Raw genomic sequence first — 57,671 nt, 5'->3', positions numbered from 1 at the left:
GCACTGGAACAAATTGAAAAGGAGAAGGGGGTCAGGTTCGACCCCCAGATGGTGGAACTTTTGAAGACGGTCCTGAAGGAAAAGTAGCGCTTTAAAGCATTTCCGGGTTTTCAACGACTCCCAGGAAAAGGAAAAGCCCACTCTCTTCATCCCGAATTGCTAAAAGAAAGGGATGGTCCACCCGCATCAGGAAGCGTTCCTCAGGTGGTAGTGCAGTGACCCCTATAACGACTGAAGTCACTGCTGCTGCGGTGGTTCCCTCTTCGTTCACTTCCAGAATGCTTTTGTGCTTGACCTCGCTCAAAAAGGCGTTGGGCGGGATGGGGAGCATCCCTCCAAAATCAGCGTTCTGAGGGTCGAAAGCCCGTTCCATTCCCAGTTCCTGAAGCGTTGCATTCAAAGAGCGCTCAAAGCTCAGCTTAAAGCGAGGGAGGTAAATTTCGCCTTCTCGCTTTTCCATGCTCTGTATCCAACCTTCAAGCAAGCTGGCGTTGAGCCCTTCGAGCAAATTCGGCAATCCATCCTGGGCGCGGGGCAGGAAGATGTACATGCTGAAACGCTCATCGGCATAAGGGAGTCGTATTGCCTGCAGGGTTTGGTTTTCGAAGTAATCGAAAGAGCCTTCCTGCCACATGGTGGGGAGCTCTCGGCTTTCGCCCTGCACTGTATAAAAGGGGAGAAGCTGGGTGTTTTCAGCGTCAAAGGTGTACTTCCACTTTGCTTTGAAATAAATGGCATTCAGGAGCACCAGGACATCCAGGTCGGACAAGCGGTCAATGATTTGGTTTATCTTACCATGGGTTTTTTCGCTGACCCACTGGTTGATGAGGTTGATGGTCTGGGGGTCTGCAAAGTCCACCGAGTGCGCTTCTGCCTGGTAGAATTGCTGGACAGCCTGCAGGTAGTTTTCGTAAAAGGGCACACCTTCTCTTGCCCACAGGGAGTTGGCAACACTGAGGGTCACTTTGCTGTTTGTGCGGTTGCATATTTTGACCAGGTTGGCGTTTTGCTGATTGACTTCTTCCGTGTCGAAAGAGAGAAGTTCCAGAGCCTGGAGCATCTCAGATTGCGTAGTCCCCCGGGCTCCATTTGCGGCCATGGCAAGAGCAAGCTCAATGCTTGCTGGAGAGATGAAGAGATTTTCCTCGTGCTCTTCCCAAAGGGCTTTAAGGAGGTTTACTCCAAAGGCGTTGACGTTCTGTGCAAAACCAGGGTCTAGGGAAACGTTGCCTGAGGGAAGGACGCCCTCTAACAAGCACCCTGAAGCAAAAAGCAGGAGTAAAAGAATTGCCAGAAAAACGAATTTGCGCATAATCCACCCCTCTTTGAAGAACGCTTCATGAAGCGTTCTTCTCGAATTGCGTTCTAACCACATATACGCATCTTTTTTGCTCTGGGTTTTGCTATTTCATCGAAAATGTGTATCAGCCACTTTTTGCAATGGCTGCGATTTCCACCTTGCCACCTCGGGGTAGATTGCTCACTTCCACGCAACAGCGCGCCGGATAGGGAGGCTTGAAGTACTGGGCATACACGTCGTTTACGGCCTGAAACTCCTGGATATCGGTGAGAAAGACGGTAACCTGCACCACGTTTTCCATGTCCAGACCGGCTTCCCTGAGGATGGCACGCAGGTTTTCCAGGACCTGCCGTGCCTGCTCGCTTGTTTTGTCTGAGACCATTTCTCCCTGCGGGGAGAGGCCCAGCTGTCCGGACACAAAGACCCATTCCCCAGCCCGGACTGCCTGAGAGTAAGGCCCGACTGCCTGAGGTGCTTTACTGGTGGCGATGGCTTCTTTCATCAGTTTTCAACCTCCTTTTGCAGGTTATTGTTGCCCTCACAGAGCTTGGGTGAATGAAAGTTTTTTTCCAGAATGCTTATGATGACCCGGTCGAGGTCCCGCATGCCTTCTTGACTTAATTCAGCCATGTTGTTTACCGTTTGTTCTATGGAGGGGCTGAGTAACCCCTGAGGGATTGCAGTTTTGCTTCCCAGAAGCGCAAAGAGGGCTGCCAGGTAGGCTTCAAAGGCTCCAGTGCCCACCTTGAGAGAACAGCTTTCCTTGGCCCCGTCGCAGATCATTCCTGCCGTGTTGGCGAGCACAATTTGCATCGCTTCCTGCATTTCTTCAAGCTTTCCGCCCAAAAGATAAGTTATTCCGGCAGCCGCTCCTGCTCCAGCGGCAATAGCACAGCCACAGACCTGAGAAAGCCTGCCCAAACGGCTTTTCACAAAACTTGTGGAGAGGTGGCTCACCGCCAGCGCCCGAGCAATTTCCTCCCGACTTTTACCAGTTTTTTCACCCACCAGCACTACTGGCAGTATGGCAGTGATACCGTGGTTGCCGCTTCCGGCACTGCTCATGACTGGTAGCTTCACGCCTGACATGCGGGCGTCTGCTGCTGCATAGCAGAGGCTTTTTATCAGGTATCCCAAGTCACCCTCCAGGTTTTTTTCGTGCATGAGCTGTTGCATCTTCCGTCCAAAAGCCGGTCCGCTGCCACACCCTTCCTGTAACCCGGCCCGGGCTATGGTCAAATTCATGGTGGCTCCTTTCATCAGGTAGTGAATGTCTTCGGCGTCCATTTCCTCGACCAGCTTCAACAACTCGGGGTAGGAGAGTTCCTTAATTTTTTGAAACAGTAGATCTGCTGCTTGAGAAGCGTTTTCACTGCGCAAAATCGTCTCTCCGTTTTTGACCACTTCGACGATATTGGAGTGGTCCCCAGCAATCACGCATCTTGCCCAGTCCGTGCCTTTTTTAACGGTTGCAGCAATATAAACATCATGTTGGTTTGGGTCGCACTGTACCCTTACTTTTCCAAGTTCGACCCATCTTTTGGCTGTGTCCACGTCCTGAGGGGTACAGTCTTTCAAGACTTCAAGTCCGTATCCCGGCTTTCCGCACAAGGCTCCAAGAGCTGCAGCTAAGGCGTTGCCACGTGCTCCCCCAGTTCCCGGAATGACCACCGCCAGACCATTTTTGTAGACACTATCGCTTACCACTACCTGAATCGACTTTAATTCCCCCAAAGGAAGTTCCTGATTTGCTCTGGCGACGGCCAGGGCGACTGCTCCGGGTTCGGTACAGCCCAGAGCAGGCTTGACTTCCCGTCTCAAGAATTCCTTGAGTGAGAGCATGCATTATCCCTCGCATTGAGGTTTTTCTTTGCTGATAATCAATCGGCACACCTTTCCACCAGAGGCAATGGTGTCTTGAAGTTCCATTTTAAAACCTGGGAAGGTGCTTATAATGCCCCGGTCACCTTCCATGGCGATGTCGCAGAGGGTAGCAATTTCTTGCTCGTCCTGGGTGAATTTCTGCCAGGCAGCAACTAAGGGACAGTAGTTGAATTCGACTACAAAGCGGTCTTCGGAGGCTTCCACAATCTGCATTTCGAAGATTTTGCGAACGGTTTCGTTGGCGAATTCCTTACCAAACCGGCGCAGGTCGTCGGTTTTGCTGAAACGGGTTTCACCGTGAAAACAGCCACATCTAAAGATGGCTTTCCTTGCAAAGTCTTCCCAGTTCAGGCCTCTTTTTTTGGCCTCATCGAGCAGAAGGTAGAACCAGGTTGCCCGATGTTCTATGGCCTGACGCAATTTTTCGGTTTCTGGATCGCTGATTTTGCTTACGTTTTTGATGGTCATGATTGTTCCTCCTTATCGTTTTGAAATTAGCCGATGCCAAGGTATACCTGTACCACCCTGGGGTCGTTTAGAAGTTCAGTGGCACTCCCGGAGAGTGTTACTCTTCCAGTTTCCAGCACATAGGCCCGATCGGCTATCTGGAGGGCCATGTTGGCGTTTTGTTCTATTAAAAGCACGGTGGTTCCCATTTTGCGAATGTCCAGAATGAGTTCAAAAATCTGTTCCACGATGATGGGAGCCAGACCCAGGGAGGGCTCATCGAGCATCATCAGACGAGGCTCCAGCATGAGCCCTCTGCCGATGGCCAGCATTTGCTGTTCCCCGCCGCTCAGGGTGCCGCCCTGCTGCTTACGCCTTTCTTTGAGCCGGGGAAAAAGCTGATATACCCGGTCCAGGTTTTCACGTCGGCGAGCGGGATTGGAGACTGGATTCCCAAAATCTCCCATGAGGAGGTTTTCCTCCACAGTGAGGTAGGGAAATATGTGTCTTCCTTCGGGTACGTGGCAAATGCCCCGGCGCACTATTGCGCTTGGCTCCTCGTGGGTGATATCCTCATCAAGGAAAAGAACTTTCCCTTTTTGTTTTTTAACCAGGTTGGATATGCTGAGAAGTAGCGTGCTTTTCCCGGCCCCATTGGCTCCAATCAGGGTCACGATTTCCTGGTCTTTGACTTCCAGATTCACACCCTTGAGCGCTTTGATGCTCCCATAGGCAACGTGGAGGTTTTCCACCTTAAGCATGTGTACCACTCCCTTCTCCAGCGATGCTGCTTCTTTTGCTGCCAATTTTGCCCCGGCCAAGGTAGGCTTCGATAACTTTCTGGTTACACTGCACATCCTGAGGTGATCCCTCACAGATTTTGACACCGTGGTCCAAGACCGCTATTCGGTGGCACACGTTCATAATCAGTTTCATGTCGTGCTCGATGACCACAATGGTTAAGCCTTCTGCATTGAGTTTTTTTATGAATTCAACCAGTTCTTCGGTTTCTCGAGGATTCATTCCCGCTGCTGGCTCATCGAGTAGTAAAATGTCTGGGTTCAGGGACAAGGCTCTGGCAATCTCCAGCTTGCGCTGCATGCCGTAGGGTAGGCTGGAAGCAGTGTAGGAGGCGTAGCTATCCAATTCCACTCTTTTGAGGATGTCCAGGCCTTTCTGAGCCACCATTTCTTCTTCTTTTTTGTAAGTTCGGGTATGGAAGATAGCATCCCACAGGGAAGTCCTGGTTTGGGTGTGGAAACCAATTTTAACGTTATCAAGCACGGTCATATACTTGAAGAGCTTGATGCCTTGAAAAGTCCTGGCCATACCCATCCTGGCGATTTTCTCAGGTGGAAGACCGCTTATTTTTTTCCCTTTGAAAAAGACTTCTCCGCTGCTTGCTCTGATGGTTCCTGTCAGTACGTTGAATAGAGTAGTTTTTCCAGCTCCGTTGGGCCCGATGATGCCATAGATTTCACCTGGAAATATCTGAATGCTCACTTCATCCAGGGCTTTCAGACCTCCAAAGTAGCGGCTGACCTTTTGGGTTTCAAGTATGGGTGGCATCAAGCTCCACCTCCTCGATTTCAACTTCTATTCCACTTTCTTCGGTTTCCCGATATCTGCGGAACAGCATGCTGCTTCCAGCAATGCCCTGAGGTCGCAGGTAAACGGTGAGCAGAATGGCAATGCCAAAGATAACCAGCCGGTATTGGGCGATACCCCGGAAAAATTCGGAAAGCAGGGTGAGAAATGTGGCGCCGATGACCGGACCAAGTAGTGTTCCCTGGCCACCCACGAGCACCATGGCCAAGATGGAGAAACCTTCGTCGAGAGTAAAACTATCGGCACTTATGTAGCTTGCAAAGAAGGCATAGAAACAGCCAGCTACTCCTGCCCAGAAGGCTCCAAGCATAAGATTAATCAGCTTGTACTTGAAAGCTTCCACTCCCATGGCTCTTGCTGCTGCCTGGTCCTCACGTATGGCAATCCAGGCCCGCCCAATTCTTGAGTTGAGCACTCGCTGGGTCACAAGAAGCATCAGAGCCACTATGCCCAGGATGACGTAGTAAAAGTGGGCATTACTGCGCAGTTCCATACCGAAAAGGTTGGGGAAAGGAATACCGGGTATTCCCATTGGGCCGCGGGTTAAAGAAGTCCAGTTGAGGACGGATAGACGAATAATTTCTGAAAAACCCAGAGTGGTCATAGCAAAGTAAATACCCCGCAGGCGCAAGGTTGGTATTCCCAAAAGACAACTGAAAAGCGCTGATACCAGCCCGCTCAGAGGCAAAAGTACCCAGAAGCTGAAGCCGTATCGGGTGGAAAGAATGGCTGCGGTGTAAGCACCGATACAGTAAAAGGCAGCGTGTCCGATGTTGAATTGCCCGGAGTAACCGTTAATCACGTTAAGACTGCTGGCAAGCAACACGTAAAGTAGTATCACCGTGGCGACTCGCATAAAGTAGTCGTTGCTGAGCAAAAGGGGGAGCAAGAGTAAGAAAACACCCAAAATCGCAAACAGGATTATCCGGGGGTTCGTGGCCATCAGAGCTCAACCCCCTTCCTGCCCAAAAGCCCTGAGGGTTTAATCAAAAGCACCACAATCAGGATTAAAAAGGCGATGATGTCGCGGTAGCCGGAAGAAAGAAAAGCCACACCCAGGTTTTCAAAGATGCCCAGAAGAAGTCCGCCGATGGCTGCGCCGGTAGTACTGGTCAACCCGCCGAAAACCGTAGACGTGAAGGCCTTCATAGCCATGGTTGCTCCCATGAGAGGATGCACCGCATTATAGTACATACCGAGCAACACCCCAGATATTCCACCCAGAGAGCAGGCCAGGGCGTTGCCGAAAAGTATGGTTCGGTTCACGTTGACACCCAGTAGTGCTGCTGCTTTTTTGTCCATGGCTACTGCCCGCAGTGCTATGCCGAACCGGGTGCGGAAAAAGAGCTGTCGCAAGGCAATGCAGAGCGCCACCACAACCAGCATTACAAAGACCTGGGTATAAGCGATGCGAATATCTCCGACAGCGAAGAAACGGTTGCCGAACATATCGGGCATGAACTTTTGTTGAGTCCCAAAAACAATCTGGGCAGAGCTACGCAGGGTGATGGAAAGACCAATAGTAGCAATGAGAGCCACCTCTCGTGCTGCGTTGCGAAAAGGCTTGTAACAGATTTTCTCGATGAACATTCCCAGCGCCCAGGTGGCTACAAAACCAGCGAGGAGGGCAACCAGTACGTTACTGTAGAGGAAAGTCAAAACGTAAAAGCCGGCAAAGGCTCCAATCATGATAACTTCGCCGTGGACGAAACTGACCAGCCCCACCACACCCAGGATTATAGAATAGCCGATAGCCATGAGGGCATAAATGGAGCCCTGGGCTATACCGTTCAGGAGTTGCTGAAGAAAAAACATTGCGTTTCACCCCTTGTTTTGGGTTGAAGCCAGGTGGGGATGCACATCCCCACCTGAGTTTGGTCTGCTTAGTCTCTGGTATAGTCTTTTTTAATCACCCACTGGCCGTTTTCGACCACCATGATTTTGTATTTTCTAACCACATCTCCCACCGGGGTGAAGGTTATGGAACCGGTTACTCCTTGGAATCCTTTGGTTTCTGCCAGGACATCTCTGATAGCCTTGCGGTCAAAGCCTGCTTTTTTAATGGCTTCTGCCAGAAGTAACATAGCATCGTAGGCACAGGCTGCGTGGAGGTTAGGGTCGCGACCAGCTCTTTTACGGAATTCCTGGATGAATTCCTGAACCATGGGGTCAGGGTCGTTGAGGGCAAAAAAGGTGTTAGTTACCAGACCTTCCACCGCTTCTCCTCCCAGCTTGAGCAGGCTGTCGGAAAATACCGAGCTTGGGGCAAGCAGCTTTACGTCCCAACCCATTTTGCGAATCTGCTGGCAGATAAGGGAGGCCTCGTTGTACATGGCGGCGATGAACAAACCCTCGGGGTTGGTCTGGCGAATTTTGGTTAAAATGGCGTTGTAATCACGCTCGCCTTCAAAGAAAGGTTGTTCGATGGTCACTTTGATGCCGTTTTCCTGGGCTGCTTTTGCAAAGCGGTCCTTGGTAACCACTCCCCAGTCATTGTTAATGTAGATGATGGCTACTGAGTTCAACCCTAAGTACTCTTTGGCTATATATTTGGCATTAAAGGGGCCTTCGGCGTCTTGGGTGCCTACAATGCCAAACATATATTTCCCGGAAGGTGCAAAGTCAGGATGGGAAGCGGTAGGGGAGAGCTGTACCACTCCGTAGCGCTCATAGATGGGCGCTGCGGCCAGAGAACAAGTGCTGGTGAAGTCACCGATTACCGCCAGGATGTTGGGGTCCTGTACGAAGCGCTGGGCGATGAGTGCTGACTCCCTGGGGTCACCTTTACTGTCCATGACCACAATTTCCACTTTTTTGCCGTTTATCCCTCCCTGAGCGTTTATCTTGTCTGCAGCCATCTGCACTGCATAGTTGAAGTTTTCTCCAAATTCGGCATAGTTGCCGGTAATCGGTGCGGAAAGTCCTATTTTAATGGTGTCCGACGCCGCTTGAGATGCCGGTGATATCCAGAGGAAAAGAATTACTACCAGGCTTAAAATTATTAATCTTTTAATCACGGGTTACTCTCCTTTCTGGTTAGGCTTTGGTATACGCTTTCCAGCAAAAGGTAAATTGAGGTAGCTCCAGGATCCTGATATCCCACCCCCCTTTCTCCAAGGTAGGAAGCTCTTCCCCGCTTGCCAGCCAGGTCTTTGGTACTTAGCATTCCCTCTCTGGCAGCTTCTCTTGCCTGGGCAAAGGCTTCCGCTAAGGATTGGCCACTTTGCAGAGCTTTTTCAAAGGCCTGTACTGCTGGTTCCAGTGCATCAACCAAGGTTTTATCCCCAACTTGGGCGCCTCCTTTTTCTTTGACGGCTTCAAGAGCTGCTCTAAGGGCTTCTTTGATACTGGAGGGGTTTTGAAGCCCCGATTGAAGGAGATACCTTCCTGCTGCTTTGATGGCCAGTCCTATAAAAAGTGGTCCCGAGCCACATCCGGAACCTGCGACCGCTTTTCCAAACTCGGTGAGCAGCTCTTCAGGTTGCTCTACGTTTAGCGTTTCGACTTTGCACAAAGCTTTTTCAAAGGCCTGTTTCAGGTTGGAGCCGTGTTCGGCATCACCGATGACACTATCCAGCTGGTTAAGGTGCTGTTCATTTTCGGCAATGGTTTGGACCATTCCCTGAAGGATCGACATCAGGTTTGCTTTCCCGCAGTTCATACCTCTCCCTCCTTGCGCTAACTCTGTACCCAGCAAGGGGTAAGGCAAGGATGATCCAGGAGTTCTTTGAGCTCTGCGTCCAGCTTAAGCAAGGTAATTGAGAACCCGGCCATGTCAAGAGAAGTCATGTACTCACCCACCAGAGCTTTGTAGATGGTAATCCCTTTTGAGTGCAGAAAGGTTTCTACTTCGTTGAAAACGATGTAGAGCTCCATTAAAGGGGTGCTTCCCATGCCATTTACAAGGACTGCTACTTCATCACCAGCCTGGTAAGGAAGGTCAACCAGTATTTTTTCAAGCAGCTTTTGAGTTAGCTCTCTGGCAGGTTGCAGTTTCTCTCTCCGCACACCTGCTTCTCCATGGATTCCGATACCGATTTCAATTTGGTCTTCATCCAGGGTGAAACTGGGCTGCGTGCTTCCTGGAAGCGTGCAAGGGCTTAAAGCTACTCCCATACTGCGCACCCAGGAAGCGGCTTTTTGCGCCACCTGATAAACTTCCTCTAAACTCCCTCCCAGGTCAGCCCGGGCCCCAGCAATTTTATGAATCAGCACAGTTCCTGCAACTCCCCGGCGCCCTGGAGTTCCTTCTCTCTCGGCTATGGCCACATCATCAGCTACCACCACGCTCCGTGTTGGTATTCCCATGTCTTCTGCCTCTTCAGAAAGCATATCGAAAAGCAAGCGGTCTCCGGTGTAGTTTTTAATTATAAAAAGCACTCCCTGTTCGGTTGCACAATGTTTGAGTGCGGCTAAAGCATCATCAAGTGGTGGGGCGGCAAACACTGCTCCGGCAAGGGCTGCGTCCAGCATGCCTCGCCCCACGTATCCAGCGTGAGCTGGTTCGTGACCGCTTCCTCCTCCACTTATGATGGCTACCTTGCCTTTGACTGGTGCATCTTTTCTGACCACAGCTTGGGTTCCCGATAAAAGGGTTATGAGCCCTGAGTGAGCCTTCACCATTCCAGCAAGCATCTCGGGCACCGCATTCTGGGGAACATTGAGTATTTTTTTCATAGTTGACCCCCTCTACTTCCAAGATGGTTTTGGATTTGCACACTCATTGACACCGCATCACCCCTTTCTTTATGTTTACAAGGAGTTGTTTTCTCGCAGGCCAATCCAGATGCCACGGGCTACTTCCTGGGTGGGGTTGAGTAGGCGGTGGGGGAGGTCGGCACGATAAAGCACAGAATCGCCCTTTTTGCAAATGATAGGATCGCGTCCTTTAAGATGTACTTCAATCGTCCCCTCCAGGACGTAGCCGAATTCAATACCTTTGTGAACGGTAAATTCCTGGTTTGTGGACTGGGGATACAGAGTTATCAGGACTGGTTCCAGAGCCTTTCTTTTGGGAAGGAGGAAGCGTAGTTCCCGTTCGCCTTTCATGGAGACCTCAATCTGTTTCTCTCGAGGGAAAAAGAGGACTTCCTGTTCGTTGTCTTCTTCTTCAAACAGGGTAGCCATGTGGATGGAGAAAAAGGTGCACAATTTGTCGAGCGCCTTGAGCGAAGGTACCACTTTCCCGTTTTCAAGCAAGCTCAGGAAAGAGGTAGAGAGGCCGGTAGCTTCGGCGACCTCACTGAGGCTGAGGCCGTAATTGAGGCGTTCTCTCTGAATGCGCTTGCCCACATGACGGTATTTTTCAAGCAAGGTTTTTTCGCCTCACTCGCTTTGGGGTTATTTTCAGCTTAAAGGAATTTTAATTTAATAATACTAAAAAATCAAGAAAATTTTTTAACTTTTCAAAAAGACATTGCAACACATTTTGAAAGAGCAGCTGGAGCACTAATAAGCGCTAATTCCTATACTTTGCTTTCCAAGTTGGGTTTGGTGTTGTTTATTTAATATTTGGTTGTGGTAGCCGGAGGGGAGAATCCTCTCTCTTCAACGGGAAAGAGTGCGGAAAAAAGCCACACTCCCTGCGGCAAGAGCCAGGTAATACGTGTACAGACGCCACAGAAAAACCAGAATGCCCAGATTTTTTCCAGCCAGGAGCGCTCTAAAAAGCGATGCGAAGGAAAGCTCAGCGATACCGCTTGCTCCCGGGATGGGTGTGAAGCGCAGCATAAAAAAAAGCGGAAGCTGCAGGCGCACGGTGGCGCTTAAAGAGAGATTGCTTTCTGAGATGGCCTGAATCAGGAAATACGTGGTTCCCAGAAGACAGAAAAAATGGAGACTGTACATGGAGATATTCAGGGCTAAATATTGGGGTTTGCGCAGAAAAAGGAGCAGTTTTTCACGTAACTCAAGGAAAAAGCGCTCCAAAAAAGGTGGAGCGACCTCGACCAGGCCCTTCAGGCGGGGTACAAAACGGGCGAGAAAAGCGAGCGCTTTGTGGGAGACCCGAAAAAGAAGATGAGGGTATTTCAGGAAAACGGAAAGTACACCCAAAAGAACTGCGTAAAGAAGAAACAGACGGGAAGTAATTTCGAAAATGCGGGAGGGAATGGAGAGCTGAAAGAGGAGCGAAGAGAGGAAGAAAAGGACCACTAAGGTGAAAGAGTAAAGCGCTCCCCCGACCACGGTCAAACCGGTGGCCTCGCTCAGGGAGAGGCCGGACCTGGTGAGCAGATAAATTTCGGCTACCTGCCCTCCAGTGTTGGCGGGAGTGATTCCGCTCAAAAAATACCCAGAGAGCACCGTGGTCAGGCAGTCCCGCAAGCGCAGCTTTTTCTGCCAGATGCGGGCACTCAGCATAACCCGCAGGGCATCGAAAAGCCAAGCCAGAACCAGAACACCTGCTGCCAGGAAGAGGTTTTCAGGGTGGGCAACTGAGAAGGAGATTTCACCTTCATGCAGGAAAAGGTAAATGACGATGCAGAGAAGGCTGATTAAACTTCCGCCGACGCCTATTAGGGCCTGTTTCAGTATCTTGCGCTGGTCAAAGCTCTTTTCTATCTTTTCCACGGGTTTATTATCACAAAACCTTTCCTTTTGAGCAAGGGAAAGAGAGCAGGATGCTCAGTGCTCTTTTGGGAGGGAGTCATCCTCGACGAGTCTTCGGTGTTCGGGGGAAACCCGAGCTTTTTCTTCGTAAAGGCGCTCATCGGCAATTTGGAGCAAGTGTTTCAAGGTTTTGGCTTCTTGAGGAAAAAGCGAAAAGCCGCAGGAAATCCCCACCTCGCCTTCCAGGGCCAACTGCAAATTTCTTTTGAGCCGCTGGGCAAGCTCCTCTGCAAGAGCAGGATCTCCTTCGGGGATAAGGACTAAAAATTCATCTCCGCCGTAGCGGAAAATGAGGTCCTGGGAGCGGAAGGAGTCCTGAAGCACCCGGGCAACTTCCCGAAGCAGCATATCCCCTGCCAGATGTCCTTTGCGGTCGTTGTAGCGCTTGAAGCCGTCAAGGTCAGCAAGAAGCAGCACGAAAGGCATTTTTCTGGTTATGAACTCGGAAGCCATCTGTTGCAGAGCGGCCCGGTTCAAGAGCCCGGTGAGCGAGTCCCGAAAAGCTTGTTTGCTCAGGATGCGAATCTGCCATTCCAGAAAGCCCAGGTTGTGGTCGAGGGCTTTCATCATGGCGTATCCAGAAATGAGGGTACCAATTAGATAGCTCAAGCTGAATAGGTTGCCCCTCAAGAAAGATAAAACAATCAGCAAAAGGTAAGAAGCACTGTTCACAAGAAATGCTCGTTTTGCGCACAGATAGTCTTTTTCCAGACCGTAACTCAAAATGGGCAAAAAGAAGAGAAATAGGAAAGGACTGTTTTCCCTGCCAGTTGCAATAATAGTCAAAATTACCAAGGCACAACCGCTCCATACAGAAAGAGGGTTGAAGAAGGACCTCTTCCTCCGGCCCAGGAGTTGCGCGATTGCGAAAGAGAGTGCTGCAGGAAGCGGCAGGGCGTCAACCCAGGATAGACCATCTCGCAGAACCCAGATGGTATAAGCAGGGAGAAAGCTCAAAACGAAAACCAGACGCATCACACGCGCTGGCCTGCTTATACGCTCGGTGAGCATGTGCTCCAGATTGCCAAAAAAATGATGCGCTTTCATGAGAAACATTCCTCTGGTTTTTTTAGGTGCTTGGGCCTTTTTGGAGAAGGTCAGGACTTGAAGGCCCATCCCCAGGTGAGCTTTTCGCCTTGAATCTTAAGCTTCACTTCTCTTTTTTGCTGGGCTTCAAGCTCCAGAGTGATGGAAAGAAGCCCTGCCTCTTCGACGGTTACTGGATGAGTCGCTGAGACCACGCGGGAGCTGGGATGCACTTCCTGGTATATCTGGATTTTGGCTTTTTCTTCTCCCCGATTTTCGACCCGGTAGACCTTCTCTTCAGTAGTATCGTAGAGCACTTCTTCGCCGGATTCTGAGTAAAAGCGGTTGCTTTTCTCGCGCAGAGTCAGAGTTTCTTCAACCACCACGCTTTCTACGCTTCCCAGGAGAAGTTCTGGCGAAGCTTCCTGGCTGCTGAGACGTCCTTCTCCCAGAAAAGTCAGATTGTCTCCGTTTTTCTCGAAGCACTCCACCTTGCCTTTGACCTGCAGGTTGCGGGGCAGTTGCAGCTTCCAGAAATGCAAAGCCTGGGCTTGCCCGCTCAGGTAGCGAATGCCCCGTTCACCTTCTATCGTTGCTTCTGCAAGGAGGAGTTGCGGGGATACTCCCTGCTCAATATGCAGGGGGTAGCTCTGGTCCAGGACCCGAAGGACAACTTCTCCTGTGGCTGGAGTCCGGCTTCCAGAGAGCAGGAGGTAAAGGTAAAGATGCGGGTTTTCGGCACCTTTTTCCCACACCACCTGGTACAGAAACTCTGCTTCGAGGTCCTGTACAGGGTAAAGGGTTTTTATGGTTGCTTTCTTTTCTTTTTCAGAGTTTATCAATAAAACAGCCAGTGTAGAATTTTCAGGATAGGTGATGCTGGTGAGTGCTGCACCGTCTGCAGTGATGTAAATTTCCTGGGGATTCACGCCTTCCGGTTTTTGCCAGGTAAACCGGTTGTCGCCGGGGCGCAGGTTCACCGCAAAACACTCTTCGCTCAACACCTGACCATCGGGAAAAACAAAGAGTGTTCTTTCACCACTCCGTTCAAGAAGCAACTGCTGGGCCGGAGCAGAAGTGCTTCCCAGAGCAACGACCAGCAGGATAAGCAAAATGAGCAGAAAGAGGGCATGCATCAGACTTCCTCCTCAAACTGGTAAGTGAGAGTGATTTCTTTTTTCTCTCCAGGGGAGAGGATGACTGTTTTCCAAGCAGCACCGTCTTTGAAAGTCCAGTCTTCGGGAAGGGTTGCGACTTCCAGGGGTAAGTGCTCTTCGATTTCAACTGTTGCAGTGGTACTGGTGGGATTTTCAAGCTCAAAAACTACTTCTTTTTGGGCAATAAACCCCACCACTTCCCGGTAATCGTTGAAGCGTACTTCTAACCTGCGATAGGCAACTTCCCGGCGCTTTGCCTGGATTTGCGCTCCCTCGAAAACAAGTTCCACTTCCTGGTTTTTGCGAGCACCGGGGAAAGCGATGCTTTGGCACCAATTGCCTTTTTTGTCCCAGGTGAGGAGATTACCAGGGGGAAGAGGGTCAGCGGTGTTTTTGAAGGTTATCACCCGGAAGAGTTCCTCGTCTGAGAACCGGTATTTTTCCTGGAAGGGGAAAGCCCGCACCTCTTTAAAGAAGGTGTTGGTGCTGCGTGCAGGAAGGTCTACCTTCCCGGAAAGCGCAAATAGCTGATACTCGGATACCTGCTGGACAGTGATTTCCATCGGTGTGTGAGCCGGTACTTCTTCGGCAGCGAAGGTCATTGCTTTTTCTCTGGCAAGTGCCCGGGGGAGGGGTACTTCAATAGCCGGTTTTCCCAGGAGCCACTGCAGGGTTACCTGTTCAAATTCGCGGTCGCTTTTTTGGTCAATGTGCACTGTAGGGATAAGGTATAGGGTTTTCTCTTCTTCGTTCAAAACCCCCAGGTAGGACTCTTCCCAGGAAAGACCTCGAACAAAAAAGCCGGCAAGCAGCTGATAATCGCCCTCGTTTTCTGCTTCAAGGAGCAGCTGGTGGTGATTTTCCCTTGCTTCCAACCGCTTCACTTGAAGCCCCTTTTGCAGGGGATAAATGACAACCCTTCCTTTTTCCATGGCTTCCTGGTTGAGCAGCAGCCGATTTTCACCAGCTTGAAGGTGTAGCGTGAAAAGCTCTTCCATCCAGGCCAAGTTTATTCCCTGGTAGACGGTGAGTTTTTTTGCGTTTGGGGGCAACTCCTGAGCCAGGGAAGCCCAGGCAAAACTCGGGATGCAAAAAAGCATTAGAAGGGATACAATGATTGCGAAGAAGAACTCTTTGATCATATATATTAACCCTCCTTTTGGGAGAATGATAGCACGAAAGTGGTGGAGAGTAAACATTTGTCAACAAGGTACCATGAGCTTTTGCAGGTTTTCTTTTTGGCAGGTTTTCTGGTGCTTTCCCTTTTTTCGCCATCCAGGCTTCTGGCGGGAGAGCTTTCTGAATATCTTGCAAAAAGCGGTATTCCCCGCTTGCAGTATGAAGTCCTGGCGCGTTTCCCCCCATGACCCCTCAGCCTTCACTCAGGGTCTTCTTTTTGCCGACGGCCTGCTTTATGAAAGCACCGGACTGTACGGTAAATCGAGCCTACGTCGGGTATCGCCGGAGACAGGCAGGGTACTGAAGCAGGTTTCACTAAGCAGAGAGCTTTTCGGGGAAGGGCTCGCTCTTCGGGGCAGTGAGCTTGTGCAGCTCACCTGGCGGGAGCATCTCGTCCTTTTCTGGGACCTGGATACTTTGCAGCCTGTAAAGACGCTTCCTTACCCTTTTGAAGGGTGGGGGCTTGCCTTTGACGGTGAGCGTTTCATTGCCAGTGATGGTTCCTCAACCTTGCGTTTTTTCAGGCCCGAGGACTTTTCTTTAGTGAGGGAAGTCACGGTGACTGCAGGAGGGCGGGAAGTGGACAGGATCAACGAGCTTGAGTATGCAGAGGGAAAAATTTATGCCAACCTGTGGTATGAGGACCTGGTCGTGGTGGTGGACCCCCAAAGTGGGGCAGTGGTGGGCTGGCTGGACTGTTCTCTTCTGCGCCAGGAACTGGGCAGTGAAGCCGAAGTTATGAACGGAATTGCTTTTGATCCGGAGAGCGGGAACTTTTACCTGACCGGGAAAAACTGGCCCTGGATGTTCCTGGTGAGGATTGAGGAATAAATATCCGTATTTTGGTGTTCTGCATGGAGAAGGTACTTCTTTGGTGAATGGTAAGACGATGCTGTTTTCTCACCCGCTGCGGTCCTGTTCCTCTAATTTTCTTAAAAGTATTTCTATTTCCTGCCGCAATACAGGCAAATTGCGCTCTATTGTTTGCCAGATCTCTTCTAAGTCTATGCCAAAATATTCGTGAACAAGGATGTTACGCATGGCTATGATTTCTGCCTAGGGCACCTGAGTATGAGCTTTGCAGAAATCCCTACCCAGTTGAGCTACAGCTTCTCCAATAATCTGAAGATGGTGGAGAATCCAAACCTGAATTAGCTCATCTCGTTCAAATGCTTCCCGCCCACGTGCCGCGTAACGCTCAATCTTAATGATAGCATCGAGGATATCAAGCAGGTGTTCTTTGGGGTTTCTCATAACGGCACTGCTTCACGAAGGATGCGCTCCCGAATTCTGGGCTTGATGCCACGCTCGCTAACCACGTCCACTTTGCAGCCGAGAAGCTCCTGAAGCTCGAGCCAGAGCGCAGCGTGGTCCAGGAGACTGCGACCTGGTTCGAATTCTACAATCAGATCGATGTCACTTTTCTCATCTGCTTCGTTCCGAGCTACTGAGCCAAAGACCCGCACTTTCCGGGCTCCATGTCTGGCACAGATGCGCAGGATTTCCTCACGCTTTTCCTGCAGAAGTTCTCTGGGGTTCATGCTGAAACTCCTTCAAATTCCCAATTCTTCCGGATTACTCCACTTGATTACTGAATTCCCTTTAGTTACTGAATTCGAGGGTTTCCGGTTGTGCCGCACTCCGGCAAACAGCTTACATCACGTTACACACACGCGCTCTAATTTTGTTTATTATATCAAATTCGGAGAAAGCTCCAGAGAGCTACTTGCTCCCTGAAAACTTCCACGGGGAGGTTCATTGCCAGAGCGTATTAAAGCTTCTTCAAGTTTTTCACCATTCTTTGAGAATTGTATGGATTACTCCTTGTTCCCCTTGCATCAGGCGGGTTCTGATACCAGCGTTGACACACAATCTGGTCAAACCGTATAATAAAAAAGCCAGCTGGTTTTCGTGTTGCCACAGAGGCAACGGTGTTTCTGAGGCCCAGGGGTACGAAAAAAGCAAAGAAGCTCTCAGAGAGTAAAGTCTCTGAGAGCTTTTGTTTTTTCTGGGTCGGATTTTTTGAAAAGTTCGAATCTTGCTTTGGTGGGGGTAAGGGACGATTGAGTATTACCTTGTTCGAGGCCTTGTCTTTGGATGAGTTCAAAAGTGCCAGAGTTGTGGCGGGGCAAGGGGGATTGAACCGCGTTATTCGCTGGGTGCATGTGGTGGATGTGCCGGCTCCTGCTGATTGGGTTCGTGGAGGGGAATTGCTCTTTGTTACTGGAATCGGCCTCAACAAGGATCCAAAGAGCCTTTGTGATTTGATCGAGGGTTTGGTGGCCAAGAACGTGGCTGGTTTAGTCATTAACGTGGGTCCCTATGTCCGTGTTTTGCCTTCTGAAGTGCTGCACCTTGCAGATCGTCTGAATTTTCCTATTCTCGAGCTACCGTGGGAAGTAAAGCTTGTTGACGTTACTGAAGCACTGTGTAAACGGATTGTTGCTGAGGCTATTCGAGATCGGGCGGTACTCGATTTGGTAGAGACCCTGATTAACGGACGGATGATCAGCGAGGAAATTGTAGTCAACCGGGCCAGGTCTTATGGATTTGATTTCACCCGTGGTTACCTGGTGATGGTTGTGGGCGTTGATAAAGGGAAGGAACATTTGCAGAAGCAGGATTTTGTGGGCAGGGAAGGGGACTATTTTTTAAAAACCACCCTTCAGCGCCTTGTAGTGGATATATGTCGGCGTGAAGGAGCGGCATCACTGGTAGCTGTGAAAGATGAGGAGGTTATTGTATTTCTTGGATATCAAGAACCTGCAAGAAAGGATATTCGAGGGATAGCGGATAAAATCAGGGAACGTGTGCAGGCTGAGGAGTATGGTTCTACAGTTAGTGTGGGTGTGAGCAAACTTTGCCAGGGTTTGCAGGATGCTGCACGCGGTTATACTGAAGCTCGAAGGGCGCTGTTTGTTTGTCAGTGCATTTTTGGGGGAAATACCACTTTGGATTATGTACAGATCGGATTGTATCGAGTTCTCTTCATGGTTTCTGATCGGGAAGAGTTGAAGAGTTGTTTTAAAGACACACTGGGCAGGCTTGCAGAAAGCGACCCACATCTACTGGAGACTTTGGATGCTTATCTGCAGTATAACGGCAATTTGCAAAGAGCAGCCCAGCAGCTTTTTATTCACAAAAACACACTGCGGTACCGACTGCACCGAATTGAAGAGCTTACCAGGATGGATTTAAACAACGCTCATGATCGCATGACGATGGCCACAGCACTTGCCATCGGCAAGTTTCTAAAGCTGTATTGAACGTATTTGGACCAATTGTACAAAATATACACTTCTTTTTTGTGCCGATGTAATATGGACTTTCTCCAAAAAGGGTGTTAGCCTTTAAAGCAGAGCGACCGGGCAGGGTCGCAGCGGACTTACAGGGTGTTTTAAGCCGGGCCAGCGTTTGGCTCGGGTTGTTGCTGGATAGAAGGCAACAAAAACAACAAAGTGGTTAGTTTAGCGGAGACGCCTTTTCCAGGCATTGGTGCCTGGGGAAGGCGTTTTTTGTTTTTGAGGAATTATCCGAAGTACCGCGGGAAAGTCGTCTCAAAGCAAAAAGAGGTTTTAAGCTTCCTGCGGTAGACAAAAAGGAGTGAGGCTGGATATGACTAAGAAGCAATATGAGCGGGGAGACTTTGTGCTCCTTTCTAATGAGGGCATGGCTGAGCTGCGAAAGAGCGATTATTCCAACGAAGATCTTCGACCAACACGTGCTGAAGAAAGAACCTGGAGTGCCTACAACATGGCTTCACTGTGGATTGGAATGTCGGTATGCATTCCCACTTATACTCTGGCCAGTGGGCTGATTGCTGCTGGTATGAACTGGTGGCAGGCTGTGTTGACCATTGTGTTGGGCAACGCTATTGTTCTTGTCCCGATGATACTGAATGCTCATGCCGGGACAAGATACGGTGTTCCCTATCCTGTCTTTGCCCGTTTGTGGTTTGGAACCAAAGGAGCCCACATTCCTTCCCTGATGCGTGCTATAGTTGCCGCTGGTTGGTTTGGTATCCAGACCTGGATTGGAGGTTCAGCCCTAGACGCTTTACTTTCGTCCCTCTGGTCGGGATGGGCGAACATTCCTTTACATCTTCCCATCGCTTTTTTGGCATTCTGGGCGCTTAACGTTTGGATTGGCTATAAGGGACCAGAAGCAATTAGGTCTCTGGAGTCCTGGGGTGCACCGCTTCTTCTGGCGCTTGGTTTATGCCTTTTGGTTTGGGCTTACAAGGCCGCAGGTGGTTTTGGACCAATGCTCTCAGCCCCGTCTAAGTTCAAGACAACGGGAGAATTTCTAGCTGTTTTCTTTCCAGCCCTAACTGGGATGATTGGTTTCTGGTCGACTCTGGCTTTGAACATCCCTGACTTCTCGCGCTACGCCAAGAGCCAGAAGGCTCAGATCCTGGGCCAGATAATGGGTCTTCCCACTACCATGGGGCTGTTTTCTTTCATTGGAGTGGCCGTTACTTCGGCTACGGTAGTCGTTTTTGGCGAGGCCATCTGGGACCCCGTGGTTTTGCTCAGCAAGTTCCCTCCTCTGGTGGTCACTATGGGTACGGTTGGCATCGTTCTGGCTACCATCACCACGAATATCGCTGCAAATGTTGTAGCTCCGGCCCGGGCCATTGAAAACCTGTTTCCTCGCAAATTTACTTTTGGCTTGGGAGCGATCGTAACCGGCATCATAGGCATTGCAATGCAACCATGGGCGCTTCTGGCCAACTATGCTGCTTACATTTTTGGCTGGCTGGGTACCTACGCTGCTTTTTTGGGGCCACTGGACGGTGTGGCCATTGCTGATTACTGGCTGGTGCGCCAGAAGAAAATCGATCTTGTTGATTTATATCAAGCAAGTGGTCGTTACCATTACAGTAAGGGAATAAACCTTAGAGCAATAATCGCGCTGGGACTGGGGATTCTTGTGGCCCTTTCCGGAAGATTTATCCCGGCTTTGGGCTTTCTCACTGACAATGCGTGGATAGTTGGTCTGTTTGTTTCGGCAGCATCCTACTGGTATCTGATGCGCGGTCACGGGAGTGTTCTCTCTGATGAAGAATTTAGAGCCATTACCGACCTTAAAAAGACCACAGAGACTGTTTCACAAACTGCGGAGGTAGCTTTAGAAGGATTGGAGGGAAGATGATGGAGCTAATCATAAAGAATGGAACCGTGGTAACAGCAAAAGAGACTTACCTGGCTGATGTTGGTGTAGCTGGTGGAAAAATCGTAGCCATTGCTGAGAAACTCGAAGACCCGGAAGCCCGGGTGATTGATGCCACTGGCAAATATGTGATGCCAGGTATCATCGATGGACATGTGCACCTGGCTTTGCCTTTCGGAGGCACGGTTTCTGCTGATGATTTTTCCAGCGGCACCAAAGCCGCGGCTTTCGGTGGGGTTACCACTATTGTCGATTTTGCCATCCAGATGAAGGGCGAGTCTTTGGCTGATGCCATTGCCCGCAGGCGGGCTGAAGCGGATGGTAAGGTTTGCATCGATTACGGCCTCCACGTGGGTATTACTGACGCCCGGGAGGAAGTGCTCAGAGAGATTCCGGAGGTAATTAGCAATGGTTGCCCCACCTTCAAGCTGTTTATGACTTACGATGCTTTTGTTGTCGATGATGGGACTCTACTTTCCATCATTGAAAAGACCACGGATAGTGGCGGCATGGTAGGGGTGCATGCTGAAAATCATAAGATTATCGGCTACCTGACTGCCAGGCTCCTCAGTGAAGGTAAAACTGCTCCTCAGTACCATGCTGTTTCACGTCCCGATTGGTGCGAAGCTGAAGCTACTAGTCGCGCGATACGCTTGGCAGAAGCGGTTGGTGGAAAGCTATATATTTTCCACCTCACCTGTAGTAGAGCTCTCGACGAAGTAGTGGCTGGTCGGGAGCGGGGTATGCCCGTTTACGCTGAAACCTGCCCTCAGTATCTTTTGCTCACAGCTGACTGTTATCTGGAGCCTGATTTTGGAGGTGCCAAATATGTGATGTCGCCTCCGTTGCGAACCGCTTTTGATAACGAGGCCCTCTGGAAAGGCCTGCGAGATGGTTACCTGCAGGTGGTGGGTTCGGATCATTGTCCCTTTACGATGGAGCAGAAAAAGCTGGGGTTGGGGGATTTTACAAAGATACCTAACGGAGCGCCCGGTGTTGAGACCACTTTACCCTTGCTTTATTCGGAGGGCGTACTCAAGGGTCGAATAAGTCTTAATCGCATGGTGGAGGTGCTCTCGACTAACCCGGCATGCTTGTTTGGACTGCCTAACAAGGGGTCGTTGGCTGTGGGTTATGACGCTGACATTGTGATTTTCGATCCGGACAAAGAAGTGGTTCTCAGCTACCAGGATCTGCATATGTGTACCGATTACAGCCCTTACGAAGGTCTTAGGGTAAAGGGTTATCCAGTTACTACCATCAGTCGGGGACGCGTCATTGTTGAAAACGGCATTTTTACAGGTGATTTTACACATGGTCGTTTTGTGGCCCGCAGGTTGCCTCAATTTTGATGTATTTATCAAACTTAGTTGAAGGAGGAATTGTTGATGTCCAGAGTAATTCGTTGCGGTCTTATTCAGGCACACCATCCCTTGCATGGTGATGAACCGGTTACCAAGCACAAAGAGGCAATGATTGCCAAACATTTGCCTCTCATAGAACAAGCTGCCACACAGGGATGTAGAATCGTATGCCTACAGGAGCTCTTCTTTGGTCCTTATTTCTGTGCTGAGCAAAACACCAAGTGGTACGAAGCTGCTGAGCCTGTTCCTGATGGTCCCACCATCAAACTTATGCAGGAACTGGCCCGGAAACATCAGATAGTGCTCATTGTGCCTGTATACGAAGAGAGCATACCCGGCGTGTATTACAACACAGCAGCAGTCATTGATGCTGATGGTAAATATTTGGGTAAATACCGTAAGAACCACATCCCGCACGTACAGGCTGGGGAAAATCCTAATACTGGTTTCTGGGAAAAATTTTATTTCAAGCCGGGTAACCTGGGTTATCCGGTTTTCGACACTGCCTACGCCAGGATTGGCGTTTATATATGCTATGACCGACATTTTCCTGAACCAGCCCGTATTCTGGGCTTGCATGGAGCCGAAATCGTTTTTAACCCTTCTGCAACTGTAGCTGGTTTGTCGGAGTATCTCTGGAAACTGGAACAGCCAGCCCATAGCGTCGCTAACGGTTTCTTCACCGGGGCTGTGAATCGTGTGGGTTGGGAGGAACCATGGAACATAGGCGAGTTTTACGGACAAAGTTATTTTGTGGACCCTCGTGGTAACTTTCTGGCCATTGGCAGCCGGGACCAGGATGAAGTGGTGGTGGCTGATTTGGATTTAAGCATGATTAAGGAAGTGCGCAACTTGTGGCAGTTTTACCGTGACCGACGACCTGAGACTTACGAAGACATCATCAGGCTTTTACCATAAAGACGATGGGGAGAAGAGCGCAGATGGAAAAAATTTTTATTACCGATCAATGCAGTGAGGCCTATCTGAATGACCGAAAGTATGTTTTACATTCCTGGTCGGTGCAGAGCAAGGTTAACCCTCCGGTAATCACCGGGGGGCAAGGGGTTTGGTTTTGGGACGAAAAGGGTAATCGCTATATGGACTTTGCTTCCCAGCTGGTTAACCTGAATGTTGGCTTTCAACATCCCAGGGTAGTGGAAGCGATCAAGGAACAGGCTGAGAAGCTTTGCTACATAGCCCCTTCGTTTGCCAATGATGTGCGAGGTAAGCTGGCCAGAAAAATTGTAGAAATAACTCCTCCCCGGATTGCCAAGTGCTTCTTTACCACCGGAGGAGCTGATGCGAACGAGAACGCGATAAAGATTGCCCGTGCTTATACAGGGCGACACAAAATCATTTCTCGTTATCGGTCTTACCATGGGGCCACTTATGGGGCCATATCCGTTTCTGGTGACCCGCGCCGCCCACCTGTGGAGCCGGGTATTCCCGGCATCGTGCGTGTTTTTGATCCCTACTGTTACCGCTGCTCTTTTGGGAAGAGCTATCCGGAATGCAACCTGGAGTGTGCAGAACACGTTCGTGAGGTGATTCTTTACGAAAATCCAAACACGGTGGCAGCGATAATCATGGAGCCGGTAACCGGGAGCAACGGGGTTTTTATCCCACCGGTAGAGTATGGTCGGCGGATAAGAGAGATTTGCGACGAGTTTGGCATACTGCTCATTGCTGATGAAGTGATGACCGGGTTTGGTCGCACGGGTTACTGGTTTGGGGTTAACTATTTTGATATTGAGCCCGATATCATCACCATGGCCAAAGGCTGTAATTCTGGATACGTTCCTCTTGGCATCGTGGCTGTTTCTGATCGGATTGCTGAGTTTTTTGATAACCGCATGCTTTATTGCGGTCTCACTTACAGTGGACATCCTCTAGCTTGTGCTTCTGCACTGGCCTGCATTAGTGTTTACGAAGAGGAGGGCTTGATTGACAACGCCCGAAAGATGGGCGCGGTTGTGAGTGCGGAGATGGCTAAGTTGAAAGAGAGGCATCCCTGTGTGGGTGACGTGCGGAATATTGGTCTTTTCGGATGCATTGAACTGGTCAAGGATCGGTTTACCAAAGAACCCCTGGTGCCCTGGAATGGACCTCCAGGTGTGATGGCTGAAATAAGCAAACAGCTCTGGGCTGACGGCCTTTCGATGTATATTCGCTGGAACTATATGTTTGTTGCCCCTCCGCTCCTGATTACTGCTGATGAGATTCGCTGGGGTTTTGAAAAAATTGATCAAGCGCTGGAGATTGCTGATTGCTTCGTCCAAAAGGACGCGAGCTTACAGAAAGGATGATTGCGAATGGCTTTTGTGTTCCAATGCCCGGAGAAAATAATTTTTGGTTGTGGAGTCGCTTCTGAAGTTGGTGAGGAGGCGAGGCGTTGGGGTGAAAGAGTTCTGCTCGTTGTTGGAAAGGGGTCAGCTCGCCGCACGGGAGCCCTGGATCAGGTTGTTGAAGCGCTGGTGCAAAGCGGTCTTACTGTTTCCATTTTTGAAGGTGTGGAATCTGACCCGAGTACCGATACAGTCCACCGGGGTGCCGACCTGGCCAGAGAGTTTCAGGCTCAGGTCGTCGTTGCCCTGGGTGGTGGTAGCGTCATAGACGCAGCTAAAGCGATTGCTCTCTTGGCCACAAATCCTGGTCGCTGCAGCGATTATGAAAGGAAAGCTCCGGTTAATTCTGTTTTGCCTTTGATTGCCATACCGACAACGGCTGGTACAGGTAGCGAGGTGACTCGTTTCTCAGTTATCAGCGATCTCGACCGCAAAGTTAAAATGGTGTTGGGAGGTTCTTATCTCATTCCCAAAATAGCGTTATTGGACCCCTTACTCACCGTTTCCATGCCTCATGAAGTCACCGCAGCTACCGGTATGGATGCCCTGACTCACGCCATCGAAGCCTATCTGTCCACCCGAGCTCAGCCAGACACCGATCTTCTGGCTCTTTCTGCTGTGGAGTTGATTGCAGCTAATTTAACTCAAGCTGTGTATAATCCCCAGGATGTTGAGGCAAGAAGCGCAATGCTTTTGGGGCAGTACCGTGCTGGTTTGGCTTTCAGCAATGCTTCAGTGGCTTTGGTTCACTCTATGTCGCGACCACTTGGTGTGTACTTTGGTGTTCTCCACGGTTTGGCCAACGCTCTGCTCTTGCCCCACGTCATGGCTTACAACCGCCCGGCCTGTCCGGAGCGCTTTGCTGTTCTCGCTCATGCTCTGGGCGAAGAAACCGTCGGGCTCAGCATCCGGGAAGCCAGTTTAAAAGCGGTGCAAGCCGTGCGTAATCTGGTGTTAGATATTGGCATTCCACGGAGCTTGCAACAGGTTGGAGTGAAAGAGGAAAGTTTTGAAATTATGGCCAAAGATGCTCTGGAAGCTCAGAGTACTCAGTTTAACCCACGTCGTCCGCAAATGGACGACGTAATTACTCTTTATTGGGAGGCCTACCAAGGCCTGAAAGGTAATTAAAAACTTACTGATGGAGGTGCGTTCAGTGCCAGTTAAAGAGGCAAAGGCTCAACTTGCTGTGGATTTTTGTGGATTGAGGTTTGTCAACCCGTTTTTGTTGGCCTCAGGACCACCTGCTTCAAATGGTGAACTAATTAAACGTGCTTTTGCTCTGGGCTGGGCTGGGGCGGTCACCAAAACCATTGGTCCGGAAGAAATGCTCGTTGAGGATGTTTCTCCCCGCTTTGCTTCATTGCGCGGTAGGGGTGGTGACATTGTAGCTTTCGAAAACATCGAACTGATCAGTCCACGCCCACTGAGGGTGTGGGTTCAAGAAATCGAAAGCATTAAGCAGTCTTTTCCAGACCGTGTTTTGGTTGCCAGCATAATGGCTGAGGTGGAAAAGAAAGCCTGGCAGGATATAGCCTGGGTTTTACAGAAAGCCGGTGCTGATGCGTTGGAGCTGAATTTCTCCTGTCCTCACGGTATGCCAGAAAGGGGCATGGGTTCAGCTATTGGCCAGGATGAAGACCTTACGCGTACCATCACCTCATGGGTTAAAGAAGCGGTAGATATTCCGGTTATTGTCAAGCTCACTCCTAATGTAACCGACATTGGTAGGGTGGCCAGGGCTGCCATGGAGGGTGGTGCTGATGGTCTGGCGGCCATCAACACTGTTTCCGCTCTCATTGGTGTTGACCTGGAAACCTTGCGGCCGTTACCTTCGGTAGGGGGTCAATCAACCTTCGGTGGGCTTTCCGGCCCAGCAGTCAAGCCTATTGGCCTGCGCTGCGTGGCTCAGATTGCCCAGAGCTGTGATTTGCCCATCTCTGGGATGGGTGGCATCCGAGGCTGGCAGGAGGCTGTGGAGTACATCCTGCTTGGTGCGACCACTGTGCAGATTTGTACCGAAGTGATGATAAGAGGACTCGGAATGATTGATACCTTGATTCGCGGTCTGCAAACCTACCTTGCTTCCAAAGGTGTCACCAGCATTGAAGAACTCAGAGGCCAGGCGCTTTCCAGGCTTACAACTCATGCACTGTTACCTCGCGAACAAAGAGTCTTTCCTGTTCTGGTTCGAGAACGATGCAGTGGTTGCCGTCTCTGTGTGGCTATCTGCCGAGATATTGGCTTTGCTGCCCTTTCCTGGAGTGATAAAGAGGGTCTTATCATTGATTATACCAGGTGTGATGGTTGTTCCCTTTGTGCTAATGTGTGCTCTGCTTTCAAAATAACCGGATATTGAAGAAAGTTTTCAAAAAAGGAGGGGAAGGCCCATTCTCTCCACATTTTCTTGATCCCTGCTCGATTATTTTTTTCTATACAAGGTGGATAGCATTTAAGTTTGTCCACCGTTTTTTGGGCTACTGTTGGTGCATTGTTGCCTTTCTCCCGTTGTCTCAAGCTGGGCTTTAGGGTTGTTTTGGCGTTCTCCGGCTTCCACAGCTGTATGCTATTATGAAGTGGGCTTATTCCGAGCATTTAGGTGAGCACCAGAAGTTCTGGGGAGGTGTTTTCAGAAACTGAGGAGTGAACAGACCATGCAGTATGCAGCTTGCGGAAGCTTTGATGTGGTTTCTCTGGGTGAGGTGGTAGTGGATGCTTTCCAGATAAGGGAAAGTCCACTTTCTTTTTCCTTTTTCCCGGGTGGTGCTTCAGTCAACGTAGCGGTGGCTTTGGCCCGCCTTGGCGTGGCGAGCGCTGTCATGGGAAAGGTTGGAGCCGACCCTTTTGGGGAGTTTCTCCGCGATGCTTTACGGGCCGAGGGCGTGGAAGAGAAGCTTTGTTTTTCAAGCAGGGAACGCACTTCCCTGACCTTTGTCTTTGGCAAGCAAGACCCTTATTACCTGCGCTATTCACGCTCTGATTTGGACCTTTCCCCTCAGGATGTGGACTGGACGCTTTTTCAGTATGCGCGAGTAGTGCATCTTGTATCTTTGGATTTCGTCGCTGCCCCAATTAGGGAAGTTTCCGAAGCTGTCCTGCGCCACTCTCGAGAACAGGACATATTCGTTTTTTTCGATTTTAACCACCGCCCGGCATTCTGGGAGGGGCCCGATGAGGCACGAAAGGTGGTCTGGGCACTGCTTCCTGAGGTGGACTTTTTGAAGCTCAACTATGAGGAATTTCTTCTTTTGAGCGGAAAGCAGGAACTGGAGCCGGGAGCGGAAGTTTTACTTGCTCAGGGAGTGCGGAATCTGGCGGTTACCCTGGGAGAGGGCGGAGTCTTCTTTGCCAGCGCTTTGACGCAAGGCAAGTTACCCTCTTTTTCGGTGCTAGTTGCAGATGTCGTGGGCTGCGGGGATGCCTTTTGTGCGGGTGTACTCCGGGTGCTTCTCAAAGAAAGCATGCGCAAGGGCTTGGCGATTCCACCTTCGCTTTTCAGGGAAGCGGTCCTTTTTGGTGCTGCCTGTGGGGCACTCACGGCAAGCAGGCGGGGAGCCTTCCCGGCTTTTCCGCGCCTTGGGGAAGTGGAAAAGTTCTTGAGAGAAAGCCCGCCACTTTTTTGAGGGTTTCCGGTGCAATTTTTACGGTTAACCCCTAAAGATATTTTGCTTTTTGCCGATACATATAAGTGGAAAAACCAAAAGAAAGGAGGTAGGGTCGATGAGCCTCAAGGTGAAAAACAACCAGGCCCTCTATGAGGAAGGAGGACGCTCGCTGGCGGTGCGCTATGAGAGCGAAAATGGTGAAGAGGAAAAGAAAGCACCCATAGCTTCAGGCGTGGTGTTTTAGAGCCATGGTAGTGTTTGCTCCATTTTCGGTGTGGGCAGTGTTTTTGAGTTTTTGTGGGAGCTCCCTTTCTTTTTACCTTTACCCTGGGCGCTGCAGCGTGCTTTGCTTCTTTAATCCGCTTTCATCATATTCTTCTTGCTTTCTTTTTGCTTTTTGGATACCCTATTGAAAAGTCCTTTCTGGAGGTTTAAGCGGTGAGCATTCTCTGGTGGGGCATTCTGGGAAGCACTCTGGCTGGTTTAGCCACGGGTCTTGGTGGTATACCGGTCCTTTTTCCGTCTCTGAGTGCGGTTTCCCATCGCTTTCGTGATGAGCTGCTGGGTTTTGCGGCTGGGGTGATGCTGGCAGCTACTGCTTTTAGCCTCTTAATTCCGGCTATTGAATACGGAGGGGTGTGGGTGGCTTTAGGTGGTGTGGTCCTGGGGGTTTTGCTCCTTGACCTTATGGACCGTTTCCTGCCCCACGAGCACTTTGAAAAGGGTCTGGAGGGTCCAAGGAGCAAGCTGCGCGAAATCTGGCTTTTTGTCATTGCCATCACGCTCCACAACTTTCCTGAGGGTCTGGCAGTAGGCGTGAGCTTTGGGACCGGCAACGTGAGCGATGGGGTTACCGTGGCCACGGCCATAGGCATCCAGAACATCCCCGAAGGCATGGCGGTGGCCATTTCGCTACTTGGGGTTGGCTATCCGCGCTCCAGGGCCTTCTTTTATGCTTTTTTGACCGGTTTGGTGGAGCCTTTGGGGGGAGTTCTGGGAGCAGGCCTGGTTTCCATCATGCACTTTTTCCTGCCCTGGGGAATGGCCATTGCTGCAGGAGCCATGCTCTTTGTAATCAGCGACGAAATCATTCCTGAAACCCATCACGGAAAGTCAGCCCGCTTTTCGACCTATGCGCTGATTGCGGGTTTTGGTATAATGATGCTGCTTGATAACCTCTTAGGGTAAAAGCCAGTTCTGGAAAGGTTGGATACTACTTTGCGTGTAAAATTCCCACTTTTGCGTTTTGTGCTTTTCTTTGTGCTGGGCTTTTCGCTAGCCTTTGCGCTTTTCAGCCTTTTTGAGCGCCGCATCGCTTCCGAGCGCCTGCATGCTTCCGCACAGACCTTTGCTAATTTTGTAAAGCACGAAGCAGAGCATTGGTCCGTAAGGTATTTTCAAAACGTTTTACTCTACACCGCTTTGGCCAAAGATATCGTCTGGCTTAATGAGCGAGAACTCACTGCCTTCAAGAAGTCAAACCCTGAAATTCTGGACGCTTTTGTGGTAGAAGCAAACGCTGGGGAGATCTTTCCCAATGCTTATCGGATTCAAGCCCGGGAAGGGCTTTTGCGGGTGCATTTTCTGGTTTTTGACGCAGAAGGTCAGGATTTTGTGAAAGACCGGGTGGTTGAAGCGGTCATCGACCCTCAGCTCGTACTGCATCGCCTGGGCATGGAGGAAACGGTCAAAATCGTTCCTCAGGGTGGGAAGCCTTTTGCCTTCGGCCTGCGGGCTGCATACAGCGGGCTGGAGCGTGGGCTGTACGGTATCTGGAGGTGGTTGATTTCGCTTTTTGCGGGTGCTGTTTTTGCCTTTTGGTCGCTTTTTTCAAGCTACCGAAAAGAGCTGGATATTGAGCGCAAGCTGCGTGAAGAATATGAGCGAGAAATCCGGGCGCTCCGAATGATGAACGAGTTTCTGCAAGCTGTCCTGCGCCCGGGGTATAACCTGAGCTATGCAGAAATCCTGGAGAAAGCGGTGGCGCTGATTCCCCATGCTCAGGGAGGGACGGTGCTTGGGCGCCGGGGAGATTTCCTGGTTTTTGAGGCTGCGCTGGGCCATCCCCTGGAAGCCCTGCAAGCCTTCCGCTTTGAGCTGAAAAAAGTTGAGGCACATCCAGAGTGTGCGGTCATCGTTCAGGGAGAGCCGGTGGTGCTTGCGGACCTGAAAAAGCTCTTTGCACTTTGCCTGAGCGATGAGGCAGAGCGTGCACTCCTTGATAAGTTGCGTTTTGAACGGGTGAGGTGTGTTCTCTCTGTGGCCATCAACGTTTCCGGGGAGCTTCGGGCGGTTTTGAGTGTGGATAACCTGGAAAGAGAAGAGGCTTTTTCTCCCTCTGAAGTTGAGCTGTTGCGGCTTTTTGCTGGACAGGTGAGTGCTCTCTGGGAGAGAAGGAATTTTGAGGAACGTCTTTCCCTTCAAGCCCAGGAACTGGATAGGAAAAGCAGGATTCTTGCGGAGATGTTGAACTTTATAAAGGCTTTGCTTAACCCAGACCACAGGTTCGATTATGCCCATATTTTAAGGAAAGCCGTGGAGCTGGTTCCCGGTGCCCAGAGAGGGTCGCTGCTTTTAAAAGAAGGAAAGGTTTTTGTTTTCCGGGCAGCGGTGGGCTACGACCTGGAAAAGCTGGCCCAGGTTGCTCTCACTGAAGAGGAACTTTCCCGGGAAATGACCCCAGAGGTGAAGGTGGTCAGGAACCTGGATGAGCTGAATCGGTCCAGGCTTTCTAAGGAGAAGCTGGAATTACTTACTGAGTCTGGAGGAGATGGCACCATCAGGGCAACCCTCTCGGTACCTTTGGTTTTAGAAGGGGAAATCGTGGGTTTTTTCAACCTGGACAACCTGGAAGACCCTGAAGCCTTTGGCCCTGGGGAAATCGAAATTGCTCAACTTTTCGCCGACCAAATCAGCGTGATTTTGGAGCGCCTGCGGCTTGAAGAAAAGCTTGAAGAACAAAAAAGGCTCCTTGAGCATCTCTCCTGCCACGACCCGCTTACGGATTTGCTTAACAAGCGAGCGTTTCAGGAGATGGCTGGGAAAGTTTTGGCTTTGGCTCGTCGGGAGAAAAAGCCGGCTTTTGTGCTTTATCTGGACCTTCAGGGCTTTAAGGAGGTCAACGACCGCTTTGGTCACGAAGCCGGGGATACCGCCTTGAAGGTGATTGCAGAGCGCCTGCAAAAGAACTTGAGGGAGAATGATGTGCTGGCCCGGATAGGAGGAGATGAGTTCGTTATAGTATTATACGGAATTGACCGGGGCTCAGTGAGCACCATTGTTGAAAGGATTGTTGCTTCCATAAGGGAACCACTTGAGTGGCAGGGGAATAACCTGACGGTTTCAGCCAATGTGGGAATTGCTGTTTACCCTGAAGACGGAGAAAGTCTGGAAAAATTGTTGAGAAGGGCGGATTTTGCCATGTACCGGGCCAAGAAGAAAGGACTTCCCTTTGCCTTCTTTGAAGATGGCGCACAGGGAGAAGATGAAGAGCTTTGAAAGCGTTGTCGATTTTTTTGGTAAGCCTTTGGTGAGGGATGAAGTGCGATGACCGTTAAAAGTAAGTTGATTTTGTCCGGTGTTTTCATTACTGCTTGCCTTGCGCTTTCACTTTTTATAATTTTGTTTTTTAGATTGAATGCTTTTTTAAAGGAGTCAACTATAAATAATGTGTAACTGGAACAAATTTTTCACCTTTCCTGAGCATGGCAAAGATAACTCTCAACAGCTTGTTACAGAGGGCAATCATGGCTTTTCTGTGGGGCATTCCCTCACCTCTCTTTTTCAAGTAATAAGCTCTAAAGTACTCATTGCAGCGCATAACTCCACTTGCCATGAGATAGAGACATCTCCGCAAAGACTTAGAGCCCTTCTTGCTGATTCCACCTCGAGCATACAGGGAACCAGACTGTCTGATAGAAGGGTCAATACCTGCATAAGCAGTCAGTTTCCTTCGGTTCTCAAACCTGTGTATATCCTTGACTGCAGCCAGAAAATGAGCCGAGGTGATATCACTGACTCCTTTGATGGATTTGAGGAGTTCCAAGTTGTCTTTCTGGTTCTTTTGGATTTCCTCGATGAACTGTTTGGTAATCTCCTGGAGCTTCTGGTTGAGGAACCGGAGCATCTCCACTTCATGTTTGATGATCAGGGCATAGTTGGTGGTGGAGATACCGATGGAATCTCTGGCAAGTTCCAAGAACTGTTCAGCACTGAGAGATGGTTTTCTTCCTCTTGCTTTGAGCTTTCTGAAGACAGCCTTCACTCTGCCTGGGGAGGCTTTGAGAACCGAATGGGGAGTGGGAAATTCTTCAAGTACCGAGAGCAGGAAATCGGTGAAGATGTTGCGGTGAGCCACCAGTTCCGGGAAGACCACCACCAGGTGTTGTTTGAGCTGGGTCTTGGTTCTGGCAATCTGTTGAGTGAGGCTTTCCCTCACCCTGGCCAGGGCAGCCAGGTCATCCAGCTTGTCAGGGATGAAGTGAGGAATCGCTTCCAGGTGTTTGAGCAGAAACCTGGCGATGGTGAGGGCATCAATGCGGTCAGTTTTGGTATTGCGCAGGGTGATGCTCTGAGAGAACTTTTTGATGAGGGCGGGGTTGATGAGTGCCACCGGGTACTGGTTGGTAATCAGGAAGGCCAGGAGGTTAAGGTGGTAACTCCCAGTAGACTCCACACCAATCAGGGAGTTGGGATAGGAGCTAATAAGCTGGCTGAGGGCAGTGAATCCTTCCAAGTTCATATTCAGTTGACCTTCACTGAGCACCTGCAAAGAAGCATCAATGATTACATAGTTGAACCTGTCCCTGGAAACATCAATGCCTATGAAATACTGCCAGGAGTTTTTGTTCATGGCCAGACCTCGCAAAAGTTATTTTTGGTTTTTCGTCCCAAGTCCTATCTCCCGCTTGACAGTGGCTTGGTAGCCAAATCAACCAATAGGGACTTTAGGGACGGGGAACAGACTCCTCTTGAAGCTCTAAGGCTTAGGATAGCGATGGTTCTCTGTCCCTGTTTAAGTTTATACCATAATTATTCGTAGGAGGAGGCTCTGCAGGAAGCAGCAAGGTTGCGCAACACTTTTAACCTCCTTCTTGAGAAAGAGAAAAATCGGCTGGAGAATCACATTCCGGATTACAGCATGTGGGCGGAACTGGGGGAAAAGGCGGTTGTGGAGCGCGATGAGGGATGGATTGAGGAGAACCTGGAGCCCTGGGTACGGGAGCAGTTTGGCTATTCGGTGCTTTTGGTCACCGAAAGCGGAGAAATAATCACTGCCTCACCCAACTGGCCGCTTCGGCCCGGCAAGTTTCCTCCATCTTCTCTTTCCGGGGCAGTGTTTTTGCTCTCTGGTGAGGACCTCTGGATGGTGGTTACCGCTCCGGTGACCAATGACGAAGGGGACAAAGAGTATGGAGCTTTTTTAAGTTTTGCAAAGCCCATCGATGTAGAGCTACTTGAAGAATGGTCGCAAATTCTGGGGTGTGACATTGTGGATGTTTCTTCTGGAGAACTGCCACCTGAATGGTTGGAGTTGCCCTCCCACTGGCAGCATAAGAGTGCTTTTACCGAGGGAGGGTACCTTTACGCTGTTTGTGAAGTCACTGGAGAATCCGGGGAACCTTTAAAGAAGTTTCTGCTGCGCAGGCGCTATGAAATACCGCTTCGGGTAAGCAGGTGGGCAGGGAGTGTGCTGCTTTTTCTGGGAGTGGGATTTGGGCTCCTGCTTTTTCTTTTGAATTATGTTTTTGAAAGAGTGGTTCTGCGCCCTCTACGGAATCTGTATCGAGCCTCTGAGCAGGTAGCCTCTGGTGAATATTCCCTGCAGCTTCCAGTAGGAAGGAACGATGAAATTGGTCTTCTCTCGGTACATTTTGCCCGCATGGTTGAAGCCTTGAGCGAGCGCGAAAAGGAGCTGCAAAGGGAGAAGAAGAAAGCAGAAAGGCTGGCTCAGATTGACCCTCTGGTTGGAATTCCCAACCGTAGATATCTTGAGGACCGCTTAAAAGAATTGATAGAGGATAAGGTGCCTTTTTCGCTGGTTTTTGTAGACCTTGATAAGTTTAAAAAGCTAACGATCTTTTAGGCCACAGCGAGGGGGACAGGTGCTTGAAGCGTATTGGTATCTGGTTTGAAAAGCACATTCGCAAAGAAGATTTGGTCGCCCGTTACGGGGGAGATGAGTTTTGCTTTGTGTTTCCCGGATTAAGCCACCAGCAAGTAGAAGAAATCATGGAGCGCATTCATGCTGAATTCCGTACCAAAAAGTTTGTTGAAGGAATCACCCTCGACTTTAGCTACGGCATCGCCTCTTTTCCTGATGATGCTTCAGATATCGATAAGCTCCTGGAGCTTGCCGATGGCAGAATGTACCGCAAAAAGAAGTTGAAAGCACTACGCGGGGTGTGAGAACCTGCTAAAGCTCCACACCACTGCAGAGGGCTTCCTTGATGAGGGGATTGCCCTCTTCCTGCAGGGCTTTGAACTCTTCTTGGGTGTAAACCAGGGGTTCTATGGGGAGCTCAGGAAGCTCCAGAATCAAGCCCATGCGCTCGAAGAAGCGTTCCTTAAAGTTGCCGACAATGAATGAGGTTAATATCACTTCCCTCGTGAATTTCACCCCGCGCTACCGAGCCGTAAAGGTAGATTTTTTCTATTGGAAAAAGGGCTTTAAGCTTTTGAGCAAACTCCTTTACTGATTTAATAAGCTTTTTTAATGAGCTTTTCACGGTCTGCAGGATCAACTCGGCGGAGCTTATGCATGCTTTTGAATCCTCCTCTTCGTAAAACTCTGCGGAAGCTACATCACCGGAAAGGCCGTTTTGGTTCTCGAGTGGGAATGGTAGAACATGTCCAATTTCTTTGCTTTGTGGGGTAACTGGTTGAAAGTGACATCAAGTCTTGTGCATTCACGAACCAGTTCTTTCAAGGAATGGGTTATGATGGAAGTGTACCCTTTATCGTAAAGGTAAACCTTCAGGGCTTTTTCTCCACTCTGCTGAGCCTGAAAGCCCACTCACAATGTTTGTTTTTGAGGTTGCCTAAAGCAGTCTGAAGGTCCGCTTCAGACTGCTTTAGGCACTTAAGAGTAATTTTCCGCATGTCTTCGTTATAAAAGATATTGTTTTTTGATATGTGTAAAGGGTTTCTGGGAACGGATTTTGAGAGGTATCTCTCGAAGGAGGTTATAATAAAGACACAGCCTGGCTGGTGTAAGTTTTGAAAAGAGGAAACCGGCGTGCCTACTTGGTGTTTCGAGGTGGAACCACGAGGAGAGTAATGTAATAGTAAAAACGGATGGGGAATACCCAGATGGATTTAGCATGCCTTCGCTTGCAGGGCTTGCTTCTTTTCACATTGCCTAAAAAGTCTTACAATATAAGGGCCATGCGAGAGAAAATTTATTGTGTCCGAAGAGCGAAACCGGAAGACCTTGCTGCCATAACGGCCATTTACAACGAGGCAGTGCTCAACAGCCTGGCCACTTTTCACATTTTCCCCCGTTCTGAGGAAGAGCAGAAGAAGTGGTTTGCCGAGCACGATGAGCGCTATCCGCTTCTTGTGTTTGAGGAAGAAGGGGAGATACTGGGCTGGGCTTCCCTGAACCCTTACTCTGACCGCGAAGGCTATCGCTACACGGTTACTGATTCGGTGTATGTGCGCCGGGACAGCCGTCGCCGGAACATTGGCTTTGTCCTGCTTTCGGCGCTCATCGCCCATGCCCGGGAGCTTTCTTACCATTCCATCCTGGCCTTCATCGCCAGCGAAAACTTGGCCAGCGTGATGCTCCACGAGAAAGCGGGATTTGTGCGGCGGGGTGAGCTCAAGGAAGTGGGCTACAAGTTTGGGAAGTTTGTGGACGTTGTGGTATATCAGAAAATGCTTAAAGAAGGTGATGGGGAATGAGGAATCGGGAGATTCTGGAGCGCCGCTTCACCAAAAAAGAAGTGAAAACCCGCCCTGGCCCAAGCGGTGAGGAACTGCACTACGTGGAGACTGCCTCGGTCATTCAGCGGCTGAACGAAGCCTTCGACGGCGACTGGTCTTTTGAAATCCGGGAAAAGGAAATCGACCTTGAAAACGGCTATATCTGGGTCTTAGGGAGGCTGCAGTGTGAAGGTGTGGTGAAGGAGCAGTTCGGCTTCAAAAACATCACCCTGGATGCATCAGGCAGACCCCTGGACCTTGGCTTTGACCTCAAAGCTGCCGCTTCCGATGCCCTTAAAAAGTGTGCCACGCTTTTGGGAGTGGGGCTTTACCTTTACCAAGAAGAGGAGGAGCACGGCGAGCGGGTGGCCCGCCTGGCAACTGAGAAGCAAAAGGCTTTTATCCGCGACCTTTTGCGGGCCCAGGGTAAAAAAATCGATGAGGAGAAGATTGCTCAGCTCACCAGCCAGGAAGCATCAATGCTCATCGATAAGCTGCGTGCTGGAGGGAGTGCTAACCAGGTTAAAAAGAAGGAAAAGGAGGGAGGCAAATGAGGCCTTTCTGGGGTAAATTTTTCACTTTTTTGATTGGGGTCATTCTGGTATTTTTGGGTGTCGAGCTTTTATTGCTGATTTTAGGCGTCGTTCCCCTGCTTTCTATCCAGAGAGCGATTACAGCAGTGTACTTTTTCTTTACTGGAGGGCTTTTCAAGCAGTTCCTGGGTGTTCTGCTGAGTGCGCTTTTCCTGATTGCAGCCTGCTTTGTGTTTCGCCTGCTCCTTTTGCGCAGGAAGGAGGAGCATCTGGTTTTTGACACCGGAGAGGGAAAAATCCGCATTTCCTTTGCTTCCATCAGGGCGCTTACCCGCGAGGCTCTCAAAGATATACCAAGTATTGTTTCCATCGACCCCCAGGTAGAAAGCGCTGCTCAAGGCCCTTCAGTGGTGGTGAAGCTCCTGGTTAAGCCGGATACGGTGATTCCAGAGCTTTCTTCCCTGGTCCAAAACCGTATCAAGGAGCGCATTGAGCGCCAGACGGGAATTGTGCTACACGATGTGCGGCTTTTTGTGGACCTTGCTCCCTCAGAAGAGGTGGAAGCGGTTCAAGAAAGAGAAAAGGGAAGTCCCCCGGAGATAGAAAAGGAGTATCACCAGTAAAAAGGTAACCAGGGTGTGAATTTCGCTGGTTAGAAATGCATGCCAGGAGAAGGGCGAGTGCTTCCTGTTCGGGTAGGGAGTGAGCCGGGGAATGAGGCGAGGCACCGCTTCTGCGTATTTTTGGTATTCGCTCCCGAAACGCTCGCTGAGAAAAGCCTCTTCAGCGCTCACGATGAAACCGTAAAGCAGAAAAAGAAACGGAATGAAGAATAAAAACCAGAAAAGCTTCCCGGAGAGAAAGACTACCCCGCTTCCTATTATCCCGTTGGCAAGATACAGAGGATTACGCAAATGGGCGTAAGGCCCACAGGTGAGAAGCTCCCGCACGTTATGCATCTTGCCCCGGTGGGCTTTGATATAGCCAGCGCACCAGGCACGAAGAGCAGTGCCTGCAACGATCAAAAGAATCCCGGTTTTGAAAAGCTGCGGAGTGGGATGGGCAGAGAGAAAAACCAGGATTCCCAGCGCTCCCCAGAGAAAGCCCCGGCGAGGGAAAAGGGCAGTACCTATTCTTTGCGCGTAGCTTCGCTGATTTTCCAGAGTGCATCCTGAGGACATTCTCGTATTTCCTCCTCTTTTCCGTTTTTACGCTTAATACAACGAGTGTCTTTTGCGGTGACTTTGCCGATGCAGGAGGCAGTGATGCCTTTTTCCCGCAAAGCAAAAAGGAGTGGTTCGGGATGGTCGGTGAAAATGAGCAGCGAACCGCTTCCAATCAGGGTCAGGGGGTCAATCTGGAAATGGCGGGCCAGAGCTTCGGTTTCCGGGTACACGGTGACTTTTTCTTCTTCAAGGTAAAAACCGCATCTTGCTGCTTCAGTCGCCTCCCATACACCGCCCAGAATGCCCCCTTCGGTGGCATCGTGCAGGCAGTGCACTGGAAAGCGCAGGGCTACTTTTCCTTCTTCAACCACGCTGATTTGCTCTATCAGAGATTGAGCCCGGCGCAAAAGCTCTTCTGGGATGGCTGTGCGCAGCTCCTCTTCTCTTTCCCGGGCCAGGATGGCAGTGCCCTCAATGCCGGCGCCTTTGGTCATCAGGATGCAGTCTCCGGGCTGAATACGGGTGGGGTCTGGTGGAGGGTTGAGCAGGACTTTGCCCACTCCGGCGCAGTGGACAATCACCCGACTCAGCGCATCGGTGATTTCGGTGTGTCCGCCCAGAATGCTTATCCCCAGTTTACGGCAGGTCTGGTCAATTTCTTCCATGACCAGGGCCACTTCCTGAGGGGTAGTGAGGGGAGGGAAAAGCAGACTGAGCAAAACCCCCACCGGCTCGGCTCCAGCGCATATCAGGTCGTTGGCCACAACATGCGGTGCCAGGGTGCCAATCCCCTGGGCGGTACCGGTGATGGGGTCGCAGCTTAGGGCAAGCAATACCTCCCCAAAGCGCAAAATGCCACAGTCCCGGCCTACCGAGCCCGCAAAAACCACTTCCGGGCGCTCTGCTCCCTGGTGCTTGAGTACCAACTTTTCAAGAAGCTTGGGGTCCAGCTTCCCCAGGTTGAGTTTCGCTTCCCTGAGCTTTTCCATGGTCTTCGATGACCACCTTTCCCTTGAGTTTCCCTCCGCTTTCTGCCCAGAAAGCCCGCACGAATATATCTCCCTGAAAATCCCCACTGGAGGGTAGGTAGAGGTAGCTGGCACGCACTATGCCCCGCATACTACCGGCAAGGTACACAAAATCGCTTTTCACCTCTGCGACGACCTTTGCTCCTTCGGCAACATAAAGCACCGGACAAAGGAGGACACCTCGCAGCTCGCCTTCAACGCGCACCAGTCCTTGGGACTCAATCTCGCCCCTAAGGAGTGCCCCACGGGGGATGAAAAGGTCAAGCAGAAAAGCATGGAGCGCCTTTTCCAAAGAAGCCTTCTTTTCGCGCTTTTCGAACCAGCGCCTGCAGAGCGCTTCCAAATTGTCAATTCCGCTTTGCAAAGGATTGGGCACCTTTCACCTCAAGCTTTTTGCTTACAGGTTATTTTACCTCTTACTAAAGAATATTGCACCGTGTTGGTGATTTTTTACCGGCTTACTGGTGTTTATACACTCCGGGTCTTTATTTTTTGGGTTTTTGGAAAGGGGTAGTCTTATGGGGAGTTACTGTTAATCCTTAAGGGGCTGGCGCTATCTTTGGGTGGCCGAAGGAGATTGCATTGTTCGTTAGAGTATAAAAAACTGGGTTTGAAGATAGCTTCTTTTTGAAAGCTTCAGGGCCTGGGCAACGAAGAGAAGAAAAGCGTGAAAATAGGGCCTGGTTGCAAAAATCCTGTCTGCTTGGAAAGAGGGCTAACAGGGCTTGCCAAGGCAGTCGTGAAATTAAATTATATAATCCCAAAAAATATCCCCTTTAGGCCTGGTGAGCGCAATAAGGTCAATTAGTAGAGCGACACAACTTCCTTATTGTGGAAGAGACCGATGTGTCATTGATTGACCACAGGACCAAGTCCTCAAAGGCATTTCTCGAGAAGCTCCTCTTAGTTTTTGTTTTAATTCCTGGGGAAGTGGAACTCTCAAGAGAAAGTAATCGCCTTGCATCCGGGATTCTTGCCAAGGGGAAGGTGCTCGATGAGCAAAAGTCGCCTGGTTTGACTATGCCGCAGGACGTGCGAAGTAGCAACCTGCTTTGCGAATGTTACGGAGGGGCTCGAATTGCTTGCGATCCTTACCTGGTATTCCTTTATTCTGCTGATTTTGGCTTTTACTCGGAAAGCTATACTCAAGGCTTGAGTACGCAAAGGAGTCCTTGAAATTTCTCAAAGGATTTTCCGGTAAATTCAGCAGGTTCTGTAACGGTGATAGGCCGAAGCGGTTCTTTTTACCGTTTCCCAAACTCACCTTTTTGCAAGGTGGCTTTCAAAAGCTTCCCTCAGCGTTTCGGAGTGCTTGAGGATTTCGGCAACGATTTGGGGATCAAACTGCCCTCCAGCGCACAGGCGCAGCTCAAGCAAGGCTTCTTCAAAGGTGAGCAAGCGCCGGTAGGGGCGCTCGCTGGTCATAGCGTCGAAGCTGTCAGCCACAGCGAGAATTCGGGAAAGAGGCGGAATATGGTCATCATCCTTCCCTTCGGGATAGCCCGCCCCGTCGAAGCGCTCGTGGTGGTAAAGGCAGATTTCGGCAATTTCTGTCAGGCCTTCCACGCTTTTTATGAGTTCATAGCTTTTTTTGGAGTGCTTTTTCACTTCCTCGTACTCTTCAAGGTCCAGGGTGGTCTTTTTGGTGAGGATGTGCCGGGGAACGGCGATTTTCCCAATGTCATGAAGTAGCCCTGCCCGGCGGAGCAACTGTTCCTCCTTTTCGTTTATGCCCAGCATTCGGGCTATGCACTGTGCGTAGTGGGCAACCCGTCCTGAGTGACCCTCGGTGTAAGGGTCGTGGTACTCTAAGGCCTTCAGCACTGCCGAGATGGTCCGCTCCTCAAAAAGTTGTTCTTCCCTTGAGTAGTGCTTCAGGAGGTAAAAAATGGCCAAGTTGTGCTGCAGTTTTTGGAGAAGTTCCCGATGCTGTTCAAGGTCTTCTCCCCAGATATAGAAAGCACCCAGGGGGGTTCCTTTTTTGGAAAAGGTAAAGCTCTGGGTGGGAAGTTCTTTGAGCATAGGATTTAAATCCAGATAACCCTCGCTTTTGAGAAAAAGATATATTTTCTGGGCATCCTTGGGGAAGGAGGTGGAGTCAGGTAAAGCGAAGGAAGCATTCAAGCTCTCTTTTTCATCCTGGTAGTAAAGGTTCCAGGTGTTTTTCTGGTGGTTGAGAAAAACACCAAGCAGGGCTTTAATCCCGGGTACTGTCCCGAAGAAAAGCTGCAGGATTTTGCCCAGAAAAACCTTTTCATCGGCTTCGGCACGCAGTGCATAAGTGGCGTCCAGAGCTTCCTGAAACCACTGGTAAGCTTTTTGGGCTTCCCGCTCGGCTTTTTGGAGCTCTTTAGTGCGCCGAGCCACTTCTTTTTTGAGGTAGCTGTTTTTCCAGAAGAAAAAGCTCAAAAAAGCACCGCTTCCTGCAAAAAGCACCAAAAGCAGGATATTTAGCCAGTGGGGCCACATAAAAACCCGCCTCAAGGCATAGGGCGCAAGCAGCTCCTCCCACTCGGCATCCGCTATTTTGGAGAGGCCCTGGTTGACGAGAGGGACCAGGTCCTGGCGCGTGAGAGGAAAGGCAAAGTAAGCCCACTGTTCGTTTATCTTCTCTAAGGGCCGAAACTGAGAGTTCAAATCGTATTTGGTAAGGTAGTACTGGGCAGTGTAGCTTTCCACCAAGAAAGCGTGAAGCCGTTTACTACGTGCTTCCTGCATCAGGCGCTCGTAATCTGGGAAAAGAGCGATGCTGAGTGTGGGGTATTTCTCCCTGAGTGCATCGACGCTGGCATCACCTTCCACAGCGCCTATCAGGTACTGGTTGAGGTCTCCGGCCTTTTGAGCGCTGATGTTCTTTCTTGCGTAAACCCAGCCTTCAATCCGTAAAACTGGTTGTGAAAAAAGGAGTTGCTTTTCGCGCTCTGGGGTTTTGAAAATCAGATTGATCATGTCAAATTGGCCACTGGCGGTTTTCTCAAGGGCCGAGGCAAAGGGAAGGGCGGTTATCTCAAAGCGAAGCAGTGTTTTTTCCTCCAGTTTTTCCAGTAAATCTACAGTTATGCCCTGGGGGTTTCCCTCCTCGTCCAGCCAGAAAAAGGGTGGGTAATAGTCGCCGCTTACTACTTGTACCACTTGCGTTTCCTGGGCCGGGAGGGGGAGAGTAGCACCCAGAAAGACACAGGAAAGCGCAACCAGCAAAACAACCGATAGAAAAACTCTATTCATCACATACATTCCTTTTGTAATTTATGACTCTGGGGAAAAGAGCCAGCCTTCAATACTAACTTAAGCCAAGAAAGTTGTCAACAATTTTTTAATTTTAAGCAAAAATTTTTCGAAAAAACTGGCCAAATGCAGCGCTGAAGAGGGTTCTGGCAGATTGCTTTTTGTGAGGAAGTTTTAGCATCAATTGATGCCCCACGCAGGACTGGCGGAGCTTGAGCGATGCTGACAGTGATTTTTGCTGAATTTTTTTAAAAGAACCTAAAGTTTTTCGGCAAAATGCCGATTTATAAGATAGACAGGCTTTTTCTAAAGGTTTTCTGGCTCATTTTTGGGAGGAAGGAGGCATTTTTAAGTGCGAAGGAAAAAGACCGCCCGAAAGAAAAGCTTAAAAGGCAAGCTCCTTGTGTGGTTTTTAATCTTTGCTCTGGCTCCCTTGGGTGCCTTAGCCTATTTTTCGTCCCAGAGCTTTATAAAGACCCTCGCCGAGCACGAGATGACAAATTACCGCGCAGCGTCGCAACTTCTGGGCAAAAACCTGGCTGATTTTCTGGGCAATACCGCGCGGGCAGTGGCCATGCTTGCTGAAGATGCCACCTTGAGCGCAAACAACGTGCCCTCGCAAAAGAAACTGCGAAAGCTCGAGAAGCTGGTCAGTGAAAACCCCCTTTACCTCGCAGCTTCGCTCACTGATTCAGAAGGGAAAATAGCCATTGATACCCAGGGAGTAGGAATTGGCCAGGATGTAAGTGGAAGAGACTGGTACCAGGAAGCAGTGAAGCGGAAAGATGTGGTGATTACCGACCTCATCCAGTCCCAGCGCTTCAAGACCTGGGCAATTGACATTGCAGCACCGGTTTTCAACGAACTGGGCATGTTCTCCGGTGTGCTGGTGCTTTACCTTGACCTGGGCAATCTCTATAAAGAGCTTACCAAAGGCGTGGATTTTGGAGATGGATATCTCTATGTTTACTGTGCAAAACACAATGACCTTATCCTCCACCCGGACCCCAGCCTGATTGGAAAAACTCTGGATGAACTGGGCATGGGCCACCTGAAAGCTGAGCTAAGCAAGCAGGAAGGCTCCATCCGCTACACCTTCCAAGGCCTTGATGCGGTGGCCGTTTTCACCACTGTTCCAGAAAGCGGTCTTTTCTCTGGGGAAAACTACAAAAACTGGAGAGTGGTAGGTAAAGTTGACTATGCCACCATCCTTGCCCCAGCCAAACAGGTCCTCAACTTAGTCTATGTGCTCATTGCTGTGGTGGCTTTGGTGGTCATCTTCATCTCCCTTTGGATATCCAACTCCATCGCCAAACCCATTGCCCGAGTCACTGAAGCTTTAGAGCGGGTCAAAGAAGGAGACCTCACCGTCCAGATTGAAAAAGCCAAATCCCGGGATGAAATAGGAAGACTCTCTGAAGCTCTCTCTGCCACGGTGGAAAGCTTGAGGAGTATGACCCAGGAAATCCTCACCACCTCCTCCTCTCTTGCTTCATCCAGTGAAGAGCTCTCAGCATCAGTTGAGGAGATTTCCAAAGCCACTCAGGAAATAGCCCAGACCATTGCTCAGGTTGCTGAAGGCTCCACCCGCCAGAGTGAAGAGCTGCAGAAAGTGAGTGAAGAAGCAGCTCAAATTGGTGAACGAGCCCAGAGAGTTGCTGAAGCCACCCAGCGCAACCTGGAACTCCTTGAGAAGATGCAGGAAAACCTCCAAAAGAACCAGCAAGCTCTGGATCAAATCACTGAAGTAATGCAGAAGACCAAAGAAGAAGGTACCACCACCAAAGAAGAAGCCCAGAAAGGAAAAGAGTCCCTGCACAAACTCATCGAGAATGTCTCCTCCATTGCCCGAGTGAGTGAAGAGGTAGCTGGAAGCATCCAGGTCCTCAACGAGCGCTCTCAGGAAATTGGAAAGATTGTGGACCTCATAACCGGCATTGCCGAGCAGACCAACCTCTTGGCCCTCAATGCTGCCATTGAAGCTGCCCGAGCTGGAGATGCTGGGCGAGGCTTTGCGGTGGTGGCTGAAGAAGTGAGAAAACTGGCTGAGGAGTCAGCTCAAGCTGCCGAGCAGATTGGAAAGCTCATCGCTGAAATCCAGAAAGACACCCACTCTGCAGTGGAGAGCATGCAGAAAGCCCAGAGTGAAGTGGAAGCAGGAAGCAGAGAGAGTGAGCAGGTAGCCCAGAACTTCAACTCCATCCTCTCGGCCATTGAGCGTCTGGAGAGAAACATCGAAAACCTCTCCCAATCCCTCCTTGAAGCCCAGAGAGCCCAGGAAGAAACCACCTCAAGTGCCCAGGAAGTGGTCAAGCTCTCCGAAGAGAGTGCCTCCCTCACCGCTCAGGCCACAGAAGGTGTGCGGCAGATTGCTGAAGACCTTGCTTCTGTGGCTGCAGTGGCTGAAGAGAATGCGGCTTCCAGTGAAGAGGTCTCTGCCTCCACTGAAGAGCAGAATGCCTCACTGGAAGAGGTCAACTCTTCAGTAGAGCAGCTTGCCCAGATGGCCCAGAAACTACAGAAGCTGGTGGAGCGCTTCAGAATCTGAAAGAAACCAGGAAACACACACAGAAAGAGAAAGCGGGATGGACACCCCATCCCGCTTTTTTATTTTCAAGCATAATGCAAAATCAAAGATAGCCTGAATTGGTAAATCCAGAGAATTGGTCATTTTGAACCAGCTGAAATCAACGATTTTGGTTATCCGGAACTGACAAATTCGAAGAATTTGTCACCCTGGACTTGTTTCAGGGTCTATTTGTTTCAGGGTCTATTTCAGGATTCCACTGTTTCAGCATCTCATAGTTTCAGTATCTCTTTTGTTATTTCATCATCTCCTTGTTTAATCTAAACACCTGAGATTCCGAAACAACCGAGATCCTGAAATAAATTCAGGATGACAAAAGCGGAGCTTTTGTCAGTTCGGAATGACGGACTTTAAGGTCTACTTGTTATTTCAGGATTTCAGCATCTCTTTCTTTCGGGATTTCATGATTTCAATATCTACACGTTTCAATCCCTTATAGGAAAGCTACAAACCAAAACGCCAGGCTCGGCCTGGCAGGAAGGAGGAAGAAAAAAGTTTCAATCCCTTATAGGGAAGCTACAAACCATCCCAGCTAACTTCCAAGCCCGTCCCGCTTTCTTGTTTCAATCCCTTATAGGGAAGCTACAAACTCAGCCATTGCCACACCCCCCATTTCTTCCACAAAAGAGTTTCAATCCCTTATAGGGAAGCTACAAACTCTCATTGTTAGAGGCATAATAAACAATCTTTTCCACGGTTTCAATCCCTTATAGGGAAGCTACAAACTCCACAAAGAGTTCATCAACAACACGCTGCATTTCCAGTTTCAATCCCTTATAGGGAAGCTACAAACTTGCATGCCGTGCGTCGGCACTCTTTACCCAGGACCTGTTTCAATCCCTTATAGGGAAGCTACAAACTCCTTTTTCACATAGTGGTGCTTCAAACGCACCTTAGTTTCAATCCCTTATAGGGAAGCTACAAACATGCTCTTCTCAAGAACAAAGGAAAGCGGAATAGCAGTTTCAATCCCTTATAGGGAAGCTACAAACGCCACTTACCTGTCCCACTGAGGCTTTCAAATGTGCGTTTCAATCCCTTATAGGGAAGCTACAAACGGGCAGAGCCCCTACTCCCAGCCCTCTTCAAAGAGGGCTTGTTTCAATCCCTTATAGGGAAGCTACAAACATAGTGATTGGAGAGTTCAAGCATTTTTATCTGATGTTTCAATCCCTTATAGGGAAGCTACAAACGGCGTCTGGATTGACCCCAGGCTCGATGAGAAGATGTTTCAATCCCTTATAGGGAAGCTACAAACAACCTATACGGGTTCGGTGTAAGGTTTGAAAAGGTGTTTCAATCCCTTATAGGGAAGCTACAAACGATGAAATCCCTCGATATTGGGCACGCTCCAGTTTATGCGTTTCAATCCCTTATAGGGAAGCTACAAACTGGGCGGTATTTTCGTGGTGTCATTGGCATAGGCTTGTTTCAATCCCTTATAGGGAAGCTACAAACCAGCAGGGCGCATAGCCCGAGAAATGTTGAAAGTGAGTTTCAATCCCTTATAGGGAAGCTACAAACCCTCAAGGATTTACTCGTCTACCAGCTCGAGAATACGTTTCAATCCCTTATAGGGAAGCTACAAACTGCCTATATTTGAAAGAAAGAACCTTTTTCATCGCTGTTTCAATCCCTTATAGGGAAGCTACAAACGAGACGAAGATGTACACGAAAATTGAATCGAGATTTGTTTCAATCCCTTATAGGGAAGCTACAAACCGTAATGCCGCATATAACAAAAGGAAGGAGGGGGCGTTTCAATCCCTTATAGGGAAGCTACAAACTTTCGGAACGTGTACAAAACACAAGCAAGCTCCTGCAGTTTCAATCCCTTATAGGGAAGCTACAAACCGGTTAAAATGTAAGCATGAGTGCGAGCAATACCTTGTTTCAATCCCTTATAGGGAAGCTACAAACTGTCCACGGCAGTGGTGGGGAATTCGCCCAGGCACGTTTCAATCCCTTATAGGGAAGCTACAAACGGAAAAAGGAAAAGGCAGGGAAGCGCAATGGCAAGAGTTTCAATCCCTTATAGGGAAGCTACAAACGGAGAAGAAGAAATGCATTTCTTTGTCGATGTATACTGTTTCAATCCCTTATAGGGAAGCTACAAACACAGGAAATGGAAATATCAACCTGGGGATTTAGGAAGGTTTCAATCCCTTATAGGGAAGCTACAAACTTCAGGTCTTCGCTTGCTGCTACAGTTTTTCTTGCTTCAGTTTCAATCCCTTATAGGGAAGCTACAAACATGGGGTATTTCTTACCTTCTTTGCGCTTCAATACAACGTTTCAATCCCTTATAGGGAAGCTACAAACCCGTAAAAGGGTTATAAATAAAGGCTTTTTAAAATCGATATTCACTTGTCAAGGTGCGTATCTGAAACCATTAAAACATGAACTAATCCCCATGTCAAGAGACTTACAACCCATTTTCATTTTTCTGTCGATCCCCAGGGGTTTTCCGGTTACCGGACATCGACAGAAAAATCACCCCGCATTGACCCCCAAAATACCCTCAAACCCCCACCGAAAGCCCCAGAGAAGCCAAAATACCCTAAAACCCGCATGAAAACTCAATCAGAGACCAAAACAGCACTATTTCGAGAAGCATTTTCTGTCGATGTATTGGAAGCAAGAAAAGAAAGGTCTTCCAGAAAGAGAAAAAGTTCAAAAATCGTGAAAGAAGGAGGTGTTGAAATAAGGAGATGCCGAAATAAATTCGGCATGACGGCGAAGTTGTCAGTTTGGGATGATCAAAACATGAGATCCCGAAACAATGGGATCCTGAAACAAGAGGTGCCGCAACAATGAGATCCCGCAACAAGGAGATCCTGAAACAAGGAGATGCTGAAACAATGAGACCCTGAAACAAGTCCAGGGTGACGGCTCCGCCGTCAGTTCAGGGCGGCACTGACAAGGCCGGCACCGATTCAAGGCGGCACCGAGAAAACCGTTGCCGGTTCAGTATGCTGAAACAGTGAGACCCTGAGGTTCGCTTCTGAAAGCGCTTCATCGGTTTTGTGTTACGGTTCCACTGATAAAGTTCAGATACATGTGAAACAGGTGGAGGAGAGAAAAGAAAGGAGGTAAGTAGACAAAAAGGTGCGGGGTCCTTTATCCTGGGTTTGGGAAGAAAAACTTAAGGATAGAAAGGAGGACCCCACACCTGTTACGAAGCTTAGCTCATACAGCAAGAAAAGTCTACAGGTTCATGGCACCGGTGTGTCAATGAGCATAGGCAACATCATTCCCTTCCCGACGAAAAAGCTATCAAAGATTAAAGACATTTCAAGGGAAGCGAAAGTAAGGCTTGCGTTTTTGGAATTTGCCCAAAACCACCCGGTATCTGTAACCTGCAGGCGATTCGGGATATCGAGGTCAACCTATTACAGGTGGAAGAAGAGGTTTAATCCATACAACCTGGGAAGCCTCGAAAACGAGAGCAGGAGGCCCAAGCATGTCAGAAAGCCGTCATGGTCGGTAGGGTTGGTGGAAAGGATTCGGGAATTAAGAAAGAAGTACCCGAGGTGGAGGAAAGCAAAACTGGCTGTGCTCATAAAGGGAAGAAGGGTTTGATGTTTCTGAGTCGACGGTAGGGCGATCATAAGCTGTTTTAAAGCGTAGGGGTGTTTTAAAAGAACCGGTAAATAAGGTCAAGGTGAGGAGGATACCAAGGAAACGGATATACGCCATAGGCAAGCCGCAAGAATACAGAGTGGAGAGGCCTGGGGATTTAGTTCAGATTGACACATTAGACATAAGGCCTGGACTTGGATGCGTGTATAAGCAATTTTCGGCGAGTGACGTAGTATCGAAGTAGTCGTTTCCAGACGAAGGAAGGCAGCGACGGCTTATTTAGCCAAGGAGTTTTTGGAGGAGCTGATAAGGGGGAGCCTGTTTGGGATAAGAGCTATACAGGTAGATGGTGGGAGCGAGTTCTATGCCGATTTTGAGCTTGGGTGTAAAGAGTACAGTATAAAGCTGTTCTGTTTACCGCCGCGGAGTCCGAAGCTCAACGCGGTGGTGGAGAGGCTCAATAGGACATACAGGGAAGAATTTTGGGCTGGTTATGATGGTGAAAATAAACTTAAAGGTGATGTGGCCGGAATTAAAGGAAGGGACTAGGAGAGTTTATAATCAAATTAGACCGCATCAAAGCCTGGGATATTTAAGCCCCGCCCAATATCTACAGCGATACGCTGCCGCCTACTGTCTCACATATGTTGAACTAGTACATCTACTGTGTGCTCTTCCTGAGCTTCGCCCACCATTTTTCTCTTATTCTTTCAAACTGGTAAGAGGTGAGATGATTTGCTCGCAAGTGATGCGGCAAGGAAACCTACGGTTTTAGTCGTTGGTAGCTGACTCAGGATACCGCTTAAAAAGCAACCCAGAAGTAGCGAAGGAACAGCCACGATGGCAATCGCTTTCAGGATTTGCTACACGATGAAGCTGACAATTTCCTGTCTTTGACGGTGGTAGCCACTATCCAGTCCAAAGATGCAATCTTTGAGTGATAAGCTAATTTTGCTACACCCTTCAATCGCTACGGAAAGCTGTGCAAGGAGGTGTACCCGGAAACGGTGGGTGGGAAAGAGAGCCCAGGTTTTGGGGTCGCGAATCTTTAACCTGGAGGATGTGAATGGCTTGGATGCTTAATGCTTTGAATCCCGAAATCGGATTGCCCGGGAAGGAGGGCAAAGAGCTTGTCTTTACCTGAGGTTTTCTAAAGCTTTTGCCGAAGCTTCTGCTATACCCTCAACTGAGCGGAGCGCTTTCTCTTCACAGTGTTTCACTGAGAGGGCCAACCCTTGCAAGAGTTGGATACTGCGCCTTGTGGTATGAAAGAGTCAGGAGAGGAAAGGGCTTGGCTTGAACTCTGATAAGGTCGTAGGGCTGGGTCGGCTTAAACTTAAGCCTCTGGAGAGGGAAGCCGCTTGCACGGATTTTGGGAGGTAACCCTTATATCTGGGTGCGCTCCCTCAATGAAAGCGGAAGTCCATTCTTTCATAGCCGGGGGAGGCCATATGCACAATGTGCCGAGCAGGGTTTGGAGGATGTGGCGGTTTCTCTGGTGTTTTTCGCCAATGTTTGGGAAAAAGCGAGGGATGATGCCGGCACGCAGTGGCACATAGGCACATAATTCTGGCAACGGAAAATGAAAATTATGGTAATAAAAAAACCACGGGTTCCAACGAACCTTCCAACCTTTTCTCGTCGAGGAATCCAGCTTTCACTAAACACCCTCGACGCTTCAGGCTCAGGCTTTTGCTTTCCTTTCGGAAAGCTTCGAGCTTTTCCCTTGCGGGCTTAAGCTCTTTTTCCCGAACCTCAGGTTTTCTGATTCCTCAGAACCCGTGGCATAGACAATAATACCACCCCCTGATTACTCTGTCAAGGGGTGGTAGAAAAAATTTTGCAATTTTTTTCGTGTTTTACTCTCAAGCTTCCTCAAAGGCTTCTCGAGCCACCATAACCTCTTCTTCCCGGGTGAACCAGTGGCTGGTTCGCAAGCAAATACGCACCAGCAAAAGCATCACCGGAACTTCAATCAGTACGCCCACCACGGTGGCTAAGGAAGCTCCTGAGGAAAGCCCAAAAATCATGGTGGAGGTGGCGATGGCTACCTCAAAGTGGTTGGAAGCACCAATCATTGCCGAAGGTGCAGCATCTTCATAGTTGAGTTTCAAAAGCCGGGCCAGGAAGTAACCGAGCCAGAAAATCAAGTTAGTCTGGATGAAAAGGGGAATGGCAATCCACAGGATGGTGAGGGGGTTGTCAAGGATTACTTCTCCCTTGAAGGAGAAAAGGAGCACCAGAGTGATAAGTAGCGCAACGATGGTAATGGGTGTTAAAAGGTGCAGGAACTTTTCTTTGAACCACTCTTCGCCCTTCCTTGTGATAATGCTTTTTCGTGTAAAATATCCGGCAACCAGCGGAAGTGCTACGTAAATGCTTATGGAAAGGAGCAGTGCCTGCCAGGGAACGGGAAGACGGCTCACGCCGAGCAAAAACCCTCCCAAAGGACCATAAAGGAGGAGCATGGTCAGGGAGTTGATGGCCACCATGACCAGGGTGTGGGCGTCATTGCCCCGGGCCAGATAGCTCCACACAAGCACCATGGCTGTGCAGGGTGCAATGCCCAAAAGCACGCAACCAGCGAGATACGAGCGCCACAGGGGTACGGCAAGCATTTTCAGCCCTTCAACCATGACCACCCTACCCACTCCGTAGGTAGCACCTACAGGAAGGTCAAGGCCAAAGGGCATTTTCACGTAATCGACGGCCTCGCTTCCTATCAGTCCCCGAAAGAGAAAGCCCAGGAAAAAGATGGCGATGGCGTACATCGTGAAAGGCTTCACAGCCCAGTTGATGAACAGAGTCAAGCCCACCGGTTTGAGGTTTTTCCCCGCTTTCAAGACGTTGGCAAAATCAATTTTGACCATGATGGGGTACATCATGAAAAAGAGACAAATGGCAATGGGAATAGAGACTACCGGGGCTTCACCAACGTAAATTGCCATACCGTCCAAAGTCTTGGCTACGTTGGGCGCAACTTTTCCAAGCAGGATTCCGCCCAGGATACACAAAGCTACCCAAAGGGTGAGGTAGCGCTCAAAAAACCCCAGCGTTCTTGCTTCCTGAGGAGTATTCTGAGTGTTATTTTTCATCGGAAATCACCTCTTTTTGAGTGGGTTGGAGATTGCTTTTAGAATTGACGCTTGACTTGCCCTGATTTTCACAGGCTTTGCTTCTTTTGCATATTTCTTTTAGAAGACGGGCGTCCTTTCGGGCTTGCTCGCTTTTTCCAGCAAAGTTGATGACCCACGCCAGGGCTTCCCTCGATGTAGGGGAAGCTTCATTTCCCGAAAGGAAACAGCGAACCCATTTCCCATCTTTCCGGGTTTCAATCAGGCCGGCCTGCCTGAGGATGGATAAGTGTTTGGAAACCGTGGAAGGGGAGAGCTGCAGAAGCTCTGTGAGATGACAGATGCAGTATTCTCCCTGGCTCAAAGCCAGAACAATGCGAATGCGGCTTGGTTCAGCAAGTGCTTTGAAGATGGTTACCAGGTCGTATACTTCGTTTTTCATTTCGTCGTTTTCCCAAATATCGAAATGTTTTGCGGAGAATTGTAACATACCTTGAAAGGTAAGAAAAGTAGGGCGACGTATATTGTGGCTACAATTTTAAAAAGTCACACTCATTACTATTTTAAAGTATCGCTTACCAGGATAAACTGCCCCTTAAGAGAGAACCTGGTGTTGGCTCTTTTAAGGGGGAAAAGAAATGAAGTACTACGCAGTTACAAAGGTATAGATGAAAAGGTGTGCTGTACTACAGGATGGAATCTCGGAACTTGTGACCTTGAAAGCTGCAGCAGAGCTTCTGGGACTGGGTTATTGCCAAACCCTTCGGTTCAAAAAGCGCTTTGTAGCTCAGGGACTGGAGGGGTTATTGAGAAAAGCTCTTGATTGAGAAGGAATTCTCCACCCCCAAAAAGTAGAAGAAAGGTCCATTGCAGAAGAGAAGAATGCCCAAAGCAGGACTTCTGGTTCAGATGGATTCTTCCCTGGTGTAACCAGCACTACACCCTCCCAGTGGAAAGTGTCTATCGGGAGATTCCCAAAGGGGTAGACCTTTCCCTGGTCTTTTCCATCAAACAGCGAAGAAAGGTCAGAAAAGACAACACCATTAGCTATGAGGGAAGAATATACCAGCTACTCTCTGCTCACAGCTTCAGAAGCTATGCTGGGAGGTGGGTATAGGTATGTGAAACCTTAGAAGGTACCCTGCAGCTTTGCTTAACAGGTAAAGTAATCCCTTACCAGGCCTTTGAGAAACCAACCTGTAAGCAACTTAAAGAAGAAACATATTCCACCCCAAGGTCATCCCTGGAAGGGGTCCTGAAAAAAGAAGAAGGTGACATTTCAAGCTGGGAATAAAGCATGACTTGATTTTAGGAGTAACACACCATACCTTCTGGATGAATGTGAGATTCAAGAGGAAAGAAGAAGCCATGTTCAAAGTGCAAATGGAAAAGAAGAGGATTTTCAGAAAATGTACCTACAATACAATAAGTTGACGCTGTCATTCCTCCTGGGGAAGCTACAAACAGGACCTGGGGAGAGTTTTTACACGCAGCAAGGGAAGGTTTCAATCCCTTATAGGGAAGCTACAAACCTATAGAAGACTTAACAGGTGGGAAGATACTGAAGAGTTTCAATCCCTTATAGGGAAGCTACAAACAGGTTTGGAGAAGACAGGGATTGCGGGTATTATCCGAGTTTCAATCCCTTATAGGGAAGCTACAAACTTGATGCGGTGCAGGAAGTTGACCTATTGGTTCTTGAGTTTCAATCCCTTATAGGGAAGCTACAAACATAAAGAACGCTGTATCGTCAGCAATTAGCAATGTTTCGTTTCAATCCCTTATAGGGAAGCTACAAACAGTGGAAAAAATAAGAAAGGAGAGTGACACAATGGCGTTTCAATCCCTTATAGGGAAGCTACAAACGAAGCAATGGGAAACGGACGAGAAATTAGACAGGCGTTTCAATCCCTTATAGGGAAGCTACAAACTTGCAGTATGCGCTGTCGCTGCTTGCTGGGAAACATTGTTTCAATCCCTTATAGGGAAGCTACAAACACGGGTTCGACGAATGCAATTAGGGTTGTCGCAAACTAGTTTCAATCCCTTATAGGGAAGCTACAAACTGTTGCACCCGAAACTTCATCGCAATACATGTCCATGTTATCGAGTTTCAATCCCTTATAGGGACGCTACAAACGCGTTGTCGTTGCCGAAGGTTCAAAAGCGTGGGCATAGTTTCAATCCCTTATAGGGACGCTACAAACAAATGTGGTGTCCCTGCTCGATAGCGGGCTTTCCCTGTTTCAATCCCTTATAGGGACGCTACAAACATTACGCCGGAATGGGTCGAGGAGAAGCGCAAACAGGTTTCAATCCCTTATAGGGACGCTACAAACGTGTTCCACCCGAGCTGTTCGGTGTGCTGCAAAACTCGTTTCAATCCCTTATAGGGACGCTACAAACGCATAAGATGACGGGGTGTCAGAAAGCTCAAGAAATGGTTTCAATCCCTTATAGGGACGCTACAAACACATTTCTGCAATGTCGTACTCCCCAAAACCCTTAGGTTTCAATCCCTTATAGGGACGCTACAAACATCGAGGGGTCAATAATCCTAATAACATCATTCCCGCGTTTCAATCCCTTATAGGGACGCTACAAACGCAGAACCAAAGGAGAGGCGCTTGTTCAGTTCGTTTGTTTCAATCCCTTATAGGGACGCTACAAACGTGGTATATATGCCGTTAATATCAATTCACCAGCAATGTTTCAATCCCTTATAGGGACGCTACAAACGAAAAATTTGATGATTTATATACACCTGTTTATGCTAGTTTCAATCCCTTATAGGGACGCTACAAACGCGTCTTTTGGTAAAAACACTTCCCACTTCTTGCCGGTTTCAATCCCTTATAGGGACGCTACAAACCTTGGCGAGGAAGTGCCATTTTAAATATGCCTGGGGGGTTTCAATCCCTTATAGGGACGCTACAAACAATAAATGTACATTTTGAATCCCCCTTTTTGTGGGCTGTTTCAATCCCTTATAGGGACGCTACAAACGCTCTAAGGCATCCTGAAACCAGGGAAGGGTTTCCAGGTTTCAATCCCTTATAGGGACGCTACAAACGAGGCTTCGTCGACAACAACGAGAATATTCTCCGCAGTTTCAATCCCTTATAGGGACGCTACAAACGATGAAAACCTCCTGGGCACGCTTGATCCAGGCGATGTTTCAATCCCTTATAGGGACGCTACAAACGAAATAGGCTTTTTTATGAGAGGGGAAATTATATGGGAGTTTCAATCCCTTATAGGGACGCTACAAACTTTAGGACCGTAAGGGCTTTCAGTTCCGTAAAAAGGTTTCAATCCCTTATAGGGACGCTACAAACACAACCAGGATGCCGAGAAGAAAATACAAAACAACGCGGTTTCAATCCCTTATAGGGACGCTACAAACACGGGGGAGATCACCGGCACGGCATGAGAGACCTTCGGTTTCAATCCCTTATAGGGACGCTACAAACTATTGATATTCAACAGTAGCGGTAAACTCCTCTGTGGTTTCAATCCCTTATAGGGACGCTACAAACCTCTCCATCCCAGCTCAAGTCAGGGATGAGTGGGTGTTTCAATCCCTTATAGGGACGCTACAAACCATGGTGCATTTAGCCCAGGACTCCAAATCCGTTGCCGTTTCAATCCCTTATAGGGACGCTACAAACCCGTAAAAGGGTTATAAATAAAGGCTTTTTAAAATCGGTATTCACTTGTCAAGGTGCGTATCTGAAAGCATTAAAACATGAACTAATCCCCATGTCAAGAGCCATAGAACCCATTTTCAATTTTCTGTCGATCCCCAGGGGTTTTCCGGTTACCGGACATCGACAGAAAAATCACTCTTCAACCACCCCAAAAATACCCGAAAACCCGCATAAAAAGCCATACAGAAAGCAAAAATGCCCTCAAACCCTCATCAAAACTCAATCAGAAGCCCTTCAAAGAGCAAATCGAGAACCATTTTCTGTCGATGTATTGGAAGCAAGAAAAGAAAGGACTTCCAGAAAGAGAAAAAGTTCAAAAATCGTGAAAGAAGGGAGTGTTGAAACAAGGAGATGCCGAGAAACGAGACCCTGAAATAAATTCAGGGCGGTGTCGAAAAAGCCGACACCGATTCAGGGCGGTGTCGAAAAAACCGACACCGATTCAGGGCGGCAACGACGAAACCGTTGCCGGTTCAGTATGACAAAAGCGTGAAATTTGTCAGTTTTACGTGACGGACTTTGGAAATCCTAAAGCAAAGAAATGCTAAAACCCTGGGATGCTGAAGTTTGCTTCCCAAACCGCTTCATCGGTTTTTTGTGTTGCAGTTCCACTATCTGCTCCCTGAATGGAACGCCCTGGAGAATGTACTCATTCCCTACTGGATTCACTCCGGCAGGCCGGGCAGGGAAGTCGTCGAGTGAGCGCTGTATCTCCTGGAACAAGTGGGGCTCAAAGACTCCGTTTACAAGCGGATTACCCTGCTTTCTGGTGGTCAAAAGCAGCGGGTGGCCATTGCCCGGGCTCTTTTAAATGATCCCCAGCTACTCCTGGCTGATGAGCCTACTGGGGCCCTGGATACCAGGACTGGAGAACAGGTTCTGGAGCTTCTTGGTGGAGTGGTCGGTTAGCACTCTCGAGCCATTGATTTTTCTTGTGAAGTTCAACTTGTGCGAGCTGTTCGCTGTTTGAAGTATAGACCCGATTTCATTTTTGGGGTATTTGGTAAAGCTGATAATTTCCTGCCTTTTGATGCCTGGTGATCACTATCCAGCCCAGAGGTTCAATCTTTGAGTAATAAGCCAGCTTCGCTACACCGTTTAATCGGTATGGAAAACTGTGTAGTGAGGTGTATCCGAGAAAGGTGGGTGGGAAAGAGGCGGCACAGCTTTTGGAGTCGCGAATCTTTAACCTGGAGGATGTGAATGGCTTGGATACTTAATACTTGGAGCCCCAACATCGGATTGCCCGGGGAGTAGGGCAAAGAACTTGCCTTTGCCTGAGGTTTTCTAAAGCTTTTGCCGAAGCTTCTGCTATACCCTCAACCAAGCGGAGCACTTTCTCTTCACAGTGTTTCACTGAGAGAGCCAACCCTTGCAAGAGTTGGATACTGCGCCTTGTGGTATGAAAGAGTCAGGAGAGGAAAGGGCTTGGCTTGAACTCTGATCGGGTCGTAGGGCTGGGTCGGCTTAAACTTAAGCCTCTGGAGAGGGAAGCCGCTTGCACGGATTTTGGGAGGTAACCCTTATATCTGGGTGCGCTCCCTCAATGAAGGCGGAAGTCCATTCTTTCATAGCCGGGGGAGGCCATATGCACAATGTGCCGAGCAGGGTTTAAAAGCTGTGGCATTTTCTCTGGTGTTTTTCGCCAGTGTTTGGGAACAAGCGAGGAATAATGCCAGCACGCAGTGGCACATAGGCACATAATTCTGGTAACGGAAAACTCTGATACAAAAAAACCACGGGTTCCAACGAACCTTCCAACCTTTTCTCGTCGAGGAATCCAGCTTTCACTAAACACCCTCGACGCTTCAGGCTCAGGCTTTTGCTTTCCTTTCGGAAAGCTTCGAGCTTTTCCCTTGCGGGCTTAAGCTCTTTTTCCCGAACCTCAGGTTTTCTGATTCCTCAGAACCCGTGGCATAAGCAATAATACCACCCCCTGATTACTCTGTCAAGGGGTGGTAGAAAAAATTTTGCAATTTTTTTCGTGTTTTACTCTCAAGCTTCCTCAAAGGCTTCTCGAGCCACCATAACCTCTTCTTCCCGGGTGAACCAGTGGCTGGTTCGCAAGCAAATACGCACCAGCAAAAGCATCACCGGAACTTCAATCAGTACGCCCACCACGGTGGCTAAGGAAGCTCCTGAGGAAAGCCCAAAAATCATGGTGGAGGTGGCGATGGCTACCTCAAAGTGGTTGGAAGCACCAATCATTGCCGAAGGTGCAGCATCTTCATAGTTGAGTTTCAAAAGCCGGGCCAGGAAGTAACCGAGCCAGAAAATCAAGTTAGTCTGGATGAAAAGGGGAATGGCAATCCACAGGATGGTGAGGGGGTTGTCAAGGATTACTTCTCCCTTGAAGGAGAAAAGGAGCACCAGAGTGATAAGTAGCGCAACGATGGTAATGGGTGTTAAAAGGTGCAGGAACTTTTCTTTGAACCACTCTTCGCCCTTCCTTGTGATAATGCTTTTTCGTGTAAAATATCCGGCAACCAGCGGAAGTGCTACGTAAATGCTTATGGAAAGGAGCAGTGCCTGCCAGGGAACGGGAAGACGGCTCACGCCGAGCAAAAACCCTCCCAAAGGACCATAAAGGAGGAGCATGGTCAGGGAGTTGATGGCCACCATGACCAGGGTGTGGGCGTCATTGCCCCGGGCCAGATAGCTCCACACAAGCACCATGGCTGTGCAGGGTGCAATGCCCAAAAGCACGCAACCAGCGAGATACGAGCGCCACAGGGGTACGGCAAGCATTTTCAGCCCTTCAACCATGACCACCCTACCCACTCCGTAGGTAGCACCTACAGGAAGGTCAAGGCCAAAGGGCATTTTCACGTAATCGACGGCCTCGCTTCCTATCAGTCCCCGAAAGAGAAAGCCCAGGAAAAAGATGGCGATGGCGTACATCGTGAAAGGCTTCACAGCCCAGTTGATGAACAGAGTCAAGCCCACCGGTTTGAGGTTTTTCCCCGCTTTCAAGACGTTGGCAAAATCAATTTTGACCATGATGGGGTACATCATGAAAAAGAGACAAATGGCAATGGGAATAGAGACTACCGGGGCTTCACCAACGTAAATTGCCATACCGTCCAAAGTCTTGGCTACGTTGGGCGCAACTTTTCCAAGCAGGATTCCGCCCAGGATACACAA

The 57,671-nt window shown here is 49.3% G+C and carries 51 protein-coding genes, 2 pseudogenes and 2 CRISPR repeat arrays (2 of these 55 cut by a window edge); of the genes and pseudogenes, 24 read left to right on the top strand and 29 right to left on the bottom strand.

What is annotated here, in order from left to right; translation table 11 throughout:
• Nucleotides 1–87, top strand: partial view of an HD domain-containing phosphohydrolase gene (locus tag QBE54_RS08555; protein ID WP_369017776.1) — the final stretch only. Its footprint begins 2,379 nt before the window's first position; the window shows 87 of its 2,466 coding nt (coding positions 2,380–2,466); its start codon lies beyond the left edge, outside the window; the stop codon is at nt 85–87.
• A 4-nt stretch (nt 88–91) separates the two neighbouring features.
• Here the strand turns inward: QBE54_RS08555 and QBE54_RS08550 are convergent, their stop codons facing one another.
• The 16 genes from QBE54_RS08550 to QBE54_RS08475 all read right to left on the bottom strand — a co-directional run bounded on the left by QBE54_RS08550 (nt 92) and on the right by QBE54_RS08475 (nt 15,173).
• A complete protein-coding gene (locus QBE54_RS08550) occupies nt 92–1,312 on the bottom strand; it encodes a serpin family protein (protein ID WP_369017775.1) in 1,221 nt (406 codons plus the stop codon).
• Nucleotides 1,313–1,424: 112 nt separating this feature from the next.
• Nucleotides 1,425–1,802, bottom strand: a complete 378-nt coding sequence (locus tag QBE54_RS08545) for a RidA family protein (protein WP_369017774.1) — start codon at nt 1,800–1,802, stop codon at nt 1,425–1,427.
• Nucleotides 1,802–3,142: a serine dehydratase subunit alpha family protein gene (locus QBE54_RS08540; protein WP_369017773.1), complete on the bottom strand. Its 1,341-nt coding sequence runs from the start codon at nt 3,140–3,142 to the stop codon at nt 1,802–1,804. Before QBE54_RS08540 ends, QBE54_RS08545 begins: the two co-directional genes overlap by 1 nt.
• Before the next feature lie 3 nt (nt 3,143–3,145).
• The gene (locus tag QBE54_RS08535) at nt 3,146–3,652 is read right to left on the bottom strand and encodes an L-2-amino-thiazoline-4-carboxylic acid hydrolase (RefSeq protein ID WP_369017772.1); all 507 of its coding nucleotides are present in this window, start codon (nt 3,650–3,652) and stop codon (nt 3,146–3,148) included.
• 26 nt (nt 3,653–3,678) lie between these two features.
• Nucleotides 3,679–4,392, bottom strand: a complete 714-nt coding sequence (locus tag QBE54_RS08530; protein ID WP_369017771.1) for an ABC transporter ATP-binding protein — start codon at nt 4,390–4,392, stop codon at nt 3,679–3,681.
• Nucleotides 4,385–5,200 (bottom strand): ABC transporter ATP-binding protein, encoded by an 816-nt coding sequence (locus QBE54_RS08525; RefSeq protein WP_369017770.1) that lies wholly within the window; start codon nt 5,198–5,200, stop codon nt 4,385–4,387. The genes QBE54_RS08530 and QBE54_RS08525 overlap by 8 nt, the downstream gene beginning before the upstream one ends.
• Nucleotides 5,184–6,182, bottom strand: a complete 999-nt coding sequence (locus QBE54_RS08520) for a branched-chain amino acid ABC transporter permease (protein WP_369017769.1) — start codon at nt 6,180–6,182, stop codon at nt 5,184–5,186. The genes QBE54_RS08525 and QBE54_RS08520 overlap by 17 nt, the downstream gene beginning before the upstream one ends.
• Nucleotides 6,182–7,054 (bottom strand): branched-chain amino acid ABC transporter permease, encoded by an 873-nt coding sequence (locus tag QBE54_RS08515; protein WP_369017768.1) that lies wholly within the window; start codon nt 7,052–7,054, stop codon nt 6,182–6,184. The genes QBE54_RS08520 and QBE54_RS08515 overlap by 1 nt, the downstream gene beginning before the upstream one ends.
• Before the next feature lie 68 nt (nt 7,055–7,122).
• Entirely contained in the window at nt 7,123–8,256 is a 1,134-nt protein-coding gene (locus QBE54_RS08510) for an ABC transporter substrate-binding protein (RefSeq protein ID WP_369017767.1), read from the bottom strand.
• Nucleotides 8,253–8,900: a dihydroxyacetone kinase subunit DhaL gene (gene dhaL, locus QBE54_RS08505; protein WP_369017766.1), complete on the bottom strand. Its 648-nt coding sequence runs from the start codon at nt 8,898–8,900 to the stop codon at nt 8,253–8,255. The genes QBE54_RS08510 and dhaL overlap by 4 nt, the downstream gene beginning before the upstream one ends.
• A 17-nt stretch (nt 8,901–8,917) precedes the next feature.
• A complete protein-coding gene (dhaK, locus tag QBE54_RS08500) occupies nt 8,918–9,916 on the bottom strand; it encodes a dihydroxyacetone kinase subunit DhaK (RefSeq protein ID WP_369017765.1) in 999 nt (332 codons plus the stop codon).
• A 75-nt stretch (nt 9,917–9,991) separates the two neighbouring features.
• Entirely contained in the window at nt 9,992–10,552 is a 561-nt protein-coding gene (locus QBE54_RS08495; protein ID WP_369017764.1) for a cupin domain-containing protein, read from the bottom strand.
• 234 nt (nt 10,553–10,786) lie between these two features.
• Nucleotides 10,787–11,809 (bottom strand): YbhN family protein, encoded by a 1,023-nt coding sequence (locus QBE54_RS08490; protein ID WP_369017763.1) that lies wholly within the window; start codon nt 11,807–11,809, stop codon nt 10,787–10,789.
• 54 nt (nt 11,810–11,863) lie between these two features.
• On the bottom strand, nt 11,864–12,895 hold the full coding sequence (locus tag QBE54_RS08485; RefSeq protein WP_369017762.1) for a GGDEF domain-containing protein: 1,032 nt from the start codon (nt 12,893–12,895) through the stop codon (nt 11,864–11,866).
• 50 nt (nt 12,896–12,945) lie between these two features.
• Complete coding sequence (locus tag QBE54_RS08480) at nt 12,946–14,010, bottom strand: hypothetical protein (RefSeq protein ID WP_369017761.1); 1,065 nt, start codon at nt 14,008–14,010, stop codon at nt 12,946–12,948.
• The gene (locus QBE54_RS08475) at nt 14,010–15,173 is read right to left on the bottom strand and encodes a hypothetical protein (protein WP_369017760.1); all 1,164 of its coding nucleotides are present in this window, start codon (nt 15,171–15,173) and stop codon (nt 14,010–14,012) included. The genes QBE54_RS08480 and QBE54_RS08475 overlap by 1 nt, the downstream gene beginning before the upstream one ends.
• A gap of 57 nt (nt 15,174–15,230) precedes the next feature.
• Here QBE54_RS08475 and QBE54_RS08470 point away from each other — a divergent pair, with 57 nt between their 5' ends.
• Together QBE54_RS08470 and QBE54_RS08465 are read left to right on the top strand one after the other, a co-directional pair.
• Complete coding sequence (locus tag QBE54_RS08470; RefSeq protein ID WP_369017759.1) at nt 15,231–15,398, top strand: hypothetical protein; 168 nt, start codon at nt 15,231–15,233, stop codon at nt 15,396–15,398.
• The gene (locus tag QBE54_RS08465; protein ID WP_369017758.1) at nt 15,370–16,041 is read left to right on the top strand and encodes a glutaminyl-peptide cyclotransferase; all 672 of its coding nucleotides are present in this window, start codon (nt 15,370–15,372) and stop codon (nt 16,039–16,041) included. The genes QBE54_RS08470 and QBE54_RS08465 overlap by 29 nt, the downstream gene beginning before the upstream one ends.
• A 69-nt stretch (nt 16,042–16,110) precedes the next feature.
• Here QBE54_RS08465 and QBE54_RS08460 read toward each other — a convergent pair.
• Nucleotides 16,111–16,464: pseudogene (locus tag QBE54_RS08460) on the bottom strand (DUF86 domain-containing protein).
• Nucleotides 16,461–16,751, bottom strand: coding sequence for a nucleotidyltransferase family protein (locus QBE54_RS08455; protein WP_369017757.1), 291 nt, complete (start codon nt 16,749–16,751; stop codon nt 16,461–16,463). The pseudogene QBE54_RS08460 and the gene QBE54_RS08455 overlap by 4 nt, the downstream one beginning before the upstream one ends.
• A 552-nt stretch (nt 16,752–17,303) precedes the next feature.
• Between QBE54_RS08455 and QBE54_RS08450 the strand changes: the two genes are divergently transcribed.
• The 11 genes from QBE54_RS08450 (at nt 17,304) to QBE54_RS08400 (ending at nt 31,194) form a co-directional block, all read left to right on the top strand.
• Nucleotides 17,304–18,476, top strand: coding sequence for a PucR family transcriptional regulator (locus QBE54_RS08450; RefSeq protein ID WP_369017756.1), 1,173 nt, complete (start codon nt 17,304–17,306; stop codon nt 18,474–18,476).
• Nucleotides 18,477–18,879: 403 nt separating this feature from the next.
• Nucleotides 18,880–20,364 (top strand): NCS1 family nucleobase:cation symporter-1, encoded by a 1,485-nt coding sequence (locus tag QBE54_RS08445; RefSeq protein ID WP_369019423.1) that lies wholly within the window; start codon nt 18,880–18,882, stop codon nt 20,362–20,364.
• Nucleotides 20,364–21,734 (top strand): dihydropyrimidinase, encoded by a 1,371-nt coding sequence (gene hydA / locus QBE54_RS08440; RefSeq protein ID WP_369017755.1) that lies wholly within the window; start codon nt 20,364–20,366, stop codon nt 21,732–21,734. Before QBE54_RS08445 ends, hydA begins: the two co-directional genes overlap by 1 nt.
• A gap of 36 nt (nt 21,735–21,770) precedes the next feature.
• Nucleotides 21,771–22,664 (top strand): nitrilase-related carbon-nitrogen hydrolase, encoded by an 894-nt coding sequence (locus QBE54_RS08435; RefSeq protein ID WP_369017754.1) that lies wholly within the window; start codon nt 21,771–21,773, stop codon nt 22,662–22,664.
• Nucleotides 22,665–22,687: 23 nt separating this feature from the next.
• Entirely contained in the window at nt 22,688–24,052 is a 1,365-nt protein-coding gene (locus QBE54_RS08430; RefSeq protein WP_369017753.1) for an aminotransferase class III-fold pyridoxal phosphate-dependent enzyme, read from the top strand.
• Nucleotides 24,053–24,058: 6 nt separating this feature from the next.
• Entirely contained in the window at nt 24,059–25,222 is a 1,164-nt protein-coding gene (locus QBE54_RS08425; RefSeq protein ID WP_369017752.1) for an iron-containing alcohol dehydrogenase family protein, read from the top strand.
• A 25-nt stretch (nt 25,223–25,247) separates the two neighbouring features.
• Nucleotides 25,248–26,450, top strand: coding sequence for an NAD-dependent dihydropyrimidine dehydrogenase subunit PreA (gene preA, locus QBE54_RS08420; RefSeq protein ID WP_369017751.1), 1,203 nt, complete (start codon nt 25,248–25,250; stop codon nt 26,448–26,450).
• A 295-nt stretch (nt 26,451–26,745) separates the two neighbouring features.
• Nucleotides 26,746–27,714: a carbohydrate kinase family protein gene (locus QBE54_RS08415; protein ID WP_369017750.1), complete on the top strand. Its 969-nt coding sequence runs from the start codon at nt 26,746–26,748 to the stop codon at nt 27,712–27,714.
• A 97-nt stretch (nt 27,715–27,811) separates the two neighbouring features.
• Nucleotides 27,812–27,940, top strand: coding sequence for a hypothetical protein (locus tag QBE54_RS08410; RefSeq protein ID WP_369017749.1), 129 nt, complete (start codon nt 27,812–27,814; stop codon nt 27,938–27,940).
• A gap of 194 nt (nt 27,941–28,134) precedes the next feature.
• Entirely contained in the window at nt 28,135–28,884 is a 750-nt protein-coding gene (locus QBE54_RS08405; RefSeq protein WP_369017748.1) for a ZIP family metal transporter, read from the top strand.
• Between the two features lie 30 nt (nt 28,885–28,914).
• A complete protein-coding gene (locus QBE54_RS08400) occupies nt 28,915–31,194 on the top strand; it encodes a diguanylate cyclase (RefSeq protein WP_369017747.1) in 2,280 nt (759 codons plus the stop codon).
• A 160-nt stretch (nt 31,195–31,354) separates the two neighbouring features.
• Here QBE54_RS08400 and QBE54_RS08395 read toward each other — a convergent pair whose 3' ends face one another.
• Complete coding sequence (locus QBE54_RS08395; RefSeq protein ID WP_369017746.1) at nt 31,355–32,548, bottom strand: IS110 family transposase; 1,194 nt, start codon at nt 32,546–32,548, stop codon at nt 31,355–31,357.
• Nucleotides 32,549–32,836: 288 nt separating this feature from the next.
• On the opposite strand from QBE54_RS08395, the pseudogene QBE54_RS08390 reads away from it, so the two are divergent.
• Nucleotides 32,837–34,104: pseudogene (locus QBE54_RS08390) on the top strand (diguanylate cyclase).
• Between the two features lie 7 nt (nt 34,105–34,111).
• On the opposite strand, the gene QBE54_RS08385 reads toward QBE54_RS08390, so the two are convergent.
• From QBE54_RS08385 to QBE54_RS08375, 3 genes are all read right to left on the bottom strand, one after another.
• On the bottom strand, nt 34,112–34,297 hold the full coding sequence (locus QBE54_RS08385; RefSeq protein WP_369017745.1) for a hypothetical protein: 186 nt from the start codon (nt 34,295–34,297) through the stop codon (nt 34,112–34,114).
• Nucleotides 34,263–34,424, bottom strand: coding sequence for a nucleotidyltransferase domain-containing protein (locus QBE54_RS08380; protein WP_369017744.1), 162 nt, complete (start codon nt 34,422–34,424; stop codon nt 34,263–34,265). The genes QBE54_RS08385 and QBE54_RS08380 overlap by 35 nt, the downstream gene beginning before the upstream one ends.
• Before the next feature lie 71 nt (nt 34,425–34,495).
• Nucleotides 34,496–34,711 carry a HEPN domain-containing protein gene (locus tag QBE54_RS08375; protein WP_369017743.1) on the bottom strand — a complete coding sequence of 72 codons (216 nt, stop codon included), beginning with the start codon at nt 34,709–34,711 and terminating at the stop codon, nt 34,496–34,498.
• 296 nt (nt 34,712–35,007) lie between these two features.
• Here QBE54_RS08375 and QBE54_RS08370 point away from each other — a divergent pair, with 296 nt between their 5' ends.
• Genes QBE54_RS08370 through amaP form a run of 3 tightly spaced genes read left to right on the top strand, consistent with a single transcriptional unit; the run spans nt 35,008 to nt 36,778 of the window.
• A complete protein-coding gene (locus QBE54_RS08370; RefSeq protein WP_369017742.1) occupies nt 35,008–35,601 on the top strand; it encodes an N-acetyltransferase family protein in 594 nt (197 codons plus the stop codon).
• Complete coding sequence (locus tag QBE54_RS08365; RefSeq protein ID WP_369017741.1) at nt 35,598–36,176, top strand: Rad52/Rad22 family DNA repair protein; 579 nt, start codon at nt 35,598–35,600, stop codon at nt 36,174–36,176. Before QBE54_RS08370 ends, QBE54_RS08365 begins: the two co-directional genes overlap by 4 nt.
• Nucleotides 36,173–36,778: an alkaline shock response membrane anchor protein AmaP gene (amaP, locus tag QBE54_RS08360; RefSeq protein WP_369017740.1), complete on the top strand. Its 606-nt coding sequence runs from the start codon at nt 36,173–36,175 to the stop codon at nt 36,776–36,778. The genes QBE54_RS08365 and amaP overlap by 4 nt, the downstream gene beginning before the upstream one ends.
• On the opposite strand, the gene QBE54_RS08355 is transcribed toward amaP, so the two are convergent.
• From QBE54_RS08355 to QBE54_RS08345, 3 genes are read right to left on the bottom strand one after another with little or no spacing between them, the layout of a single operon-like run.
• Nucleotides 36,704–37,336, bottom strand: a complete 633-nt coding sequence (locus tag QBE54_RS08355; protein WP_369017739.1) for an isoprenylcysteine carboxylmethyltransferase family protein — start codon at nt 37,334–37,336, stop codon at nt 36,704–36,706. The two genes, amaP and QBE54_RS08355, sit on opposite strands and share 75 nt — an antisense overlap.
• Nucleotides 37,285–38,310 (bottom strand): AIR synthase family protein, encoded by a 1,026-nt coding sequence (locus QBE54_RS08350; RefSeq protein WP_369017738.1) that lies wholly within the window; start codon nt 38,308–38,310, stop codon nt 37,285–37,287. Before QBE54_RS08350 ends, QBE54_RS08355 begins: the two co-directional genes overlap by 52 nt.
• Nucleotides 38,252–38,725 carry a polymer-forming cytoskeletal protein gene (locus QBE54_RS08345; RefSeq protein WP_369017737.1) on the bottom strand — a complete coding sequence of 158 codons (474 nt, stop codon included), beginning with the start codon at nt 38,723–38,725 and terminating at the stop codon, nt 38,252–38,254. Before QBE54_RS08345 ends, QBE54_RS08350 begins: the two co-directional genes overlap by 59 nt.
• Nucleotides 38,726–39,279: 554 nt before the next feature.
• Between QBE54_RS08345 and QBE54_RS08340 the strand changes: the two genes are divergently transcribed.
• The gene (locus tag QBE54_RS08340; protein WP_369017736.1) at nt 39,280–39,525 is read left to right on the top strand and encodes a hypothetical protein; all 246 of its coding nucleotides are present in this window, start codon (nt 39,280–39,282) and stop codon (nt 39,523–39,525) included.
• An 84-nt stretch (nt 39,526–39,609) separates the two neighbouring features.
• On the opposite strand, the gene QBE54_RS08335 is transcribed toward QBE54_RS08340, so the two are convergent.
• Nucleotides 39,610–41,574, bottom strand: coding sequence for an HD domain-containing phosphohydrolase (locus tag QBE54_RS08335; protein ID WP_369017735.1), 1,965 nt, complete (start codon nt 41,572–41,574; stop codon nt 39,610–39,612).
• Between the two features lie 352 nt (nt 41,575–41,926).
• On the opposite strand from QBE54_RS08335, the gene QBE54_RS08330 reads away from it, so the two are divergent.
• From QBE54_RS08330 to QBE54_RS08320, 3 genes are all read left to right on the top strand, one after another.
• Nucleotides 41,927–44,122 carry a methyl-accepting chemotaxis protein gene (locus QBE54_RS08330; protein ID WP_369017734.1) on the top strand — a complete coding sequence of 732 codons (2,196 nt, stop codon included), beginning with the start codon at nt 41,927–41,929 and terminating at the stop codon, nt 44,120–44,122.
• Between the two features lie 461 nt (nt 44,123–44,583).
• Nucleotides 44,584–46,483: direct repeats of the CRISPR family, unit length 30 nt; unit sequence GTTTCAATCCCTTATAGGGAAGCTACAAAC.
• Nucleotides 46,484–47,269: 786 nt separating this feature from the next.
• Nucleotides 47,270–47,743 carry a helix-turn-helix domain-containing protein gene (locus QBE54_RS08325; RefSeq protein ID WP_369017733.1) on the top strand — a complete coding sequence of 158 codons (474 nt, stop codon included), beginning with the start codon at nt 47,270–47,272 and terminating at the stop codon, nt 47,741–47,743.
• A 294-nt stretch (nt 47,744–48,037) separates the two neighbouring features.
• Entirely contained in the window at nt 48,038–48,292 is a 255-nt protein-coding gene (locus QBE54_RS08320) for a hypothetical protein (RefSeq protein WP_369017732.1), read from the top strand.
• A 1,316-nt stretch (nt 48,293–49,608) separates the two neighbouring features.
• On the opposite strand, the gene arsB (QBE54_RS08315) is transcribed toward QBE54_RS08320, so the two are convergent.
• Complete coding sequence (gene arsB / locus QBE54_RS08315; RefSeq protein ID WP_369017728.1) at nt 49,609–50,838, bottom strand: ACR3 family arsenite efflux transporter; 1,230 nt, start codon at nt 50,836–50,838, stop codon at nt 49,609–49,611.
• Nucleotides 50,828–51,307: an ArsR/SmtB family transcription factor gene (locus QBE54_RS08310; protein ID WP_369017731.1), complete on the bottom strand. Its 480-nt coding sequence runs from the start codon at nt 51,305–51,307 to the stop codon at nt 50,828–50,830. Before QBE54_RS08310 ends, arsB (QBE54_RS08315) begins: the two co-directional genes overlap by 11 nt.
• Nucleotides 51,308–52,252: 945 nt before the next feature.
• A CRISPR array of direct repeats spans nt 52,253–54,488; the repeat unit is 30 nt; unit sequence GTTTCAATCCCTTATAGGGACGCTACAAAC.
• A 606-nt stretch (nt 54,489–55,094) separates the two neighbouring features.
• On the opposite strand from QBE54_RS08310, the gene QBE54_RS08305 reads away from it, so the two are divergent.
• Both QBE54_RS08305 and QBE54_RS08300 read left to right on the top strand, forming a co-directional pair.
• The gene (locus QBE54_RS08305) at nt 55,095–55,229 is read left to right on the top strand and encodes a hypothetical protein (protein ID WP_369017730.1); all 135 of its coding nucleotides are present in this window, start codon (nt 55,095–55,097) and stop codon (nt 55,227–55,229) included.
• 21 nt (nt 55,230–55,250) lie between these two features.
• Nucleotides 55,251–55,436, top strand: a complete 186-nt coding sequence (locus QBE54_RS08300; RefSeq protein WP_369017729.1) for an ATP-binding cassette domain-containing protein — start codon at nt 55,251–55,253, stop codon at nt 55,434–55,436.
• A 1,086-nt stretch (nt 55,437–56,522) separates the two neighbouring features.
• Here the strand turns inward: QBE54_RS08300 and arsB (QBE54_RS08295) are convergent.
• Nucleotides 56,523–57,671, bottom strand: the 3' portion of a protein-coding gene (arsB, locus tag QBE54_RS08295; RefSeq protein ID WP_369017728.1) for an ACR3 family arsenite efflux transporter. Its footprint extends 81 nt past the window's final position; 1,149 of the gene's 1,230 nt are visible here — the last part of the coding sequence; the start codon falls outside the window, past its right edge; the stop codon is at nt 56,523–56,525.

Source organism: Thermatribacter velox (genome assembly GCF_038396615.1).
Classification (GTDB): Bacteria; Atribacterota; Atribacteria; order Atribacterales; family Thermatribacteraceae; genus Thermatribacter; species Thermatribacter velox.
The sequence above is the reverse complement of the archived record's forward strand: the minus strand, read 5'-3'. Positions and strand labels throughout refer to the sequence as shown.

Coding starts and splice junctions, on each gene's coding strand:
- dhaL (WP_369017766.1), bottom strand. CDS start 8,900: ATGAACTGCGGGAAAGCAAACCTGATGTCGATCCTTCAGGGAATGGTC.
- amaP (WP_369017740.1), top strand. CDS start 36,173: ATGAGGCCTTTCTGGGGTAAATTTTTCACTTTTTTGATTGGGGTCATT.
- QBE54_RS08395 (WP_369017746.1), bottom strand. CDS start 32,548: ATGAACAAAAACTCCTGGCAGTATTTCATAGGCATTGATGTTTCCAGG.
- QBE54_RS08530 (WP_369017771.1), bottom strand. CDS start 4,392: ATGCTTAAGGTGGAAAACCTCCACGTTGCCTATGGGAGCATCAAAGCG.
- QBE54_RS08435 (WP_369017754.1), top strand. CDS start 21,771: ATGTCCAGAGTAATTCGTTGCGGTCTTATTCAGGCACACCATCCCTTG.
- QBE54_RS08520 (WP_369017769.1), bottom strand. CDS start 6,182: ATGGCCACGAACCCCCGGATAATCCTGTTTGCGATTTTGGGTGTTTTC.
- QBE54_RS08540 (WP_369017773.1), bottom strand. CDS start 3,142: ATGCTCTCACTCAAGGAATTCTTGAGACGGGAAGTCAAGCCTGCTCTG.
- QBE54_RS08485 (WP_369017762.1), bottom strand. CDS start 12,895: ATGAAAGCGCATCATTTTTTTGGCAATCTGGAGCACATGCTCACCGAG.
- QBE54_RS08475 (WP_369017760.1), bottom strand. CDS start 15,173: ATGATCAAAGAGTTCTTCTTCGCAATCATTGTATCCCTTCTAATGCTT.
- QBE54_RS08455 (WP_369017757.1), bottom strand. CDS start 16,751: ATGAACCCCAGAGAACTTCTGCAGGAAAAGCGTGAGGAAATCCTGCGC.
- QBE54_RS08480 (WP_369017761.1), bottom strand. CDS start 14,010: ATGCATGCCCTCTTTCTGCTCATTTTGCTTATCCTGCTGGTCGTTGCT.
- QBE54_RS08310 (WP_369017731.1), bottom strand. CDS start 51,307: ATGTTACAATTCTCCGCAAAACATTTCGATATTTGGGAAAACGACGAA.
- QBE54_RS08525 (WP_369017770.1), bottom strand. CDS start 5,200: ATGCCACCCATACTTGAAACCCAAAAGGTCAGCCGCTACTTTGGAGGT.
- QBE54_RS08335 (WP_369017735.1), bottom strand. CDS start 41,574: ATGAATAGAGTTTTTCTATCGGTTGTTTTGCTGGTTGCGCTTTCCTGT.
- QBE54_RS08465 (WP_369017758.1), top strand. CDS start 15,370: ATGAAGTCCTGGCGCGTTTCCCCCCATGACCCCTCAGCCTTCACTCAG.
- QBE54_RS08515 (WP_369017768.1), bottom strand. CDS start 7,054: ATGTTTTTTCTTCAGCAACTCCTGAACGGTATAGCCCAGGGCTCCATT.
- QBE54_RS08370 (WP_369017742.1), top strand. CDS start 35,008: ATGGATTTAGCATGCCTTCGCTTGCAGGGCTTGCTTCTTTTCACATTG.
- QBE54_RS08355 (WP_369017739.1), bottom strand. CDS start 37,336: ATGTCCTCAGGATGCACTCTGGAAAATCAGCGAAGCTACGCGCAAAGA.
- QBE54_RS08425 (WP_369017752.1), top strand. CDS start 24,059: ATGGCTTTTGTGTTCCAATGCCCGGAGAAAATAATTTTTGGTTGTGGA.
- QBE54_RS08445 (WP_369019423.1), top strand. CDS start 18,880: ATGGCTGAGCTGCGAAAGAGCGATTATTCCAACGAAGATCTTCGACCA.
- QBE54_RS08415 (WP_369017750.1), top strand. CDS start 26,746: ATGCAGTATGCAGCTTGCGGAAGCTTTGATGTGGTTTCTCTGGGTGAG.
- QBE54_RS08410 (WP_369017749.1), top strand. CDS start 27,812: ATGAGCCTCAAGGTGAAAAACAACCAGGCCCTCTATGAGGAAGGAGGA.
- QBE54_RS08430 (WP_369017753.1), top strand. CDS start 22,688: ATGGAAAAAATTTTTATTACCGATCAATGCAGTGAGGCCTATCTGAAT.
- arsB (WP_369017728.1), bottom strand. CDS start 50,838: ATGAAAAATAACACTCAGAATACTCCTCAGGAAGCAAGAACGCTGGGG.
- QBE54_RS08545 (WP_369017774.1), bottom strand. CDS start 1,802: ATGAAAGAAGCCATCGCCACCAGTAAAGCACCTCAGGCAGTCGGGCCT.
- QBE54_RS08365 (WP_369017741.1), top strand. CDS start 35,598: ATGAGGAATCGGGAGATTCTGGAGCGCCGCTTCACCAAAAAAGAAGTG.
- QBE54_RS08550 (WP_369017775.1), bottom strand. CDS start 1,312: ATGCGCAAATTCGTTTTTCTGGCAATTCTTTTACTCCTGCTTTTTGCT.
- QBE54_RS08350 (WP_369017738.1), bottom strand. CDS start 38,310: ATGGAAAAGCTCAGGGAAGCGAAACTCAACCTGGGGAAGCTGGACCCC.
- hydA (WP_369017755.1), top strand. CDS start 20,364: ATGGAGCTAATCATAAAGAATGGAACCGTGGTAACAGCAAAAGAGACT.
- dhaK (WP_369017765.1), bottom strand. CDS start 9,916: ATGAAAAAAATACTCAATGTTCCCCAGAATGCGGTGCCCGAGATGCTT.
- QBE54_RS08535 (WP_369017772.1), bottom strand. CDS start 3,652: ATGACCATCAAAAACGTAAGCAAAATCAGCGATCCAGAAACCGAAAAA.